51 protein-coding genes and 1 riboswitch (2 of these 52 cut by a window edge) are annotated in these 57,671 nt (G+C 37.0%); of the genes, 9 read left to right on the top strand and 42 right to left on the bottom strand.

Translation table 11 applies throughout. The annotated features are described in order from the left end of the window. Positions 1-24 carry the start of a beta-ketoacyl-ACP synthase III gene (locus tag IGI79_RS04650; protein ID WP_195273396.1) on the bottom strand. The gene continues 939 nt to the left of window position 1, outside the view, so the window shows 24 of its 963 coding nt (coding positions 1-24); the start codon lies at positions 22-24; its stop codon lies beyond the left edge, outside the window. Positions 25-33: 9 nt separating this feature from the next. Continuing rightward, positions 34-474, bottom strand: a complete 441-nt coding sequence (gene fabT, locus IGI79_RS04645) for a fatty acid biosynthesis transcriptional regulator FabT (RefSeq protein WP_010735879.1) — start codon at positions 472-474, stop codon at positions 34-36. Between the two features lie 307 nt (positions 475-781). Here fabT and IGI79_RS04640 point away from each other — a divergent pair, with 307 nt between their 5' ends. After that, positions 782-1,738, top strand: a complete 957-nt coding sequence (locus tag IGI79_RS04640; protein ID WP_195273395.1) for a GIY-YIG nuclease family protein — start codon at positions 782-784, stop codon at positions 1,736-1,738. Between the two features lie 30 nt (positions 1,739-1,768). On the opposite strand, the gene IGI79_RS04635 is transcribed toward IGI79_RS04640, so the two are convergent. The 6 genes from IGI79_RS04635 to IGI79_RS04610 form a co-directional block, all read right to left on the bottom strand. Continuing rightward, entirely contained in the window at positions 1,769-1,999 is a 231-nt protein-coding gene (locus IGI79_RS04635) for a YkuJ family protein (RefSeq protein WP_010735881.1), read from the bottom strand. A gap of 85 nt (positions 2,000-2,084) precedes the next feature. Further along, positions 2,085-2,972, bottom strand: coding sequence for an NAD(P)-dependent oxidoreductase (locus IGI79_RS04630; protein WP_010735882.1), 888 nt, complete (start codon positions 2,970-2,972; stop codon positions 2,085-2,087). An 87-nt stretch (positions 2,973-3,059) separates the two neighbouring features. Further along, positions 3,060-4,283, bottom strand: a complete 1,224-nt coding sequence (locus IGI79_RS04625; protein ID WP_195273394.1) for a glycosyltransferase family 4 protein — start codon at positions 4,281-4,283, stop codon at positions 3,060-3,062. A 23-nt stretch (positions 4,284-4,306) separates the two neighbouring features. Then, the gene (locus tag IGI79_RS04620) at positions 4,307-5,347 is read right to left on the bottom strand and encodes a glycosyltransferase family 4 protein (protein WP_065096196.1); all 1,041 of its coding nucleotides are present in this window, start codon (positions 5,345-5,347) and stop codon (positions 4,307-4,309) included. A 164-nt stretch (positions 5,348-5,511) separates the two neighbouring features. Continuing rightward, positions 5,512-7,239: a phosphoenolpyruvate--protein phosphotransferase gene (gene ptsP, locus IGI79_RS04615; protein ID WP_019723966.1), complete on the bottom strand. Its 1,728-nt coding sequence runs from the start codon at positions 7,237-7,239 to the stop codon at positions 5,512-5,514. Next, entirely contained in the window at positions 7,239-7,505 is a 267-nt protein-coding gene (locus IGI79_RS04610; protein WP_002287602.1) for a phosphocarrier protein HPr, read from the bottom strand. Before IGI79_RS04610 ends, ptsP begins: the two co-directional genes overlap by 1 nt. A gap of 543 nt (positions 7,506-8,048) precedes the next feature. Between IGI79_RS04610 and IGI79_RS04605 the strand changes: the two genes are divergently transcribed. Further along, positions 8,049-10,286: an ATP-dependent Clp protease ATP-binding subunit gene (locus tag IGI79_RS04605; RefSeq protein ID WP_065096197.1), complete on the top strand. Its 2,238-nt coding sequence runs from the start codon at positions 8,049-8,051 to the stop codon at positions 10,284-10,286. Positions 10,287-10,479: 193 nt separating this feature from the next. Next, complete coding sequence (locus IGI79_RS04600) at positions 10,480-10,800, top strand: DUF1827 family protein (RefSeq protein WP_019723965.1); 321 nt, start codon at positions 10,480-10,482, stop codon at positions 10,798-10,800. A 21-nt stretch (positions 10,801-10,821) separates the two neighbouring features. Here the strand turns inward: IGI79_RS04600 and IGI79_RS04595 are convergent, their stop codons facing one another. The 4 genes from IGI79_RS04595 to IGI79_RS04580 all read right to left on the bottom strand — a co-directional run bounded on the left by IGI79_RS04595 (position 10,822) and on the right by IGI79_RS04580 (position 15,728). Further along, the gene (locus tag IGI79_RS04595) at positions 10,822-11,043 is read right to left on the bottom strand and encodes a hypothetical protein (protein WP_019723964.1); all 222 of its coding nucleotides are present in this window, start codon (positions 11,041-11,043) and stop codon (positions 10,822-10,824) included. 231 nt (positions 11,044-11,274) lie between these two features. Next, positions 11,275-12,855: a peptide chain release factor 3 gene (locus IGI79_RS04590; protein WP_010735889.1), complete on the bottom strand. Its 1,581-nt coding sequence runs from the start codon at positions 12,853-12,855 to the stop codon at positions 11,275-11,277. A 245-nt stretch (positions 12,856-13,100) separates the two neighbouring features. Beyond that, positions 13,101-14,477: a hemolysin family protein gene (locus IGI79_RS04585; protein WP_010735890.1), complete on the bottom strand. Its 1,377-nt coding sequence runs from the start codon at positions 14,475-14,477 to the stop codon at positions 13,101-13,103. 126 nt (positions 14,478-14,603) lie between these two features. Further along, entirely contained in the window at positions 14,604-15,728 is a 1,125-nt protein-coding gene (locus tag IGI79_RS04580; RefSeq protein WP_023519400.1) for an AI-2E family transporter, read from the bottom strand. Positions 15,729-15,863: 135 nt separating this feature from the next. Here IGI79_RS04580 and IGI79_RS04575 point away from each other — a divergent pair, with 135 nt between their 5' ends. Beyond that, positions 15,864-16,298, top strand: a complete 435-nt coding sequence (locus tag IGI79_RS04575; protein WP_019722746.1) for a GNAT family N-acetyltransferase — start codon at positions 15,864-15,866, stop codon at positions 16,296-16,298. 60 nt (positions 16,299-16,358) lie between these two features. Here IGI79_RS04575 and ntdP read toward each other — a convergent pair whose 3' ends face one another. The 3 genes from ntdP to recX form a co-directional block, all read right to left on the bottom strand. Next, complete coding sequence (gene ntdP / locus IGI79_RS04570; protein WP_010735893.1) at positions 16,359-16,892, bottom strand: nucleoside tri-diphosphate phosphatase; 534 nt, start codon at positions 16,890-16,892, stop codon at positions 16,359-16,361. A 92-nt stretch (positions 16,893-16,984) separates the two neighbouring features. Further along, entirely contained in the window at positions 16,985-18,169 is a 1,185-nt protein-coding gene (gene mutY / locus IGI79_RS04565) for an A/G-specific adenine glycosylase (RefSeq protein WP_010735894.1), read from the bottom strand. After that, positions 18,162-18,962, bottom strand: a complete 801-nt coding sequence (gene recX / locus IGI79_RS04560; RefSeq protein ID WP_108145795.1) for a recombination regulator RecX — start codon at positions 18,960-18,962, stop codon at positions 18,162-18,164. The genes mutY and recX overlap by 8 nt, the downstream gene beginning before the upstream one ends. Positions 18,963-19,067: 105 nt before the next feature. Here recX and rlmD point away from each other — a divergent pair, with 105 nt between their 5' ends. Next, positions 19,068-20,444: a 23S rRNA (uracil(1939)-C(5))-methyltransferase RlmD gene (rlmD, locus tag IGI79_RS04555; RefSeq protein WP_195273392.1), complete on the top strand. Its 1,377-nt coding sequence runs from the start codon at positions 19,068-19,070 to the stop codon at positions 20,442-20,444. A gap of 114 nt (positions 20,445-20,558) precedes the next feature. Here the strand turns inward: rlmD and IGI79_RS04550 are convergent, their stop codons facing one another. The 3 genes from IGI79_RS04550 to IGI79_RS04540 all read right to left on the bottom strand — a co-directional run bounded on the left by IGI79_RS04550 (position 20,559) and on the right by IGI79_RS04540 (position 23,983). Then, entirely contained in the window at positions 20,559-21,275 is a 717-nt protein-coding gene (locus tag IGI79_RS04550; protein ID WP_019722749.1) for a YcjF family protein, read from the bottom strand. Positions 21,276-21,489: 214 nt separating this feature from the next. After that, the gene (locus tag IGI79_RS04545) at positions 21,490-22,098 is read right to left on the bottom strand and encodes a lytic polysaccharide monooxygenase (RefSeq protein WP_375148118.1); all 609 of its coding nucleotides are present in this window, start codon (positions 22,096-22,098) and stop codon (positions 21,490-21,492) included. Between the two features lie 334 nt (positions 22,099-22,432). Then, entirely contained in the window at positions 22,433-23,983 is a 1,551-nt protein-coding gene (locus tag IGI79_RS04540; protein ID WP_195273391.1) for a fibronectin type III domain-containing protein, read from the bottom strand. Positions 23,984-24,350: 367 nt separating this feature from the next. Here IGI79_RS04540 and IGI79_RS04535 point away from each other — a divergent pair, with 367 nt between their 5' ends. Then, complete coding sequence (locus tag IGI79_RS04535) at positions 24,351-24,833, top strand: TspO/MBR family protein (protein WP_019722752.1); 483 nt, start codon at positions 24,351-24,353, stop codon at positions 24,831-24,833. Positions 24,834-24,946: 113 nt separating this feature from the next. Here the strand turns inward: IGI79_RS04535 and IGI79_RS04530 are convergent, their stop codons facing one another. The 6 genes from IGI79_RS04530 to IGI79_RS04505 form a co-directional block, all read right to left on the bottom strand. Next, on the bottom strand, positions 24,947-26,710 hold the full coding sequence (locus tag IGI79_RS04530; protein ID WP_195273390.1) for a carbohydrate-binding protein: 1,764 nt from the start codon (positions 26,708-26,710) through the stop codon (positions 24,947-24,949). A gap of 399 nt (positions 26,711-27,109) precedes the next feature. After that, on the bottom strand, positions 27,110-28,324 hold the full coding sequence (locus tag IGI79_RS04525) for an LCP family glycopolymer transferase (protein ID WP_195273389.1): 1,215 nt from the start codon (positions 28,322-28,324) through the stop codon (positions 27,110-27,112). A 414-nt stretch (positions 28,325-28,738) separates the two neighbouring features. Beyond that, positions 28,739-30,211 carry a Mur ligase family protein gene (locus IGI79_RS04520; RefSeq protein WP_195273388.1) on the bottom strand — a complete coding sequence of 491 codons (1,473 nt, stop codon included), beginning with the start codon at positions 30,209-30,211 and terminating at the stop codon, positions 28,739-28,741. A gap of 17 nt (positions 30,212-30,228) precedes the next feature. Continuing rightward, complete coding sequence (locus IGI79_RS04515) at positions 30,229-30,468, bottom strand: hypothetical protein (RefSeq protein WP_010735905.1); 240 nt, start codon at positions 30,466-30,468, stop codon at positions 30,229-30,231. A gap of 5 nt (positions 30,469-30,473) precedes the next feature. Continuing rightward, positions 30,474-32,147 carry a hypothetical protein gene (locus tag IGI79_RS04510; protein ID WP_108146500.1) on the bottom strand — a complete coding sequence of 558 codons (1,674 nt, stop codon included), beginning with the start codon at positions 32,145-32,147 and terminating at the stop codon, positions 30,474-30,476. A 79-nt stretch (positions 32,148-32,226) separates the two neighbouring features. Next, complete coding sequence (locus IGI79_RS04505; RefSeq protein WP_438845726.1) at positions 32,227-34,704, bottom strand: adhesive domain-containing protein; 2,478 nt, start codon at positions 34,702-34,704, stop codon at positions 32,227-32,229. A gap of 507 nt (positions 34,705-35,211) precedes the next feature. On the opposite strand from IGI79_RS04505, the gene IGI79_RS04500 reads away from it, so the two are divergent. Further along, on the top strand, positions 35,212-36,669 hold the full coding sequence (locus IGI79_RS04500; protein ID WP_104775526.1) for a helix-turn-helix domain-containing protein: 1,458 nt from the start codon (positions 35,212-35,214) through the stop codon (positions 36,667-36,669). Positions 36,670-36,767: 98 nt separating this feature from the next. Here IGI79_RS04500 and IGI79_RS04495 read toward each other — a convergent pair whose 3' ends face one another. From IGI79_RS04495 to IGI79_RS04485, 3 genes are all read right to left on the bottom strand, one after another. After that, the gene (locus IGI79_RS04495; RefSeq protein WP_010735910.1) at positions 36,768-36,968 is read right to left on the bottom strand and encodes a cold-shock protein; all 201 of its coding nucleotides are present in this window, start codon (positions 36,966-36,968) and stop codon (positions 36,768-36,770) included. Between the two features lie 128 nt (positions 36,969-37,096). After that, positions 37,097-37,699, bottom strand: coding sequence for a superoxide dismutase (locus tag IGI79_RS04490; RefSeq protein ID WP_010735911.1), 603 nt, complete (start codon positions 37,697-37,699; stop codon positions 37,097-37,099). An 81-nt stretch (positions 37,700-37,780) separates the two neighbouring features. Further along, positions 37,781-38,254: a GtrA family protein gene (locus IGI79_RS04485; RefSeq protein WP_019723152.1), complete on the bottom strand. Its 474-nt coding sequence runs from the start codon at positions 38,252-38,254 to the stop codon at positions 37,781-37,783. 188 nt (positions 38,255-38,442) lie between these two features. Here IGI79_RS04485 and IGI79_RS04480 point away from each other — a divergent pair, with 188 nt between their 5' ends. Then, positions 38,443-39,249, top strand: a complete 807-nt coding sequence (locus IGI79_RS04480; protein WP_010735913.1) for a DUF1189 domain-containing protein — start codon at positions 38,443-38,445, stop codon at positions 39,247-39,249. A 55-nt stretch (positions 39,250-39,304) separates the two neighbouring features. Here the strand turns inward: IGI79_RS04480 and IGI79_RS04475 are convergent, their stop codons facing one another. The 10 genes from IGI79_RS04475 to mltG form a co-directional block, all read right to left on the bottom strand. Further along, positions 39,305-40,252 carry a phosphoglycerate dehydrogenase gene (locus tag IGI79_RS04475; RefSeq protein ID WP_065096276.1) on the bottom strand — a complete coding sequence of 316 codons (948 nt, stop codon included), beginning with the start codon at positions 40,250-40,252 and terminating at the stop codon, positions 39,305-39,307. 204 nt (positions 40,253-40,456) lie between these two features. Continuing rightward, positions 40,457-40,771: a HesB/YadR/YfhF family protein gene (locus IGI79_RS04470; RefSeq protein ID WP_019723155.1), complete on the bottom strand. Its 315-nt coding sequence runs from the start codon at positions 40,769-40,771 to the stop codon at positions 40,457-40,459. 15 nt (positions 40,772-40,786) lie between these two features. Next, positions 40,787-41,452, bottom strand: a complete 666-nt coding sequence (locus tag IGI79_RS04465) for a potassium channel family protein (RefSeq protein WP_010735916.1) — start codon at positions 41,450-41,452, stop codon at positions 40,787-40,789. A gap of 186 nt (positions 41,453-41,638) precedes the next feature. After that, a complete protein-coding gene (gene mgtE, locus IGI79_RS04460; RefSeq protein WP_195273385.1) occupies positions 41,639-43,030 on the bottom strand; it encodes a magnesium transporter in 1,392 nt (463 codons plus the stop codon). Positions 43,031-43,174: 144 nt separating this feature from the next. Next, a riboswitch (M-box (ykoK) riboswitch) is annotated at positions 43,175-43,350 on the bottom strand. A gap of 84 nt (positions 43,351-43,434) precedes the next feature. Further along, the gene (locus IGI79_RS04455; protein WP_195475887.1) at positions 43,435-46,506 is read right to left on the bottom strand and encodes an N-acetylmuramoyl-L-alanine amidase; all 3,072 of its coding nucleotides are present in this window, start codon (positions 46,504-46,506) and stop codon (positions 43,435-43,437) included. A 289-nt stretch (positions 46,507-46,795) separates the two neighbouring features. After that, on the bottom strand, positions 46,796-47,428 hold the full coding sequence (locus tag IGI79_RS04450; protein WP_019723157.1) for a response regulator transcription factor: 633 nt from the start codon (positions 47,426-47,428) through the stop codon (positions 46,796-46,798). After that, entirely contained in the window at positions 47,425-48,498 is a 1,074-nt protein-coding gene (gene liaS / locus IGI79_RS04445) for a two-component system sensor histidine kinase LiaS (protein ID WP_019723158.1), read from the bottom strand. The genes IGI79_RS04450 and liaS overlap by 4 nt, the downstream gene beginning before the upstream one ends. Further along, positions 48,495-49,226 (bottom strand): cell wall-active antibiotics response protein LiaF, encoded by a 732-nt coding sequence (liaF, locus tag IGI79_RS04440; protein WP_065096274.1) that lies wholly within the window; start codon positions 49,224-49,226, stop codon positions 48,495-48,497. Before liaF ends, liaS begins: the two co-directional genes overlap by 4 nt. Before the next feature lie 180 nt (positions 49,227-49,406). Then, positions 49,407-49,886, bottom strand: coding sequence for a transcription elongation factor GreA (gene greA, locus IGI79_RS04435; protein ID WP_010735922.1), 480 nt, complete (start codon positions 49,884-49,886; stop codon positions 49,407-49,409). A gap of 139 nt (positions 49,887-50,025) precedes the next feature. Next, positions 50,026-51,201 carry an endolytic transglycosylase MltG gene (gene mltG, locus IGI79_RS04430; protein ID WP_104775522.1) on the bottom strand — a complete coding sequence of 392 codons (1,176 nt, stop codon included), beginning with the start codon at positions 51,199-51,201 and terminating at the stop codon, positions 50,026-50,028. A 216-nt stretch (positions 51,202-51,417) separates the two neighbouring features. Here mltG and IGI79_RS04425 point away from each other — a divergent pair, with 216 nt between their 5' ends. Beyond that, positions 51,418-52,572, top strand: a complete 1,155-nt coding sequence (locus tag IGI79_RS04425) for a serine hydrolase domain-containing protein (protein ID WP_195273383.1) — start codon at positions 51,418-51,420, stop codon at positions 52,570-52,572. Between the two features lie 111 nt (positions 52,573-52,683). Here IGI79_RS04425 and IGI79_RS04420 read toward each other — a convergent pair whose 3' ends face one another. From IGI79_RS04420 to IGI79_RS04400, 5 genes are all read right to left on the bottom strand, one after another. Then, positions 52,684-53,643 (bottom strand): NAD-dependent epimerase/dehydratase family protein, encoded by a 960-nt coding sequence (locus IGI79_RS04420; protein WP_108146301.1) that lies wholly within the window; start codon positions 53,641-53,643, stop codon positions 52,684-52,686. 150 nt (positions 53,644-53,793) lie between these two features. Then, a complete protein-coding gene (locus IGI79_RS04415; RefSeq protein ID WP_066025922.1) occupies positions 53,794-55,218 on the bottom strand; it encodes a lipopolysaccharide biosynthesis protein in 1,425 nt (474 codons plus the stop codon). Positions 55,219-55,338: 120 nt separating this feature from the next. Continuing rightward, a complete protein-coding gene (locus IGI79_RS04410) occupies positions 55,339-56,400 on the bottom strand; it encodes an EpsG family protein (RefSeq protein WP_010735927.1) in 1,062 nt (353 codons plus the stop codon). A gap of 11 nt (positions 56,401-56,411) precedes the next feature. Continuing rightward, positions 56,412-57,362: a hypothetical protein gene (locus IGI79_RS04405; RefSeq protein ID WP_104775520.1), complete on the bottom strand. Its 951-nt coding sequence runs from the start codon at positions 57,360-57,362 to the stop codon at positions 56,412-56,414. A gap of 17 nt (positions 57,363-57,379) precedes the next feature. Further along, on the bottom strand, positions 57,380-57,671 hold the 3' portion of the coding sequence (locus tag IGI79_RS04400) for a glycosyltransferase (RefSeq protein WP_104775519.1). It continues 692 nt past the right edge of the window; only the last 292 of its 984 coding nucleotides appear in the window; its start codon lies off the right edge, out of view — the gene reads right to left on this strand; it ends in the stop codon at positions 57,380-57,382.

Below are 57,671 nucleotides of genomic sequence, written 5' to 3'. Positions count from 1 at the left end.
TGTGATCGTTCCAAATTGTTCCATTAAACTTCCTCACTTGTAATCTCGCAAGAAATCATGCAAGTTTTTCAATGCAGACAGCAAAGCTTGTTGTTCGTCGGTAGCCATACCATCCATAATGTTTTTGACCATTTCACGATGGAAATGCTGATGCACGCGGTAAAGTAACTTACCTTTTTTGGTCAACCCCAGCTTCACCACTCGTCGGTCGTCTTCACTACGGATACGCTCAACGTAGCCTTTCCTAACTAACTTGTTGATAGCAGTGGTCAAGGTCCCAACAGTAATCGACAGTTCTTTGGCTACTTCTGAAGTTGTCTTTTTCTTGTACATACCGATTGCCTCGATCGTATGCATCTCTGTAATCGACAGATCTTTGAATTGTGACTTTTTTAATTCGGATTCTTCGATCGTCAAAATATCATTGAAGACACTAACGAGATAATCATTTACTGTATTAAAATCAGGTTCCATGTTCCACCATCCACTAAAATTAGTTTGATTATCAAATCTTTTGATGTTCAAACTATATCTTAACTTTTTTCAAAATGCAACCTTTTAACTAGATTTTTTTGCATTATTAATTTTTTTTAATTTTAAATTTATGATAAAATGCTTTATTATCAACCTTTCAACCTCTAAAAATTAAAATAAAAGAAAAAAAATATTTTGATTGTCAAAGTATCTCTATAATTTATTTATAAAATATAATCCCTTTTATTGTTCATTTTTTTAAATCTGTTATAATATTTTTAGTTCAAATTCAATTAGGGGAGCGCTTATGCACTTAAAAGAGAAAGTAAAAAAACTGCCTTTATTACCTGGCGTTTACTTGATGAAAAATAGCGATGGAAAAATTATTTATGTGGGGAAAGCTAAAAATTTAAAAAATCGCGTAAGTACGTATTTTCATCAAAATAAACAACACTCGAAAAAAGTCTTGCGCTTAGTTCGTTCGATTGCAGATTTTGAGATCGTTGTCGTTGATACTGAACTAGATGCCTTATTATTAGAGTGTCAATTGATCCAACACTATCGTCCTATCTACAATCGTCGGATGAATTATTTTGACAACTATAACTATTTACATATTCAATCCGATGGTCTTTTTCTCACGAATATTCCTACCGCAAGAACTTATGGCCCTTTTCGTCTTTATAAAAAAATGCCTAGTATCCTTCGAATCATCGAAGAAAACTATCAAATGCCTTGGCTTTCTGAAATCAGTCATTTGGCGTTACAAGTTCAACTTCCTGAAATGAAGGCATTGAGCTTTGACCAAAAAAAGAAAGAGATCCAAGGTCTATTGCAAGGAAGAAACAAGAAATTGTTAGGCTATTTAAAAAAACGACAATTACATTTTATTAACCAGCTTAATTTTGAGAAGGCGGCTATTCTACAACGAGATATCGAATTGATCACGTACTTTACTGGTCGGATACAAGAACAAAAAAAATTTTTACGAACACCGAGAATCACATTGAGCATGCCGTTAGCTAGCGATGAGACCAAGATCAAGCATTTCTTGGTTTCCTACGGTCAAGTGGCTGATACAACGATCACAGAACCTGGACAAGCGCCTCATTTCTATTATGAAAAAGACAATAGGTTGTCACTCAAGCGACAACTGTCTCAAGAAGAAATCGATCCTGTTCAAATCTTGATCAGCTACCAACGTAAACTGGCAAAAGACGAACAGGAAACAAAAAAAGAGTCTGGAATCCAACGCATTGGTTGAATCCCAGGCTCTTTTAGCTAGCTCGAAATCTTATTGAATCAAATCATAGATCTCCATCGCAACGATATCGATATTGTCGAATTCGTATTGTTGATGTGTGTCTGTTTCAGTTAGTTCAAATGTTTCTGTCGCTTTATCATAAGTTACGGTGCATTTTTCTACGCCCTCTTTTTCAAAACGACGAACTTGCAGCTCATTGTCTGCTGATTCGACCATAGCCTCCAGTCGTTTAATGATTGCGACTAATTGTGAATGTGCCATCGGAGGTCCTCCTTTTCTTAGTTCTGTTATATTGTATCAAAAGCATCGTCGACTTGCATTGATTTTCTCCAAAAAAACTAGTTTTTTAGGATTTTTTTTTCGGCTGTCTGCCATCTTCCCACCAAAGCTTGATCAATGCTTGTGTTCCATCGTTCTCAAAACCCTTTTCTGCTAACTTCTCATACAGCTTTCGGGCTTCTTTGGTCGCTGGTAAATCCAACCCTACTTTTTCTGCTTCGGCTAAAGCAATCTTCAAATCTTTGATAAAATGTTTGACAAAAAATCCTGGTGTATAGTTCTCTTGTAAAATACGAGGTGCATAATTACTTAATGACCAGTTTGCCGCACTACCGCCTGAAAGCGTGGCAATCACTTTTTCTAAGTCTAAGTCAGCTTTCTGTGCATAAACAAGCATCTCTGTCATACCAGTCATTGTTCCGGCAATCATGATCTGGTTTGCCATTTTTGTATGTTGTCCTTTTCCAGCTGAACCATGTAACGTAAATGTTGTTCCAAACTCACGAAATAGTGGTAATACTTGCTCGTAGACATTCTCTTTTCCACCTACCATGATCGTTAAGGTGCCATTTTTTGCACCTAGATCGCCTCCTGAGACAGGGGCATCTAAGGCATCCGCTCCAAGCTCTTGTGCGCTTGCTGCAATTTTTTCAGCAAGTGTTGGCGTACTTGTCGTTAAATCTATGACTGTTTTTCCATTTATAGCTGCTTGGAAAATGCCTTTCTCACCATAATAGATTTCTTCCACATCTTGAGGATAGCCAACCATTGTAAAGATAACTTGGCTCATCTCAGCTACTTCTTGTGGACTATCTGCCCATACTGCCCCTTCTTCCATAAGTGGCGCAGCTTTTGCTTTCGTACGATTATAAACAGTCAGTTCGTGGCCAGCTTTTTGTAAATGACGAACAATCGCGCTTCCCATAACTCCTGTACCGATAAAACCAATTTTCATCTTTTGCCCTCCTAAACGATAAAATCCTTGTTTCTATGCTAGTATACGCTAGAAACAAGGATTTTTTTAGGATTATTCACTGTTTTTTTATCTTTTGAAAGAATTTAATTTAATTTTAATCCGTTCGATGGATGCTTCTTCTTCTTTTTTACGCATCTCTTCTTTGTAATACACAAGCATATCTTCATAAAATTCGATCATTGATTGACCAAAATGAGTAGCTGAGATCTCGTAAAGTTTCTTTTCAAACACTTCTGGATCTTTTTCAACTTTGCTTTCAATATAATCAATAAGTGCAGGTGCAAAGTCTTCATCTCGCTCAAATGTTCGGCCAAGGGAAGCATGATCAAATAAACGATTCAAATAATCATTTCCTTCAACTACACATGGTGTACCAGCCGCCATTGCTTCTGTATAGGTCAATCCTTGTGTTTCTGATGTCGAAGCACACACAAAATAATCAGCCGCACGATAATAGAACGCGACGTCATTGTTATCGACTTCCCCAGTAAATTGAACCGCATCAGCTAAATCCAGCGACGTGATCAGTTCTTCTAGTTGCTCAACATAAGGTCCGTTTCCGACTATGACTAGTCGTGCATCTGGATAGTGTTTGATGACTTCTGGAAACCCTTGGATCAACGCTTGGATATTTTTTTCGTAAGAGATTCGACTTAAAGATAAAATCATCAAGCCGTTTTCCTTGATCCCTAATGAAGTGCGTAGCTCTTTGATTTGTTCTTGTGTGATTTCTGGACGTTTGAATTTGTCTATATCGATCCCAGTCGGTATCACTCGTAATGGTGCTGTCACCCCATAACTTCGCAATGTTTCGATGACACGCTCACTCGGGCAAACCACACCTGTCGTATGGTTCACAAATAGACGAGATAAGTATTTGACATGGGATTGTCGAATCACTTTCCCTTTTGCAATATAATGCAGGTAATCTTCATACATCGTGTGATACGTATGGATCGATGGGATCTTTAATTTTTTTGCGACCATCTTGCCAAGAACACCCGCCCCAAACTCAGTGTGCGTATGGATAAGATCTAACTCTAATTCTTTTGCCACTAAATAGGCGTACCACATTCCTCGTACCACTACTCGGCGTTCTTTAAATGATACAAAAGGAACACTTGGCATACGAATTACATCTTTTTCTAACTTGTCTGCATTGGGATCTGTTGTCGTAAATATATACACGTCATGTCCCATTTTTTCGAGTTCTTCTTTTAATGTCTTGATCGATGTAGCAACACCACTTACCTGTGGAAAATAGGTATCGGTAAAAAAGCCGATTTTCATCTTTTTTCGCCTCCAAACTACCTTTATTTTGATTCTTGCATTTGTTCATCTGAAGAATCGGATGCCTTTAGCACTTGTTGATAAACGGATTGAAGTTGTTCACCAATTCTTTTGATACTTCGTTCTTCAGCCGTTTGATAGCCAGATTCAACTAAACTAGGTACTTCATGTTGAATGATTTTTTGAATGAGTTGTGAAAACTCTTCATTGTTTCGCCCCATATAACAATTTTTTTGATCTTCAAGCCAACCATCATAGACTGGAATATCACGTACTAACACATTTTGTTTACTTGCTAAAGCTTCCAGTACGACAATACCTTCCGTTTCTTCATAAGAAGGGAAAAAGAACAGATCCGCTCCTGAGTATGCTCCTTCGATGATCTCTCCTCGAATATAGCCTGGAAAAATGACATTATCGGGATGATCTTCTTTCACGATTTTTCGGATATTACTTGGGATCGAATACATCGGTACATGACCAAACCAGATGAATGTATATTCCGGTAATTGTTTGGCTATTTCAACAAAATCGATGATTCCTTTTCTTGCAAAGAACAGTCCTACACAAATAATCACTTTTTGATCAGGTGAAAGATTGAAATACTCCCTGAATTTTTGTTCTTTGACAGGGTCTGGTTGGTACTTTTCCAAATCGATCCCATTGGAAATCGATTGAATAGGTAAATCGATGCCATAACTTTGCAATAATTTTTTTGAATATGGGGTTGGTGTAATCAAGTAATCTGCCTTTTCATACAATCCGACTAAATATTTTTTTACAAATGGTGCTAATTGATTCGAACCGATAAAGGAATTACGAAAATCCTCCTCCGTTGAATGCGCATGATAAATTATTTTTTTACCATTTTTACGCGCTTTGTTGACCATGTTGTGACTATTGATACCATATGTATTGATGTGCAAAATATCATAGTCTTCCTTACTATCTAAAGTATAGGAGATCCCTACATCTTTAAGCGCACGCTTTTGATGATCAAGTGCACGACCAATGCCGGACTTAGAAAGTATCTTCTCACTTTCAAAATATAATAATACCTTCATCTACGTTCCCCCTCACTCTTATATTATAACACAGCGTGAAAGCTGTCACTCAACCTTAAGTCCGATTTTTTCCCAACAAACTTGTAAGTTGGAACGGAACTTTATTTATTATTGCAAGAAGACAAAAAAACAGGCACAGCAAAATACTGTGCCTGTTCTAAAAATCAAGCTAGATATTCATTAACAAGTTCTACGACTTCTTCCATTGTATCGCACTCATTTAGGGCACGATCCGCTAGTTCAGCCATTTTGCTTGTATCTAAACGTTTCATCAAGCTACGTGTTTTTAAGATCGATGTTGCACTCATTGAGAACTCATCTAATCCCATACCTACTAGTAAAGGAACAGCCATTTGATCGCCGGCCATTTCTCCACACATACCAGCCCATTTACCTTCAGCATGTGCTGCATCAATGACGTTTTTGATCAAACGTAGAATTGATGGGTTGTATGGTTGGTACAAGTAAGAAACACGTTCGTTCATACGGTCAGCTGCCATTGTGTATTGGATCAAGTCGTTTGTTCCTACTGAGAAGAAGTCAACTTCTTTAGCAAATTTATCCGCAATAACGGCTGCAGCTGGAATCTCGATCATGATCCCTACTTGGATCGAATCAGAGACTTCAATGCCTTCATTTACTAATTTTTGTTTTTCTTCTTCAAAGATTGCTTTTGCACCACGGAATTCTTTTAGTGTAGCAACCATTGGGAACATGATACGCAAGTTTCCATGTACAGAGGCACGTAATAACGCACGCATTTGCGTACGGAACATATCGTCACCTTGTTCTGACAAGCTAATACGTAATGCACGGTATCCTAAGAAAGGATTCATTTCATGCGGCAATTGCAAGTATGGTAATTCTTTATCTCCACCGATATCCATTGTACGAACAACGACAGGTTTTCCTTCCATTCCTTCCAATACTGCTTTGTAAGCAACGTATTGGTCTTCTTCAGTAGGAAAATCTGGTGAATCCATATAAAGGAATTCAGTACGATAAAGTCCAACTGCTTCACCACCATTGTTGTGTACACCGACTAAATCTTTAGGTGTACCAATGTTGGCTGCTAATTCAAAGTGTTTGCCATCGGCAGTCACTGTCTCAGCATGTTTCAGTTTTTCCCATTCTGCTTTTTGTGCAGCATAATCTGCGCCGATTTTTTCAAATTCGGCTTTTTGTTCTGCTGTTGGCTCAATGACTACATCGCCTTCGATCCCATTAACAGCTAACATTACGCCTTCTTTGACCTTCGCAGTGATTTCTTTTGTTCCAACGATTGCTGGAATTTCAAGAGAACGAGCCATGATTGCAGAATGCGATGTACGTCCACCGATATCTGTTACAAAAGCTTTTACGAAGTTACGATCTAATTGAGCAGTGTCACTTGGCGTCAAATCATGCGCCACGACAACCACTTCTTCATTGATCATTGAAGGGTTTGGTAAAGTCACACCTAATAGATGTGCTAAAATACGTTTTGCAACGTCACGAATATCTGCTGCACGTTCTTGCATGTAAGCATTATCTTCCATTGCTTCGAACATACCGATATACATATCCGTTACTTCTTTAAGAGCTGATTCAGCATTTACACTGTTATCTTTGATGTTTTGTTTGATTTGACCTATCATTTCAGGATCTGAAAGAACCATTAAATGTGCGTCAAATACTTGCGCTTCTGCTTCACCTAAGCTTTGCGCTGCTTTTTCACGAATTTGTTGTAATTCTTCAGTTGATTTTGCTAAAGCATCATCTAAGCGAGCTTCTTCAGCTGAAGTATCCTCAACTGTCGTCTTACTGAATGATAAATCCGGTTGAACTAGCAGGTAAGCTTTTGCAACGGCTACTCCGTCACTAGCGGCGATCCCTTTTAGCATTTCAACCATTATTCAGATAAGCCTTCTTTCTTCATTGTTTCAACGATAGCTGCCATAGCGTCAGCTTCGTCAGCACCTTCAGCAGTGATAGTAACGTCAGAACCTTGACCTACACCTAAAGACATAACGCCCATGATAGATTTTAAGTTTACTGATTTACCTTTATACTCTAAGTTTACATCAGAGTTAAATTTGCTTGCTGTTTGTACTAATAGTGTAGCTGGACGTGCGTGGATCCCAGTTTCTGCTACTACGTGAAATTCTTTCTTTTCCATATTAATCGGTCTCCTTTAAGTGAGTGTTGTTTTTATGTGAGGGTTTTCTTTTTTAGCAATCCATGATAGAACTAATCAGATGAACCCTTTCATCTGTAAAGATTACCATTTTTTTTCCTTAGATACAACAGTTTTCATTTAAATTGAGAGAAAATCCAATAAAGTATTCTTTAGAAGTGTTTCATGCATAGTGACGATTATTCCTGTTTTAATAAATTCTATGTTTTTTTATATCTCATGAATCGTTTGACCAATCATTGTTTGTCGAGTAATTGAACAATTCACGAAATTTCAGCTAGATCCCCTACAGATTCGTCGACAACTTAAGGTTCTTACCCAAATGTTTTGTCACATTGCCTGAACAAAAGAATCAATTGCTTGCGTCAATTCAAAAAATTAGTATAATAAAATTAAATGGTCAGTAATGGTCAACAAGGTATGACTTTTACCAGGTTTGTTGATCGAGTGTTATTCTTTTACCCAAAGATAGACGCGATGTAAAATAGACTTAATGACCAATGTTTGAAAGGACGTGAATGTTTTATGCTTTGTCAAAACTGTGGAAAAAATGAAGCAACGATTCACTTGTATGCGACTGTCAATGGCCAACGTACACAACTTGACTATTGTCAGAGCTGTTACCAAAAAATCAAAAATCAGCAAAATGGAGGTCTAACAAGTATGGCCCAAAATGATCCATTTGGCTTTGGGAGTCTGGACGATCTTTTTCGTTCGATGTCTCGTCAAATGCAACAACAAGGAAATTATGAACAAACACCCCCTACTCAATTTGGTGGGAACAACAACTTCAATGGTGGACAACCACCACAAGGCCCCGCTTCAGATGGTCTTTTAGGCGAATACGGTATCAATATCACAGAAGAAGCACGCCAAGGTGAAATCGATCCAGTCATCGGTCGCGATGATGAAATCAAGCGCGTGATCGAAATCTTGAATCGCCGCACAAAGAACAACCCTGTATTGATCGGAGAACCAGGTGTCGGTAAAACAGCTGTAGTTGAAGGACTCGCACAAAAAATCGTTGATGGCGATGTTCCACAAAAATTACTAGATAAAGAAGTGATTCGCTTAGATGTTGTTTCACTTGTCCAAGGCACAGGAATCAGAGGACAATTTGAAGAACGGATGCAAAAACTAATCGAAGAAATCAGACAAGCAGAAAATGTCATTTTATTTATAGATGAAGTTCATGAAATCGTTGGGGCTGGTTCAGCTGGTGATGGTAACATGGATGCCGGAAATATATTAAAACCCGCATTAGCTCGTGGCGAATTACAAATGGTTGGGGCAACGACATTGAATGAATACCGGATCATTGAAAAAGATGCTGCGTTAGAGCGCCGGATGCAACCTGTTCGTGTCGATGAACCTTCTGTAGATGAAACGATCAGTATTTTAAAAGGATTGCAAAAGCGCTATGAAGACTACCATCATGTCAAATACACAGATGCTGCGATCGAAGCTGCGGCTAGATTGTCCAATCGCTATATCCAAGATCGTTTTTTACCGGATAAAGCCATTGATTTACTGGATGAAACAGGATCTAAGAAAAACTTAACGATCCAAATCGTTGATCCAAAAATGATCGAAAAGAAATTGGAAGAAGCGGAAGAACAAAAGTTGTTGGCTTCTAAAGAAGAAGATTTCGAAAAAGCAGCTTATTATCGCGATCAAATCAATAAATTGAAAAAAATGCAAGAACGTCAACTTTCAGAAGAAGAAATCCCAGTAATCTCTGAAAAGGATATGGAAAAAATCGTTGAACAACGTACAGGCATCCCAGTTGGTGAACTGAAAGAAAAAGAACAAACTCAATTGAAAAACTTAGCGGACGACTTGAAAAAACATGTGATCGGGCAAGACGATGCGGTTGATCGGGTAGCCAAAGCCATTCGTCGTAATCGAGTTGGTTTAAGCAAGAAAAACCGTCCGATTGGTTCTTTCTTATTTGTTGGTCCTACTGGTGTTGGTAAAACAGAATTAGCGAAGCAACTAGCCTATGAATTATTTGGATCTGAAGAATCAATGATCCGTTTCGATATGTCAGAATACATGGAAAAACACAGTGTCGCAAAACTGATTGGTTCCCCTCCAGGCTATGTCGGCTATGAAGAAGCTGGTCAATTGACTGAAAAAGTACGTCGAAATCCGTATAGTTTGGTTCTGCTTGATGAAGTAGAAAAAGCACATCCAGATGTCTTACACATGTTCCTACAGATCTTAGATGATGGACGTTTAACCGATGCGCAAGGTCGTACAGTCAGCTTCAAGGATACAATCATCATTATGACAAGTAATGCAGGAACTGGAAAAGTAGAAGCCAATGTTGGCTTTGGTGCTGCTCGTGAAGGTGTGACTCGTTCTGTCTTGAATCAATTGAACAACTACTTCACACCAGAATTCTTGAATCGTTTTGATGGAATCATCGAGTTCAGTGCTTTATCAAAAGAAAACTTGATGACGATCGTGACGCTCATGCTTGATGATGTCAACCAATTATTGGCGGCTCAACAATTACATGTGGACGTTCCTACGAATGTCAAAGAAAAGCTGGTTGATCTTGGTTACGATCCAGCAATGGGTGCCCGACCATTACGTCGGACGATCCAAGAACAAATCGAAGACGGCATTGCCGAATTCTATCTTGATCATCCAACGATCTCAGATCTTAAAGCAAAATTAGATAAAGACGACAAAATCGTCATTACGTCTAAACCTGAACGTTTAGTCAAAGAAGCAAACAACGAATCGACAGAATAATTCCACGTTAGTATGGTAGTAAAAATCGAGCGGAGAGTTTGCCACTCTCCGCTTTTGTTTTTATTTTTGGAAAAAAAGTAACGATTTTTTCTCGTCCGTTCATTTTTAAGAAGACAAAATGCTGTTCATTTTACTAAAAAAAAATTATAATTAATGTAAGTTATTTCTTAAATACATAAGAGAGGTGAGCGCCATGAAACTAGTTAATGTAACAAACAGTCATTCACGATTAGTTTTAAATCAGTTGGAAAATACAGATGCACATATGGTTAAGGTGTATACCGCAGGAAATACAACCGTTATTTATACAGAAGCTCCCGAGCACAACGAAATCGTCCTGATGAATGAAAATCGTAATATCCAACCAAAGGAAATTGAAGAAATCCAACGTTACTTCTTAAAAAAAATCCATGACGCTGAGTACCATCCTGATGACATCCAAGTGATCGAGTTACCGGGCTTAGTAGAAATCTCTATTCCAAAAAGAAATTTAAATGCACCAATTGCTATGTAGGTAAAAAAAATAAATCATGAATCAAAGGGGTTTTGTCGAAGGTACTTGGCATTCCCTTTTTTTCTTTTTCCTATTTCCAACTTCCCTCCCCTTTACAGGTCGATCCGCTTGGATGATCGAGCGTATTTCTGTGACGATCCGTTCATTTTTTTCCCAATTCTCAATATCCAACATTTGACATACTCGACGCATTTTTGCTTTTTTTCTTTCAATACGCTGTTTTTTTTCGATTTCTGTTTCCATTTGACCCCTACTTTCTTTGCTTATTTTATATATATGTACGCAAAAATATTCTAATCTATTTTTTTATTTGATTTTAATTGATTTTTTCAAAATAAACAAAAAAACGTTAAAATCCAACAAAAACACACGACAATTCACTGAAAACATGAATCGTCGTGTGTTCGTTTTAATTTATATGCTAAATGAATATTTTTAAAAGGAAACAACTGTACAGGTAATGGGAAGCACTGATTACATCAAACTTTTTAATTTTACGTTTGGATATTTGTCAGCAAACCAACGCTCTGCAAACTGATTCTCAAATAAGAATAGCGGTTGATCAAAGCGATCTCTCGCTAAGATATTACGACTTGAACTCATTTTCTCATCCAGATCTTCTGGCTCGATCCAACGGGCGATCTTGTTACCCATTGGCGACATGATCACTTCTGCATTGTATTCATTCAACATCCGATATTGGAAAACTTCAAATTGTAATTGTCCAACTGCCCCGATGATGTACTCTTCGGTCACATAGGTTTTATATAATTGAATGGCACCTTCTTGTACCAATTGATTGATTCCTTTGTGGAATGATTTTTGTTTCATCACATTTTTAGCCGTTACTTTCATGAAAAGCTCAGGCGTAAATGAAGGTAATTCTTCATAAGCTACTTTTAGTTTTCCTTCATATAATGTGTCACCGATTTGATAATTTCCAGTGTCATACACACCAATGATATCTCCTGCCACAGCATTTTCAACGTTTTCTCTGGCATCTGCCATAAACTGCGTGACATTACTCAATTTCAATTTTTTGTTCGTCCGCTCTAATGAGACGTCCATTCCACGTTCAAATGTACCTGAACAGATTCGTACAAATGCAATACGATCTCGGTGAGCTGGATTCATATTGGCTTGGATCTTAAAGACAAAACCAGAAAACTCTTGTTCATACGGGCTGACTACTTGCTCTTCACGTGTTTTATGTCCATAAGGAGATGGCGCCAAATCAACAAATGTTTCTAAAAATGTCTGAACACCAAAATTAGTTAAAGCTGAACCGAAAAATACTGGCGTCTGCTCCCCACGTGCAATTTTTTCTTCATTAAAGGAATCCCCGGCTTCTTTTAACAGCTCTACTTCTTCTAATACTTGCTCGTACAATGAATTATTTCTGAGCGGATGATCCTCCGGTAAGTGACCCTCTTCATCTAATTGAGCCAAGCGTTCATCTTGATAATTCTCAGGACGATAAAATTCTACTCGGTTATGATGGATATCGTATAATCCTTCCAATCCTTTCCCCATACCGATCGGCCAATTCATTGGGCAAGATTCGATATCTAATAACTCTTCTAATTCTTCTAATAGATCAAGCGGTTCTCGACCATCTCGGTCCAACTTATTGATGAAGGTGAAAATAGGAATTCCTCTTCTTTTGACTACTTGGAAAAGTTTTTTCGTTTGCGCTTCAATCCCTTTTGCGCTATCGATGACCATGACTGCACTATCGACCGCCATCAACGTACGATACGTATCTTCTGAAAAGTCCTCATGGCCAGGAGTGTCTAGAATATTGACTCTTTTTCCGTGATAATCAAATTGCATCACTGAACTGGTAACAGAAATCCCACGTTGTTTTTCGATTTCCATCCAGTCGGATTTTGCAAAATTACCCGTTTTCTTTCCTTTGACCGTTCCTGCTTGGCGAATCGCACCACCGAATAAAAGCAGTTGTTCGGTGATCGTTGTTTTTCCCGCATCCGGATGGGAAATGATCGCAAATGTGCGTCGATTGTCCACTTGCTGTTTTAATTCTGGATTGTTCATAAATTTACTCCATTCTTCATTTGTCTATTGCTTCATAAAAGAGAACCCCTTCGACTATTCGATAGTTCCTCTATCCTTTTCTTCAACTCAAATAGTATAGCATGGATATTCAATTTGAAAAAGTAAGCGAAACAGTTTTACTTTTTCTTTTCATTTGATATCTCCAAAAAAAGAACAGATACATCACTTCAGAAAGCAAGTAATATATCCGCTCTTCGTTCCGTTAAAAGATCATCGAAGGTGCTTTATCTTCGTGGTTCGTCGTCTTCAAAATCTTTTTTGAAATAGCGACGTTCTTCTTCAGGCTCAGCTTCTATTTCTTCTGGATCATGGAAGATCACACGAATTTTGAGTACTCTAGAACCTTCCATTTCTTCAGAAATCAAGGTAATGTTTTCAACATCAAATGAAAGTTTTTCTCCTTCATCGGGAATCATGCCTAAAGCTGTGATCAAGTAGCCGGCCATCGTATCCACATCACTCATGTGGAGATTACTTTCAAACGCCTCATTGAATTCATCGATCAGCATTCGACCTTGAATGATGTATTCATAGTCACCGACTTGTTCGTAGAGATTTTCTACTTCATCTGATTCATCATCGATTTCTCCAACGATTTCTTCAAGTAGATCTTCCAATGTCACTAAACCTACGACTCCGCCATATTCATCTAATAGGATCGCCATTTGGTTTTGTGTTTTTTTCATTTCATACAATAGATCATCAATAAAAATCGTTTCTGGAACAAAAAGTGGTTCCTGCATGATTTTTTTGATTTCTAAGTTTTCGAACCCAAATTTATGGGCAGCTTTTAATAAATTTTTCGTATGAAGGATTCCGACAACTTTATCTTTGTCTTCATTATAAACAGGAATCCTTGAGTAATTCTCCGATAGTACTTCGTTGACATTTTCTTCAATGGAGTCATTAATGTCGATCATAAAAGCATCTGTTCGAGGAACCATTACTTCCCTTGCAACTTTTGTGTCTAAGGAAAAGACACCTTGAAGCATTTCCAACTCTTCGTTGTTCAATACCCCTTCGTTTTCAAGCATATACCGCATTTCGTCGCGGGTCATCTTTGAATCTTCATCGTCAAAAGTCATTGGTGTTATCCGTGCCAGTAAACTGGTAGATGCAGACAACAGCCACACGAAAGGTTTTGCTACGACACCGATCATTCGGATCATACCTGAGGTAAAATTCGCTACCTCTTCTGATTTATTCAAAGCGATCCTTTTCGGGTATAATTCTCCAAAAACAATCGAAACATAGGTCAAAATAGCCAGTACGATAATATTTGCAATACTTCTTGCTGCGGCACCGCCACCTAATAGTGGGGCTAATCTTACGGATAAAGTATTAGCTAAAGATGCACCAGATAAAATATTGACCAAAGTGATTCCTACTTGGATAGTTGATAGGAAGTTATTTGGGTTCTGCAATATTTTTAAAAGCTTTTTAGATTTAACATCTCCTTCTTCCGCTTTTTGTTCGATCCGATTTTTATTGATCGATACAACTGCAATTTCGGAAGCTGCTAAAAAAGCATTGATCAATGTCAAAATGATCAATAATAAAATTTGCGCTAACAGCGACTGACTCTCAGGGTCAGCATTCATAATCGCATTCTCTCCTTATTCATTTAAATTTTTATTTTTTTAAAGAAAAAAACGTGGCTAAAGGTAGCCACGTTAAAATGGTATCATAAAGCGATTTTCTTTGCAATAAAAATAGCCATTCGATCATTAAGATTCAAGAGTCGTCGCGATTTTTTTCTTGTTCTCGTTTTGTTTATCTTCTTTTACGATCTTGACGACATAAGAAATGATTGTTTTGCAGATCGCATAAAAAGGTACACCTAGAAAAATCCCTAGTAAACCTGCAATGTTTCCCGCAACAAGTAAAACGATAATGATCGTTAGTGGATGGATCTTCAATGATTTACCAATGACATTCGGATAAATGATATTTCCATCTAGTTGCTGAACGATCAAAACGACTACACAACATAGCAATGCTTTGAATGGATCATTGAATACTGTCACTAAAAAGGCAGGGGCTAAACCTAAATATGGGCCTAAATAAGGAATGAGGTTGGTCAATCCAGCAATTACTCCGAAAAGGAAGGCATAGTCTACGCCTAGAGCAAAGTAACCTAGAAAGGTGAATGTACCAACGAATAAGCATTCGATTGCTTGGCCACTAATATAATTAGCTAACGTTTTATTCAACTGTCCTAACAACTCAACGATTTGTTCTCTTCGTTTTTCTGGAAAGAAACGTTTGATGTTCGGCACAAGTTTTTCGCCATCTTTCAACATGTAAAACAAGATGAATGGTGCGGTAATAATAACGATGGTTGCTGAAGCAATCGTTCCAACGATCGAACCTAAGCTATTAGATAAGCCACTCAGAAATTGTTGGATGATCGTGCCATATGAAATATCCAGTTGTTCAAAATATTTATTGATATCGACATCTTTGAATACGGACCATTGTGCAACTTCTGCTAACCAAGTCTCTACTTGGCGAATAAAGTTCGGCGTGTTAGAGGCCAAGGAAGATATTTGTTGGACTAAACTTGGGATGACACTTAACAAGATCCAGACCAGAGCGGCAACTAACAATAACAGTACAATTGCTACTGCCCAGATCCGTTTCATTTTTGTTTTCATCAATAATCCAACGATTGGATTCAAAATATAATATAAAAAACCAGCAATCAAAACTGGTGCAAATAATGTGGAGAAGAATGTCCCGATTGGTTGGAAGACAAAGCTGATTTTCGAGGAGACTAAGATCAATGTTGCTAAAATCAGCAATTCAAATGACCAGAACATCAACTTTGATTGTTTTAACTTATCGAACAAATAATTCACTTCTTTCCTTTTTTATGATAGTATATAACATTCTTTTGAAAAAATCTGTTATTTTTGATTTTATTTTATGCACTTTCCATTCCGATCACTTTACAGTATACTACTGAAAAGAAAGGTGGCTGTTTGATGAAAGTAGTTCATACAAAAGATACGATGAGTCCGATCTATCTCGATGCTGTACGTATCAGAAACCAGGTCTTCGTTGTCGAGCAAGGTGTTCCCTTTGAGAGAGAAATCGATCAGGATGAGGCGCATTGTATCCATTTCGTCCTTTATACAGATGCACAGGAGGCGCAAGGTACTGTTCGTTTACTGCCACTCGAAAATGGCCAGATAAAAGTCCAACGTATGGCAATCCTTGCTGAATACCGTCAACAAGGTTTGGGGCAAGTCTTGCTAAGAGAAGCAGAGGCTTTTGCTAAAAACCAAGGCTTTGATACGATCAAATTAGGCGCTCAACTGACCGCTATTCCTTTTTATGAGAAGCTTGATTATCAAGCCTACGGTGAAGTCTTCGAAGATGCGGGCATCCAACATCTCAACATGAAAAAAAACTTGTGAAGCATCCAAGTAAAAACAGTAAGCAAGATGAAGATTCCTTCACTTACTTACTGTTTTCGTTTACTTTTGCGACAATTGCTTGTAACGGTCATACCAAATATCAATATAGCCTTCTGAGAATGGGCCATCTCCATTATTGATCCAGTCAACCAAAATCTTCACGTTTTCTTTTAAAATGAAGTCAATATCACTTGGATAATTCATCATTTGACTGTGCATTTCATATTCATCGACATCTAACAAGCGCTTCTCGCCATCAGGAAAAACCTTGATATCTAAGTCATAATCAATATATTTTAATGCTTCATCATCTAATAAAAAAGGTGAAGCCAGATTACAATAATAGGAAACCCCCTTTTCTCTGATCATTGCTATTACATTGAACCAGTATTTTTTGTGAAAGTATACAATCGCTGGTTCTCGCGTCACCCAACGTCGTCCATCAGACTCTGTTACAAGAGTATGATCATTGACACCGATCATTGAATGTTCGCTTGTTTTCAATACCATGGTATCGCGCCACGTTCGATGCAATTTGCCGTCGTGTTTATAACTTTGGATCGTTACAAACTCTCCTTCTTTTGGAACTCCCATCGCAATCCTTCCTTAGCAACATTTTGTGCTTTGTGTTGGGGTGTTCATTACACCGACATCGTAATTATTATAGCAATAAAAATCATCTTTGCCTAGAAAGGATTACTATTGTTTCGATTTTTATCCAACTGCTCGACTAGCTTCATTTGTACTTTTGGGAAAACCACTTGTTCAAATGCTTCTGGTATCAGCCACTGCGTCTGTTTGCCAGTCTCAGATAGGTCTTTTTCAGTCTTAGGCAACCGACCATAAAACAATAAAACATGCCATTTCAAATGACTGAAGATATGCGTCACTTCCCCTAGATGCCGTTTTTGCCATACGATTTTGTCCGCATGAGCAAAAGGCAATACTGAAGCACCTTCTTCAGCGACTAAAACCTCATCGAACAAACTGATTTCGTTCTTAGGTTGCCAGTCTGCTTCTAGTTTTTCGTATACCTCTTTCGTTACTTCTACCATCGGAAATGTCCACATATCAGCCAGTAATTTTTGTTGATCTCGTTGTTCAAAATAAAATGCACCTTCTGCGTTTTCAATCGCTGCACAAACATAATAAACATCTCGAGGCTTTGCTTTTTTTGTTTTGACAGGATAGGCGGTTTGAATCCCTTTTTCTTTTGCTAAACAAAATGCTTGGATTGGGCATTCCTCACATTTAGGCGAGGTCGGCGTGCAGATTGCTGAGCCAAGATCCATCAATGCTTGATTGAACTCACCCGGATGCTCTTCGTCAATGATTTTCCGCATGGCTTGATCAAACACTTTGCGACTCGATGCTTTCGCAATATCTTCTTCAATACAGAACAGCCGACTAACCACACGCATGACATTTCCATCGATCGCTGGTTCAGGTAGCCCAAAAGCAATACTTGCGATTGCCCCTGTCGTATAAGGACCGATCCCTTTTAATGTACTGATTTCTTCCGGTGTTCGTGGCATCTTTCCGTCAAAATCTTCCATGATTTGTTTTGCAGCAGCTTGAATATTTCTGGCCCGTGAGTAGTAACCTAAGCCTTCCCAAGCTTTCAACAGTTTTTCTTCGGGTGCTTGCGCCAACGCTTCGATGGTTGGAAACCACTCCATAAAGCGATAAAAATAATCAATGACTGTATCGACTCTGGTTTGTTGCAACATGATTTCTGATATCCAAATACGATAAGGGTCTTGATTGTAACGCCAAGGGAGATTTCTCTTTTCAAGCTCATACCATTCAATAAAACGTTCTTGAAATTCTTTTGTTTTTTCTAAGGACCAGTTTTCCCATTCTCTACTCACTTGCTTCTTCTTCCTTTTCTAAAATAAAGCGCTGGATCATCTCAAAATCAAAGCCTTTTTGATAGAGACTCTGCTTTACTTTCATCTTTCTCTTTTGAGGTTCAAAGCGACTATTCTTACGCCAGATCTTCTCTCCTTGTTGTACTAAAAGCTCATATTCAACTTCTGGATCAGTTTCTTGAGGTAAGGTTTGCATCGCTTCTTGGATCACATCATTGGTAAATCCTTTTGTCATCAATTTCTGTTGGATATTCCGTAATAGATCCTTTTGACTTTTGGCACGATTTTTTTCGTAAGTCTTTTCCGCTGTTTGCCGTGCATTTTCTACTTGCTCTTCAAATGGGTACTGGCTTAAAGACTGCTCGATCACTTCTGGTGAGAGCCCTTTTTGTTGCATTTGTTGTGCTAATTTTTTTGGTCCCTTGTCACTCAAACGCATATTCGTTCGCACGTAACTTTCACCAAAAGTCAAATCATTTACTAAACCTAGTTCTTTTAATTTTTCAACGATTTTATGTCGATCTTCCTGCCCGATCTCTTTATCTTTTAAATAGATCCGAATCTCTTTTTCTGTTCGGAGTTGGTAACTCAAATAATTCAATGCTTGTTGTAAACCAAAATCATACCCTGTACTTTTTTTGATTTCTGCTAATTTATCTTTTGTTAATTCTTGCCCTTTTAATAAACGATAGCGTACTAAAATATCTTCTGAGACTTGTAGTACTTCGCCATCCGATAGATCAACTTGATAAAAAGGCCCTTTGCCTTTACTGATTCTTGTGATAGAAAGCAACTTATCCCTCCTCGAACATATATTCCTATCATAACATAGAAAATCCCCAACTTTCGCTATAATATGGTAGAATATAGCCACATAATGATAAAAAGGGAGATACCTATGCCAGAAGCAATTGTTAAAAACGGCCAAACGATCACATTAAAAATCAAACGTTTAGGGATCAACGGAGAAGGAATCGGCTATTTTAAACGCATGATCGTCTTTGTTCCGTATGCCCTTCCGAAAGAAGAAGTCGTAGTAAAAATCACTAAAGCAACTCCTCGCTATGCAGAAGGACAATTGGTCAAAGTCAAAAAAACGAGTACTGACCGCGTGACTGCTCCGTGTCCAGTCTACTATGAATGTGGCGGTTGCCAATTGCAGCATTTAGCGTACCATGCACAACTCGATTTCAAAAAAGATTTGCTTTTACAGTCCTTAGAAAAATTCAAACCCGCCGGTTATCGTGAGTATCCACTTTTACCAACGATTGGAATGGAGGATCCATGGCGTTACCGGAACAAAGCGCAATTTCAATTGAGAAAAAATAAACAGACAGACAAAATCGAAGCTGGACTCTATCAAGCCAATTCTCATGACTTAGTGGCAATTACTGATTGTTTAGTGCAAGAGCCTGCGACACAAAAAGTGATGAATACAGTCGTCGATTTATTGAATAAATATGATTTACCGATTTATGATGAACGTGCGGATAGCGGAATTTTCCGCACGATCATGGTTCGAGTGGGTATACAGACAGGTGAGCTTCAAGTTGTCTTTATCACCAGGAGTCAAAAATTCCCACAAAAAAATGCCCTGATTCGTGAGATCAATCAGCAACTCCCTGAAGTCGTTTCGATCATGCAAAACGTGCAACCTTTAAAAACCTCCCTCGTGATGGGTGACGAAACAAAACACCTTTGGGGAAAAGAAGCCATTGAGGAACGGATCAATGAAGTAACTTTTGATCTTTCACCTCGTGCCTTTTTCCAGTTGAATCCTCAACAAACAGAAGTCTTATACGGTGAGGGAATCAAAGCTTTAGCCATCCAACCAGAAGAAACGATCGTAGATGCTTATTGTGGTGTTGGGACAATTGGTTTGAGTGTGGCAAACAAAGCAAAAGAAGTACGCGGAATGGATACCATCCCCCAAGCCATTTCAGATGCACAGAAAAATGCACAACGATTAGGCTATGAGAATACTCGTTATGAAGTGGGTACGGCAGAAGAGCTCTTACCAAAGTGGTTGAATGAAGGCTTTCGTCCGGATGGGATCATCGTTGATCCGCCACGTACTGGTTTGGATGAGCAGTTGATCCAAGCAATTTTAAAAAATCCACCGCAAAAATTAGTTTATATTTCTTGCAATGTTTCGACTTTAGCAAGGGACCTCGTCCAATTAGCGAAAGTATTTCACGTCGAGTATCTACAGTCTGTCGACATGTTCCCTCAGACAGCACGTTGTGAAGTCGTCGTGAAATTAACAAAAAAATAATTCAATAGCGCCAGCCAGAATCCTTATAAAAAATAAGCATTTTCCTCTACTTAATAGTCAAAACTATTTCCGAGGTCAATGCTTATTTTTTATCCGATGATTTCTGATTAAACCTTATTTCATTTGTTTTTTTCGTTTCAATAAAGTAAAAAGTGTTTGAACTTGCCCTTTGAAAGACATGACATCATCAAAAATATCTTCGCCATCATTCAACATTTTTACTGTGATCCAGCCTAATGATTCGGTGATCGTACTAGCGACTGTTGCGTTGATCGCTGCACCAGCCACTGTACCTACTGCCGGAATGATCTTAATGATATTCCCTACTGCACTTCTACCTAAACTAACAACGATCAACTCTTTTGAGACACTTTTACCTAATGATTCAGACCATGATTGTCCAAATAACTTGTGGAGACGTCCCATCATCGTTAACTGAACTGGTACAAGTAAAAAAGCATCTGAAAAAGGGATCGGTGAACAACCGATGATCGCCGCTGTCAAAGAGGCCGCATGAATCGTTGCATGGCATTTTCTACGTAAAGGTTCATCTACCCCTTTTAAGAATTCTTCAAATAAACGATCGAATTGTGTTTTGCTCTTTGCTAATGTTTGTTCCGCTTTGCTTTTTGACGAATCAAAATTTCGTAAAATAGCTGCGGATGTTTTTTGAGGGAGTCTTTTCATTGTTTCAGCGAAAAATGAAGCAAATTCTTTTTGTTCCTCAGGTGTTTGCTCCAATGTTTCTTCTACTTTTGTTTCTTCGTTTTCGATTACAGTATCTTCAATCGATTCTTTGTTTTTCTTTTTTTTCCGTAAAAATTTTTTCATTTGATTTCCTCCGTAACCCTTCCCTTTTGGTATCCTTATTTCTATCATACAATACAACCTGAAGTTCGCCAAAAAATGGGATCATCATCGAACCTCGTCCTATTGATTTTAAATGGTTCGAACATACAAATAAACACCCATGAAGTGAAAATGAGAGTCACTTCATAGGTGTTCTTTATATGATCAGTTAAAAAGGTTTCTCTTCAAGGTTTTTCTATTGAACATTGACATCAATTACTTGATAGAACGCATTTGTTGTATCTGAAATATTCCAAACAGCTAAAATCACGTTGTAGCCTTTTCTATCTTGAGGAACAGTAATTGTTTGATTTACTGTTTTTGGCGGAACTGTTGCTTTATCATCGATTTTTGTAATCAATTCAAAATCGCTGAATTTCAAAGGTTGATTTTGGTTCCAACCTGGTTTTGTAATATAGTAATCCCAAGTACTTGTACGATGTTGTGCAGTTAAGTTCCAAGTGATATTCAAAGGACCAGCATTAATTACACTTTTATGCCAACGATTTGCTGTCTGTTCATCTAATGGTTCAAACCCACTAACACCTGCACTTGCGATTTTTCCATCAATAAATGTATTTTTAGGCGCTTCAATACTTTGTGGTTCCCATTGTGCGCGCCCAACGTTTTGATTTAAATTACCTGCAGCTGCTGTACCGAAATAGGCACGACTCCCTGGAGATGTTACATAACCATGTGCATAACCAGATGTACCAAAACCAAACAAACCTAACATAACAATTCCTACGAACATCATAACACTAAACTTTTTCATAACTGAACCTCCTATATTTGATAGGTTCATTGTAAACGTTTTCTAAAATAAAAACAAACGTTATGCTTTTATAACTTTATTGCAGATAAGCTAATTTAAAACATCTAATAAAAAGATTGATTTAATAGGTTTTAACTAGCAATAAGGATAGTTAACCACCTAAATGTTTCTATTGTACACTTAATATTTTCTTAATATTTCAATATACATATTGTTTTTTCAACAAAAAGAAGAGAGCTTATTTAAGACTCTCTTCTTTTACACATCTATATAAATAATAACTTAAATATCATTTTACAATACAAGTTATTAATAATTTTTACGATTTATCATTTTATCTATGGAGTAATAAGAAATCGCCGGATTATTTAGTCACAAGTCTCCATGGACCATAAGGACCAGATTCACTCGGAATATCATTTTGTGTCCAATGTCTCGCTTCATAGATCAGCCCTTCATATGTAACACGCTCTCCACCTAAGTAAACTGTTGCAGGGTCCCAAGCGGGTAGAGTAGATTCTGATTCTTCAAGCGTAGTAAAAGTATAAGTTGCTGCATCCGAAACATTTCCAGAACGGTCTTCTGCAATCACTTCAACTGTGTAAGTCGTATTACTCTTCAAGTTTTCAAAGGTATGAGAAACAGCCATTGTTGTCGCTGATACTGTTTCGCCTGCACCAGTTAATTTAAGGTTATAACGAGCAATGCGGTCATTATCCGTTGATGCCGTCCAATTGATACGCGCACGCTGTGTCGTAATGAAATCTGAACCTACATTTGTCGGTGTTGATGGATTTTGTGTATCTTCAGGCATCTCAGAACCATCTGTAAATCTTTGACCCACAGTTAAGAATTCATATTGATTTTTCACTTGCCCTTGTCCGCCATCTACTTTGGCATCACGATTCATTGACCAGTATGAGACCATACCGATTTTGCGTTCTTTGGCATGTTGTACAACTAAGTTGAACATATCTGTTGTAAAGTAAGGATGTTGTTCATTTTCAAATCCTACAGAAGGAGTCGTACCTAATTTTGCATAAGCTTGCTCATCCGTTAATGTTTTACCAGCGTATTGTTTGTAGTGATTTTTCAATTGGACCATTGTATTGTCTACCGCATCTAACGAACCTTGTGCATAGTCTGTAACACTTGATCCATAACACATCGTCATGATATTCACGTTAGTTAAGTCAACACCCGCTTCTAAATAAGCTTGCAAGACAGATAATCCTGTTGAGATCAATCCTGTAGGCATAACTGGTAATGTCAACGTCACATCAACCCCAGTTGCATCTTGTAATCGTTTTACTGCTTTCGCATTTGCTAAATTTTCGTGGTACCCCATAGCAGCAGCTTCTACGTCAAAGTCAATACGTGTAAAACCATAACCTTGGATAACTTCCATGTAAGCATCATAAAGCATATCTTCATCTTGCGTTACTTCCCAGAAGGCACCAGAATTTAATCCGCCAAATGACACAGCTGCATCTCCGCCTACTTCTCTTAACTCACGGATCGATTGCTTGATTCCTTCATATTGCCATTGGTCACTATCACTTTCACTCAATCCATTGAAGCTTCCCCAAGCCCAATCAAGTTTCCCATTTTTGATCCCTCTAGCTTGCATAAACCCTAGATTAAAGAAACGCTGACCTGTTTCTCTAGCAATTGCTGCCATATTCAAGGCACCTTTATTTGACAGCACTTCATCTGAAGTATACGCCGTGATATCTACGAATGGCGCTACGACTTGTTCTGGCCACTCGATTCCTTGACCTACACCAAAATCAGGTGTTGCGCGAACTGTTTGCTCTGTTGCCGCTCCTTGCTCTTCATTTAAAAACAACGGTGCAACTAATAAGCTACACAAAGCTGCTCCAGCTAATAATCTTTTTATACTTTTTTTCTTCATTTTTTCAAACTCTCCCCATTCAACTAATTCATTTCCCTTGTTCGTAATCGATTACAAATTTTATAATATCAGATAACTCAAAATAATATAACAAAAACAAAAAAGAAATTAAGGTTATTTAATCGTTTTATCTCCGTTTTATAGTTAAATAAAAAAGTAAAAACAAAAATGATCGGTATTGCAACAACGTTTAAAAATCAACCTAAAAAAGCTTTTATCACCGATTTAATCACCTCGTCACTAATTTATTTCGGTCAATATGTACGCTATATTAACATTTTTTTAAATAACTCAACAAATCGCAAGTCATAAATAGGTGCTGTTATAAATAATTATGTTAAACTGTCTAAAGAAAGGAGTTTTTGTTATGGTATACACTATCAATCGATTAAAAGATTATCGTTTGTGGGTTTGCATTATCGGAATCGTTGCTTTGGGATTTTTATCTGGCATTCTTAGCGGCAATCCAGGAAAATATTATTACTCGTTACAACTCCCAGCTTTTGCACCACCTAGTTGGATTTTCGGTCCTATGTGGACGATCCTCTATATTTTAATAGGCATTTCTTTGTACTTCATTTTAAATACACAAAATCAAAAACACCGCACTAGACTATTGTGGCTCTTTACAATTCAATTCATCTTCAATCTTCTATGGTCAGCTTTATTTTTCAATGTGCAAAATACTATGATTTCTGCTATCGATATCACTTTATTAATGATTTTTCTAACAGCTTTAGTCTATCATTTATGGCTGCACAATCGCACAGCAATGTGGTTGACGATCCCTTACTATTTATGGGTATTTTTTGCATCTATCTTGAATTACGCGATTTTTATTTTGAATTAATCGATAGGTTTTAACTAATAACAACGTATTAGAATGAATCACACAACAATGATTTAAAAAAGCTACGTGATCGCTCACGTAGCTTTTTTATACGATTCTATTATTCGAATGTTTTATCCAACCTGTTTCCAAGGACCGTACAATCCAGCTTCGCTTGGCTTGTTGTTTTGTGTCCAATATTGCGCTTCATAAACGATCCCATTATACGTCACTCGATTTCCTTGTACATAAACTTTATTCGCTTCCCACGCGGCGATCTCATCGCCACCTTCTGGTGTTCCTGAAATCAATTCCCAAGGACCATATTGGCCTGACTCGCTCGGTACATTGTTTTGCGTCCAATGCTTAGCGCGGTATAAAGCACCTTTATAAGATACAACTTCTCCACCTAAATAAACCTTTGTCGCCTCCCATGCAGGTGCCTCTCCTGGTTCGCCAGGTTCTCCCGGCTCCTCTGGATCTACTACATCCGCTAAAGTTGTGAATGCAACTTTTGCCGTATCCGAAATATTTCCAGAACGATCTTCTGCATTAATTTCTACAGTATATCCTGTATCGGCTTTTAAGTTTGCAAACGCGTATGAAAGAGAAGTAGTGGTAACATTGATCGTTTGTCCATTCCCTACTAATCTCACGTTATATTTTGCCACACGGTCATTGTCAGTCGCCGCCGTCCAGTTGATATGCGCACTATTTTTTGTAATGTCCCCAACAGAAAGATTTGTCGGAACAGATGGTTTTTCTTTATCTTCCGGAGTTTCGCTTCCGCCGCCCTCATTACCTTCAGCAAATGCTTCACTCACTTTTAAGAATTCAAATTGGTTCTTTATTTGTCCTTGTCCACCATCTGTTTTTGCATCACGGTTCATCGACCAATAAGAAACCATACCAATTTTACGTTCTCTTGCATGTTCGACAACTTGATTGAACATTTCTGTCGTGAAGTACGGATGTTGTTCGTTCTCAAAACCAATCGAAGGAGTTGTACCTAATTTTGCATACGCTTCTTCATCAGTCAAAGTGATACCAGCATATTGGCGATAATGATTCTTCAATTGGACCATTGTATTGTCGACTGCATCTAATGATCCTTGTGCATAATCAATGACGCTTGGACCATAACACATCGTCATAATATTGACATTGGTCAAATCGACACCTGCTTCTAAATAAGCTTGCAATACGGATAGTCCAGTCGAAATCAAACCAGTCGGCATAACTGGTAATGTCAACGTTACTTGTACTCCTGTAGTATCTTGTAGTCGTTTGACTGCTTTCGCATTGAGTAAGTTTTCTGCATAGCCCATCGCCCCTGCTTCCACGTCAAAATCTACACGAGTAAAGCCATATCCTTGAACCACTTCCATATAAGCATCATAAAGCATATCTTCATCATGGCTGACTTCCCAGAAAGCACCTGTGTTCAGTCCACCAAATGAAACAGCAGCATCTCCACCAACCGCTCTTAATTCACGGATCGTTTTTTTGATACCTTCATATTGCCATTGATCACTGTCATTCTCACTCAATCCGGCAAATCCGCCCCATGCCCAATCGATCTTACCATCTTTGATTCCTTTCGCTTGCATGAATCCTAAATTAAAGAATTTTTGCCCAGTTTCCTTTGCAATTGCCGCTAGATTCAACGCGCCATTATTCGACAACTCTGTACCTGATGTATAAGCTGTCATATCAACAAATGGTGCAACGACTTGTTCTGGCCATTCAATACCTTGACCGACACCAAAATCAGGCGTTGTTTTGATTGTTTGTTCTGTTGCTGTACTTTGTTGTTCATTCAAAAACAAAGGTGCTACTAGCAGACTGCATAATGCAGCGCCAGCCAATAATTTCTTTAGACGAACATTTCTTTTCATTAGTATGTATATCCCCCATCAACAATTTTATCTCGTGCTATGTATTTTCCTCTTGCACAACGATATCATAACAAATAAAAATCAAAAATATAACATTTTTAAATAAGAATTAGTGTTTTTTTATTTCGAGTATAAAAATAAAAATATATAAAACTACTCGGTTTTGAATAAATCAACATAAAAAAATCTAATAAACAAACATTTTCAAGACATTTCTGTAATCAAATAAAATCTATCTATCATTTTAAATTATTTTCCGTTATAAGAAAAACACTTAAAACAAAATAAAAATAACATAACTAAAAAAACCAAAAAAAATATCGAAATTTAAGGATGTATCCTTAAATTTCGATATCTACTCGTTTTATTTATTGTTTGAATCATAAGAACAAAGCTTTGTTAATAGCCATTGCCTGTCCAAGTCTCTGTGCTTTGATCATTTTGTTGACCGCTATATGGGTCATAATATTGTTGCTGGTTATACTGATTTGGGTCGTAGTATTGAGAGGTGTCTTCTGAATAGACCGACTGCTGACCGTACCCATCGGTGCCATATTGATTGTACGTATCTTGTGAATACTCAGATGTCTCACCGGTTGTGGTATTAGCAGCGGTATCTCCTTCACCATTTTCTGAGTCATCATAAAACATCATATAGGCATTATCATTTTTTAAGTTAGGCAACGTATCACTTGGCTTGATCTCTAATTGTTTTTTCAATTGATTTTGGATCGATAATAAGTCATTTTGACCTAGTATTTGGTAGTACACATCATTGATCGTTGTGTCTTTTCCTTTTAGCTGATCTTGCTTGATTGTTTGGAAAGCGGAGGTATAATTCGTTGCGATATCTAGCATATCGTCCCAATCCAAATCAGTTGTCACATTGTTACCTGCCGCATCTAAAAGTTTTCGATAATTGCTAACGCCATCAAGACTGACTACTTTATTGACGATTTTCGTCACAACTTCTCGTTGACGTGCTTGTCGGCCGATATCACCTTCAGGATCTTCATGCCGCATTCTTGCATATGCCAACCCTGTTTCACCATCAACTGTTTGTTTTCCTTCTGGAACATGGACACCATCTAGAGTAAAGTCGATTTTATTGTCGATCTCAATCCCACCTACTGCATCGATCAAGTCCTTCATACCATCCAAATTGATTGTGACATAGTGGTCAATAGGGATATCAAGTAATTGTTCGATCGAATCCATTGCCATCTCTACGCCACCAAATGCATAGGCATGGTTCAACTTATCGACCGTCCCATAACCGACGATATTCGTATAGATATCTCGATCCAAGCTAATGATCGTTGATTTCTTCTGTTGTGGATTGACGGTCACGACCATCATCGTATCGGATCTCCCTTGTTCTGTTCGCCCAAGGCCTCCTGTATCTAATCCTAATAATAATACTGAAAAGGGTTCTTGATCATCAATACTTACTCGATCGTCACGTTTTGCTGATACACGATCAGATTGTTTTGAAATCCGATTGACTGTTTGGCTCGCCTCTCCCATAAACTTGATTCCATAAGCTGAAACTCCGCCGATGAGAAGTACGATTATTCCCAACAAAGTCAATATCACTTTTTGCCACCGCTTCATACTACACCTCTATCATACATATTCTTGATTATTCTCTCATACACCCAATCATTCAGCAATCCAACTACTTAATCCTAATAAAACTTTAAAAAATAGTGTTTTTCTTCGTGATTCATATGTATTTTTTGTAAAATTCTTAATTATCATACCATAGGGCGCATAAACAGAAAAGAAAGAAAGCGATTCTTTTTATACGTTTTATTGGATTTTTATGATTTTTTGTTCAATAAATCAAAAAAACTAGTTTTTTTAACTTTGTTTATGCCTTCCTATTAAGCATTTCCAGCAAAAAAAAGCGGAGAAATCAGGAAATGAAACAACTTCTCCGTTCTCTCCGTCTTTTTTTATTTGTTATAAGTGATTGTTCAAGTAAATGTTGTTAAAACGTTCTAGCAGCTCCCCTTATGCGAGAGCTCACACCATTTCTTTCAAAGAAAACTGACGAATATATCTATCGATCTCATGGAAATCGCTACCTGTGACTGACCCCTTTGCCAAAATGATACTATCATTCGTCAAATGCTGTTCGATATTTTGTGTTAATTCGGGTAACGTTTCAAACCATTCGTATTTCTGGTCATTTTTACTTTGTTCATTGAATAATTCTCTGAAATGTCCCCCATAGCCATAAATATGATCTGCTGGTACGTCTGTTAATGCCTCCATCACCTGCTGATGGACATTTGCAGAAGCATTTCCTAAATCCGCGATTTGACCTAGAACCAATATCGATTTTCCATTATAAAATGGGCGTACTGCTTTAAAGTAGTCGATTGCATTTTTCATAGAGGGTAATGACGCATTGTGTGTATCATCAATAAAAGTGAAAGAAGGTTCATTTGGATAAACATGTTTTTCTAAAATTTTAGGTAATGGCTTGAATGTCTCGAAGGTGGTAAGATAAGCTGAAACATCTCCTTTGATTTTCCAAATGGCTATCAGCGTTGCCAAAGCATTGGAAATCATCCCAGAAGATGGAACACTGAGACGGATCTTGAACTCTTGTTCAAAAAAATGGATACCTACTTCACAAAACTCTTTTTTCTGTTCAATGGACAAGACATAGACATCTCTACTTGTATCATATAGCGAATAAGTAAAAATTTCAGTTGTTTTCTTTTCGGCTGCTTGAATAAGTATAGCTAACTCTTCAGCACCCATGTCGGTGTTGATGATTGCTGTACCATTCTGTTTTAAACCGTCAAAGATTTTTGATTTGTAGTAAGCGACATTCTTAGTTGTTTTTAAGGAACTAAGATGTGCTTCACCTATCGAAGTCACGATGGCTATATCGGGTTGTATTAGACTAGACATTGAACCCGTATCATACGTATTCAACGCATTGAGAGATACTTCAAGGTTCAATAAGTCAAAATCCCCTACTAACTGACTTAAATAAAGAGGAATCGCAAATCTCACATTATGATTTCCACGATTTTCTAGAACTTTTTCTTCTTTGAATGCATGGGTGATCATCATACGTGTAGATGTTTTTCCAGCAGAACCAGTAATCGCAATCACCGGTTTTTTGAACGATTGCCGCATTTGATTGGCAAATTCCAATAAGAAACGCCAGCTATCTTGGACAATGAATTGCGGTGTCGTCACACGCGGGTCTTCGATTGGATGTTCTGTGACAATCAAAGCAAATTGATTTTCCTTGCCTTTGATTTGTTCATTTCCATCCGCCCATTTGACTGGACGCATTTGATTGATATATTGACGCCGTTCATTTGTTATACAGACAAATAATGTTTTAGAATAATCTTTCGTACGTTTAAGATGTCCAGAAAAGTACTCAAGTTGATTGATCTCCTGATCCAAACTAGCATACTTTTTAAAATATGAACCTTCGATATCACTAAGTAATTGCTTGATCGTATTCATCTTTCCACCTACTTTATTTACCATTTTCCACGCTTAGGTCTTGCTTGATTGACATATCTTCTTGCTTTTTGATCAATTCGCTTAGGCGAGTCATCGGCATCAACTTCCCAAGGGTAAAGTCCTTCTTCATTTTTCTCGTATTGGCTCAGATCCGTCTCTAGCGATTCTGTTTGGTGATGTTTTTTCTTTTTTATACGATAACCTAAATAGGAAATCCCGATCAATGCCAATGCTGCAAAACGAATAAATGCAACCATCTTATTCACTCCTTTTTATAGTGGCTTTGATAATTGATCAATCCTGACAAAAAATGTTCTGCATCATCGATCCGCATACGAAAACGATCATGCCTTGCAAAAAAACCATAGCTGATACGAACTGGTTTTTTAAAGAAAAGCGCATATTCTGGAAACATGACTCCTGTTTTGATTTCATGAGAAACACGCTTCTTCATCACTGTATCGATTCTTTCCTTTACTTCAATGAAATCATTTTGCGTATTGAAAAGTTCATTTTTTAGTTCACTATGTTCCAGTTTCCTCATCATTTTGGACGCTGCCACAAGTAATTCAAGCATTGTCGGATAGGCAGTGTCTCTCTGCTCAATAAAGTTGATATTTTCAAGAGCATTTTTGATTCCAAAACGATAATAGTCAATTTTTTGTTTATATTTTAGCATCTCGTTTGTCGCATAACTCAACCAATGATCGTGATATTTTTGATAATCTTCCGTGACAAAATGTTCCATCAAGATTTCACACGTACTAAAAATCTTAGGATCATTAAGAATCTCATACGCTCTTAACAAAGAAAACAAGGCTTCCCCATCATAATAAATGATTCGAAAATGCTCTTTGACCGTCAATTGTTTATCCAGGACATGGATTGTTTGGTTGTCTATTGAGAGAAATTTCCTAGAAATCGTATCAACAAGTTGTTTCAAGTATTTTTTATAAAAAACGTCCTCGGATACTTGGACATATTTTGCGATTGCTAAAATTGCAGTTGCTTGGGCACCTAATTTGTATTCAATCTCTTTATTGAAAAAGTCTTTGACCAAAAAGTATCCCTGTTCATTCGTTGTTAAGTTTTCGATACCCCAAGCAAGACCTTTTTCTGCCTGTAGCAACAGTTCATGGTCTGAGAAATACTCAGCAGCTTCAATTAACGCATATAATGAAGAGAAATGTCTGACTGAATTATAGCCCTTGATTAATTGATCATAACAAGGATAATAACCGTAGATAAACTGTCCAGTGTCAGTTAGCTGTCCTTTTAGATACTTACTTCCTTCTCTTATGACGGAATCAGTCACTTCATTTAAAGACTCTTCAGTGATCCTTCTCACCTGATTTCCATTTCCGTAATCTTCAAGCTTGATTACTTGATTGTTTTCAATATAATAAGCTGTTGTCTTAAAAAGATAAACGTTTGAGCGCGCTAAGTAACTTAAACCCGCCTCTTCTCGATTATATTTACGTTTCACATATCCTCGAAAATTCTGTGGGTCAATTTGTAGATTCGGATGATTTTTGCCAACAATATGTGTTTTAGCCGGTTTGATAATGGCATTTCCTACTAATTCTTCTTTTAAAAAAGATCGTTTCCTTATTCCATCAAATCGTACATTAAAATCTATATAATTATTGCGCTTGATTTTTTTTAATTTTTGGTTCAACAAGTCGAAGTCTATTTTTTCTTCTTCGGTTACAAGATCCACTCTTAAATAAGAGTTTTTGTCCCATTGATTCGTTTGATAAGCAGTTACGATATTATTCCAAAGTTGAGAGATGTTTTTCCCATAAAACTCCATCGTTTTTCCACGTTCTTTGTTTTCACCAGTAGTAATGATAGCTGTTTTTCTCTCTGTTTCCATTCCTGTAGTATCCAAGATATCTTTAAGTATCGAGAGTTTATTACGCGTCTGCACTAGCATCATATCACCTCTATCAGAAATAGCTATGACAAGCAGACAATTTTCCGATTGTCATAGCTAATTTTCTAATTCCTGTTCATTAATCTTCTTTATTTTTTTTAGATTTCCAGATACCAATTCCCGAAAGTAGTGCTGTGATCGCACCTAACCAAGAAGTGGCAACAGATGAATGCTCAGCTGTTTTAGGATACATTTTCGGTGTCGCTGAGTGGTGACCACTAGGATTCACTCCGTTTCTAGCAGAAGTCCAACCAGATTGGTTGCTTGTTCCACGAGTACTTAGAAACAAGCCAACTGGATCTCCATCTGGATTATTTCCTGCTCCACCCCCGTTGCTTCCAATCCCACCTAGACGACCATCAGCATCAGCGTCGGCATCAGCGTCGGCATCAGCGTCAGCGTCGGCATCAGCATCGGCGTCGGCATCAGCATCCGCATCCGCGTCAGCATCAGCATCCGCATCTGCGTCGGCATCAGCGTCAGCATCGGCGTCGGCGTCGGCATCAGCGTCGGCATCAGCGTCCGCGTCGGCATCAGCGTCAGCATCCGCATCCGCATCTGCATCTGCATCTGCATCTGCATCGGCATCGGCATCGGCATCAGCATCAGCGTCGGCATCAGCGTCAGCATCTGCATCGGCGTCAGCATCCGCATCAGCGTCAGCATCGGCGTCGGCATCAGCATCCGCGTCAGCATCGGCATCAGCGTCGGCATCAGCATCGGCATCAGCATCTGCGTCGGCGTCCGCGTCAGCATCGGCGTCGGCATCAGCATCCGCGTCGGCGTCAGCATCCGCGTCAGCATCAGCATCCGCGTCAGCGTCGGCATCGGCATCGGCATCGGCGTCAGCGTCGGCATCCGCATCCGCATCGGCATCCGCATCGGCGTCAGCGTCAGCATCGGCGTCGGCATCGGCATCAGCGTCAGCATCCGCGTCGGCATCAGCATCCGCGTCGGCATCGGCGTCAGCATCTGCATCTGCATCTGCATCAGCATCCGCATCAGCATCGGCGTCGGCGTCAGCATCCGCGTCGGCGTCGGCATCTGCATCCGCGTCGGCATCGGCATCCGCGTCAGCGTCAGCGTCGGCATCTGCATCTGCATCAGCATCCGCGTCGGCATCAGCATCAGCGTCAGCATCAGCATCGGCATCCGCGTCAGCATCGGCATCCGCGTCGGCATCGGCATCCGCGTCGGCGTCAGCATCCGCGTCGGCATCAGCCTCTTCATCATCCGGAATAATTGCCGCTGTTGGTAAACTTGGATTGTCGTTTTGATCGTAGGCAATTAATTGGATATCATCAAGTGGCGCAACATCATCTTGAGAAATCGGTATCGTAAATGCTCCTGTCCCATCGGCTTGACCTTCCGCGATCAAATTGTTGGCATCGTCATAGATCCGCACTGTAGCATTTGGATCGGCCAACCCAGTGACTTCATATCCTTCTGTTGAATTTCCTGTAACTTCAACATTATAAGGCGCAGTTACTTCGGCTGCTTGATAAAAAATCGGTGAATAGCCGTCAGTAGTGGAACCCACATTAAGGTTCAACACATCTGCTTTCACAACAGTTCCTACAAAGCCTGCTTCATAAGGAGTTGATAAATCGATCCCTGCATTTGCTAAATCAGCATAATTAGGATCTTGGATCGTTGTCGGGATTGTGATTTCTGTTCCTCCTAGCACACTCGCATCTGCTACAACACCAACCAAAGAAGAAGTTGGACCTAATAGTCCTGTTGCAGTAGCAAATGCTAAGTTAAATGCTGGTTTTACAGTCGCAGCTAATGCAGTATTAACAATCCCAGCTGCCGCATTTCCTAAAACCCCATTTCCAGTTGCTTGTAACGCCTGAACGGCATTGTTCAAATCAGTTAATATTTCTGTTAAACCCTCTCTGACAACTGTTTCAAGGGCCCCATCCAGTTCACCATAGATATATTCGTCCCCTTGTACTTGCAGTGGAATTTGCACTTCAGCAGAAGTCAACGTACTTAGATTTTGTAATAAGTTCAACTGCTCGTAAACTTCAGCAAGATTCACACTTGCTAATGGATTTGCCCCCAACAAGGTATCAATCGCTGTGACTAAAGGAGTGACCGCACTATTTACTGCATTCAGCAGTGGAGCTAATTCATCTTGTGGAAGTAATATATCTGTTTGAAAAGTCCCAGGGCCTGCTGGGGAAACAAGTCCCTGCATTTCTTCTGGGATCACTAAGACTGCTCGTCTCGTACCATTCAATAAATTAACATTGATTCCATTTTCTCCTGAAATCGTAAAGTCGACATTTCTAGTCGCCCCACTAAGTTGATAAGGAGCTGAAGCTGTTGTGCCACTTGTATTAGCTGTAGTCAAAGTATTGAATATTTGTCCACTGACCACATCCGCATATGCTTGATGTGTGCCAAGGGTAAATAAAGGTGTCGCAATTGAAATCGGAGTAACCCCTAACATCACCCCTGCTGCTATCGACGTACCTATCAATATTGTTTTTTTTGATCGCCGTTTGGCACGTGCCTTTTGATCCATACTTTTTTTGTAATCCTTTTTCATTCCCTTTCCCCCTAAAGCAGATTCATGTATTTTTGTTCTCCCCCACAGATTGAATCAACACGAATAAATATGCTTTGCCCTGAATGACACTCCTTTACCAAAAATTTAAAAAGATATCTTTTTAATTTTTCTCATTACAACTTAAGTTATCTTGAATAGTAGCAACGTCGAAATAAGAAATCTATCATTAAGTTCTGATATATTTTGAAATAACTATCTGAAAGCAGATGATAATACCTAAAAATGAATATGTAATCGTTATTTTATGCAAAAAAATTTATTTAAAATGCCAAATAACATATAATATTAATCAAGTATTATTATTATTTATTTACAAAAAGCTTGTACTATCACCCTAATAAAATAACTAAAAAAATTATTATGTAACCCTTTTTTTTTACTAAATATACTATTTAACAAAATGAAAATTATTATATCCTGAATAAAAATATAACATTTTATAATAATTCAACTATTTATCTATCTGCTTATGAAGGAGGTTTCTCATTGAATATCTATACTATATTAGAGAAAAACATACACGTACAACTGACTATTTTAAAAAGTTGTTACGAGTCACATCAACCTTTGACAATGGACGAACTTTCAAGTCTACTCCACATAGATAGACGTTCCTTATTCAATCATTGCGAACGGCTATGTTCTCTATCCCAAAATAATCTGTTCAAAAAAGATGGATCTAGTTACCATTTTCTTGGTGACAACTATGACTTTCATCAACTGAAACTAGCAATACTTGAAAATTCGTTGAATTTCCAAATACTTAAAGCTGTCTGTCTACATTCAAATCTCACGCTTTACGAATTCGCCGCTCATCATGGAATCAGCGAATCCTTTCTCAGAAGGCAGTTGGCTCAAGTAAATCATTTCTTCAGTTACTATGATTTAAAAATAAAAACACGAGAAGGTACTATTTTTTTCAGTGGAAAAGAAACCCAAATTCGCTACACGATTTATTTGTTCTTATGGGAGGTATATGAAGGAATCGAATGGCCCTTTCTAACGCTTGATTTCCAGAAGATCTTAACGACAGTAAAACAAGTTTTTACCAATATTGCACTAAAAAGGAACAAAATTAAAACGATGGAATGGTGCTTCATATTAGCTGTTAATATCAATCGATTCAAACAAGGATATCCTGTCCCTGAACCTGAACTTCCTCACTTTTTAGATCCTATGCTAGAAGGTCTTTCTGAGGTGACCACTGACCTGAAATCGATTATTTCTGCTTATGGCTTACCTTCTTCTGAGTTAAACTTTATTTTATTGTGGATACAAACACGCCCTCACATTTACGTCAATAAAAATATTATGGTTCATGCATCAAAGGTTCATAAAAAAAATGCGACACCGATTAATGAATTTCGCGATCAGTTTTATCGTTGTATGAAATCTGTTGGGATAAAAACCAATGAAATTACTTCAAAGAAAAAGTTATTAGATGCAACATTATATGCGAACGCTATCCATGATTACCTTTTTAGTCCTTTTTCTGGCAAAAAAAGAGAAGTTACTGATTTTATCGAAAAAAATTATCCCTATTTCTATCAAAATATGGTCGATTGGACTCAACAAATGCAAAAAACACATTTTCCATGGATTCAATTAAGTACGTTGATCGAAGCATTTTTAGTCATTGCCCCACCCACATTTTTTGATAAAGAGATCAAAGTGAAATTAGAAAGTGATTATCCTTTAAGTATCGAATTATTATATGTAAAAGTTTTACAAAACCATTTAGGTTTGTATTTGAATGTCCTTTTCACAAATGAATTATTGCTGAATCCTGACTTGATTATTCGTACAACTGAGGCCCCCACCAAAATAATCAGCTATGAAAATGAAATTCCTTATATTACTATCCGCAATGATTTTTCTACTTCAGATAATAAGCACTTAGTCCAAAAAATCAAAGAAATTATGTTTGGCAATAACCAAAATTAACTAATTTTTCTTGTAAAACCATTTTTTCCAGAAAGAGAAAATAAAGAAACAAAAAGAAGATACGGCAAGCCGTATCTTCTTTTTTCGTCAACATGATCTTATAATTTAGATACTTCAGCAGCTTGAGGGCCACGCGCACCTTCAACGATAGAGAATTCTACTTCTTGGCCTTCTTCTAAGCTTTTGAAGCCATCGCCTTGGATTGCTGAGAAATGTACGAATACATCGTCTCCACCGTCTACTGTAATAAACCCAAATCCTTTTTCATTGTTGAACCATTTTACTGTTCCGTGTTCCATAAATATATAGCCTCCAAAAAAGTTCTTGCAAGTAACCCTTGCAAAAACATTATACCGAATTTAGAAAACGCTCGCAAGCATTGCCCCGTTAATTTTCTAAATTCCATGGCAAATGGAAGAACGCTATTTTAGCCTGCGAAATGCTTGTTCACTTCATCCCAATTCACAACATTCCAGAAAGCTTCAATGTAGTCAGGACGTACATTTTTGTATTTCAAGTAGTAAGCATGTTCCCAAACATCTAAACCTAGAACAGGTTTCTTGCCTTCCATCAATGGTGAGTCTTGGTTGGCTGTAGAAGTGATTGCAAGTTTACCATCTTCAAGTACTAACCAAGCCCAGCCGGAACCGAAACGTCCTGCCGCTGCTTTTTTGAATTCTTCTTTGAATGTTGCAAAATCGCCGAATGTTTCGTTAATTGCGTCTTTGATTGCTCCTGTTGGCTCGCCACCAGCATTTGGTGCCATGATTTTCCAGAAGAATGAATGGTTCGCATGTCCACCACCATTATTACGTACAGCAGTTTGAATGTCAGATGGAATAGCATCCATGTCTGAAAGCAATTCTTCTATTGTTTTTTCGCCTAGTTCAGGATATTTTTCGATTGCTGCATTTAAGTTTGTCACATAAGTATTGTGATGTTTGTCATGATGCAAATGCATCGTTTCTTCGTCGATATATGGTTCTAATGCATCAAATGCATAAGGTAGATCTGGTAATGTGTAAGTCATAAAAAAATTCCTCCTCAAATTTTTTGGGTCTCTTTACACTAAAAGAGTAACAAAGTGAGGGGAATTCTTCAATTGTTATGCCTAGTCTTCCAATTTTTTACTGGTTTCTACTGGTTCTTCGATAATTTCTGTCTTGTTGAAAATAAATAATTTGCTAAAGACATAATTTGCCAATACGACTAAGATCTGTGTAATGATTTTAGCGACATAATCATTCATTTCCAATCCTTTGATCATCAAGAACATAGCGCCCATGTCTAGTCCATAAGAAACGATTCGGTAAAAAACAAATTTCCCAAATTCGATAAATAAATGCGTATAACTAGGAGATTTGGATCGAAACACCCATACCTTATTGGTGACAAATGCAAATAAAACAGAACAAATCCAAGAAATCGTATTCGATACTGGCATCGATAACTGGAAGATTTGTTGCGCGATTGCATAACTGACGAAGTTGACAACTGTTGCTAATCCACCAAAAAATAGATAGATGAAAACTTCCCAATATCCTTTACTTTCTAAATAGCTTTTAAATTGAACATAAATCTTCATTTTTCTACCTACCTTATTTATCATTCTTTCCTATCATACTCTATCTGCTAATAATTTTCATCTCTAGAAAACAATGATCGATAAGAATATAACCTTATCTATCGTGAGAGAATGTTTTAGAACTCTTGTAATTCATAGCATACTCCGCTAGAATTGCTAGTGATGACAATTCTACAGAAGGAGTAATTATGACAACAAAACAACTAATCATTAGCTCATTTGCTCGATTCACCGAGCTTAAAAATGCTAAAAACGTATCATTTGGAAAATCATTAGTCTATCTTTTATGTTTGAGTGTACTAATGGCATTACCTATTTCTTACCAAATTTTTCAAGTGCTGGACACTATCAAGTCCGATGGTCAAAAAATTGCAGCTGAAATTCCAGATTTTAAGATTCGTGATGGACAAATCGATTCGCCAACAAATGAAGGTTTTATTTATCAAACGGATTCGATCATCTTTACCTTTGACCCCGAAGGAAAACGTACCCCTGAAGATATCTCTTCAGATTTGATAGGGAATTTCCTAAGTGTCGGTCTGCTAAAGGATAAATTGGTTCTAGCTTTACCGAATACCGGCACGACTTCGGCATTGCTGAACAATAATCAGTTTGAATTTGAGTATACGAATAATGCTTTAAAAAATCTAACTGGCGAAAGCTTACGTAGTACATTAAGTGAAGCAACGATCCCTTTTTGGATCAAAGCATTAGTATTTTTGATTTCCATTTATCCTAGCTTTTTAAATCTGATCATCACTTTACTTATGGCAAATTTTGCGGCTTATGTATATGCAAGATTACGTTTAGCTAAAGTAACTTTTCTCGATTGTCTAAAAACAATGATCTATGCGATATCATTACCCACTGTTATTGCAACGATCCTGATGATTTTTGCACCAACTTTTGATACAACAGCGTTTATTGCATTTGCGGGCATATTCATTTTTGCTCAAGCAGTCAAAGGCTGGCCAAAAATCCAATTACCAAAATAAAAGAATCTCTGGGAGAGGTAGTCATTACACACCTCTTCTAGAGATTCTTCTTCATTTAATAGCCTTCATTCAAATCGATTTCATTTACTTCTAATTCTGTTTTGTCTACGTAGGATTTTAAGTTTGTTAGAAAAATATCCATAAACTTCGTTTGAAAATGTGGTGTCTGACCTGCAATATGAGAGGTGATCAACACATCTTCTCTTTCCCATAATGGACTATCTTTTGCTAATGGTTCTTCTTCAAACACATCTAAAGCCGCAAAAGCTAGTTGACCATCGTCTAACGCAGCTATTAAATCAGATGTTTTTACAGAAGGCCCACGTCCTACATTGATGAATAGCGCTTCTTTATCAAAAGCTTCAAATACTTTTGCGTCAAACAACCCTTTTGTCTGATCTGTCAAAGGTAAGATATTCACCACAATCGTTGCTTTCGGTAAGATTTCTTTTAATTTCTCTAATGGATAAGTCTCTTTGAATCCTTCCACTGGATGTCCAGATGTATTGATGCCGATACATTCTAAACCAAATACAGCTGCATGTTGTGCCAATTTTTTTCCAATATGACCAGTTCCAATAATTAGTAATTTTTGATCTGCCAATGCTTGATAATGGATATCTGATCCTAGCCACTCTTTATGGAACTGCGCTCGTTGGGCTTGGAACAATCCACGAGAATAGCCTAAAATAATGCCCATGGTATGCTCGCTGATCGATTCTACATGGATACCACTCGCATTCGAAAGTAAAATATCTTTGTCAGCGAATTCGTTTAATGGAAGATTATCTACTCCAGCAGAAATCGATTGGACCCATTTTAAGCTGTCAGAAGCGAATATATCTTCTTGATAATCTCCATTCCAACCGATACTGATCACTATTTCAGAAAGTTCGTCGGATGCTACTTCCGTTTGAAATGAATATTCTGGTGCTATTTCTTTGATCTTTTCGATAAATTCTTCACGAAATGAACGTACTGAATAAATTATTTTTTTTGTCATCACACCCACCCTCTCTACTTATCAGTCTAGCTTAATCCCTCAAAAGAATGAAGTATGTTGCACTTCATTCCTTGAATGACTTTTTCCTATAATGAACACAGTAAAAGTGGATCAGCGTTTGACTGTCTAAAAAAAAGCCTAACAATCCGAAAGTAAGTAAAAATTACTTTTCGTTCGTCAGGCTTTTTTCCTAAAGATAAAAGACTATCTCTCACCTTGTACATCTGCTGTTTCTTGGAAATGATACGTTGGTTCCTCTAATTGTGGATCATAATCAACAACCAGATCATATCCTTTGAAGAACCAATCATCGGCTTCATCAATAAAGAATAATAGACCATCGATCGTTTCTTGTTTCATCGGACGTTCCGGTAACTCCACAGACATACCGATTGAAAATCCCTCATGTACTTCTGTTTTGCCATATACTTTCCCAAAAAAACGGATACCATAATTTTCAGGTAAATCTACCTCTGCTTGAAACCATTCTTTTGCTTTGTCCGTTATTGTTAATTGCATGTGATGAGCCCCTTTTTATTGATTCATTTTATCATCAAGTATATCTACATCTTCTGTTTCTCCGATAACAAGTAAATTATCATTTTCACGTACATATTCGTCTGCGGCTGGTGACACTACGACAGAACGATCGAAGCGTCGGATGGCTACCACAGTCAAATCAAATCGCTGTCTGAAATTTAGTTCTGCTAATGTTTTATTAAAGAACTTGGGATTAGATACCCGAATCTCAGCGAGCGAGAATTTGTCTGACAGCTCTAAATAATCCAAAATATTTTTAGAAACAAGATTATGTGCGATCCGTATCCCCATATCTCTCTCAGGATGAACAACGCGATCTGCACCGATCTTTTCAAGAACACGAGCATGATACTCATTTTGTGCTTTGGCTAAGATATTCGGTACGCCCATTTCTTTGACCATCAGTGTCACTAAAATACTTGCTTGGATATCTTCTCCAATTGCTACGATCACATGATCAAAATTTCTGATTCCTAAAGATCGTAAAGTCATTTCATCTTGTGCATTCGCAACCACTGCATGTGTTGCGATATTCATATATTCATTCACTCGGTCTTCACTGCTATCAATAGCTAAAACTTCTTGACCAGCTTCGACTAACGTACGACAGATACTGCCACCAAAACGTCCAAGTCCTACGATTGCAAAATTCTGTTTCACTTTTCTCCTCCTTTTTCCATTCCATTTCAAGTATAGCAAAGCCACTGTAAAAACAAAAGCAACCCTGCTTTTCTTTACGGAAAAGACTCATTTTAATGAAGGATCAAGAGAAGGCCTACTATGGTAGATCATAGAATATTTCTTGATGTTTCTACTAAAAAGGTATGGCTATATTACTAATTATTCCTACAATAGGTAGCCTAAGAATACGTTAACTGAAATAAAGTAAATAAACAACCCAGCAATGTCTTTGATCGATGTAATGATCGGTGCAGATCCAGCAGCTTGATCAATATTCAATTTCAATAAGATAAAAGGAATCAAAAAACCAAGGGCGGCAGCTAAGGTCATTGCAAAGACCAGAGAGATCCCCACAGCTACACCTAACAATGGTATCCCTTGCCACACAGAAGCGACTATTCCAGATACGATCCCTACAACAATCCCTAAACTTAGACCAATCCCTGTTTCCTTCAAAAAATGCTTGAAAAATGTGTTGAGATCAATGTGTCCTAAAGATAATCCGCGAACAAAAACAGTCGATGATTGCGTCCCTACATTTCCACCCATATCCATGATCAAAGGAATAAAAATAGCAACAGCAGCCACAGATTCTAACGTTTGTTCAAACTCATCGATTACTAGACCAGCTAACATCCCTGCAACCAATGTGATGGCTAAGAAAGGCAACCGGACTTTCCATATTTGCCAAAGATTCCCGTTAATCAGTACTGTACTACGATCAGCTTCTACAGAGGCGACGTCTGCTAAACCAGCAGCGTTGAACATATCCTCGGTCGTTTCTTGCTCTAAGACATCGATGGCGTCATCCACTGTCACAATACCGACTAGTCGTGTTTCTTTATCTACGACGGGAATAGCGATAAAATCTAACTCTTGTAACAATCGTGCAGTTTCTTCCTGGTCTGTATCTGTGGTTACATAAGCGACGTGCTTGATCATGATTTCTTCAATCCGTTGATCACTTTCTGCAATGACTAGATCCTTTAAGGATAGTACTCCTTCAATTTTTTTCGCCATATCTGTCACATACAAAATATAGATTGTTTCCATTTCTTTCGCTAATCTTCTGATTTTATGCAGTGCTTCTTCAACAGTCATTTCTTTTTTAATTGAAATAAATTCAGTCGTCATGATCCGTCCAGCTGTCTCATGTTCATAGCCCATCAATCGATTCGTTGTTGCTCGCTCTTCTTCAGAAAGCTCTGCCAATAGTTTTTTAGTCACACTTGCTGGTAGTTCGTAAAACAACCTTACCCGATCATCTGGAGCCATCTCATTCACAAATTCAATCACTCCATCATCCGTAAACGAACGAAGCAAATCTTGTTGGACAGACGGTTCAAATGTTTCAAAGATTTCGAGGGCTTTGTCTTTTGATAATAATCGAAAGACCAGTACTTGCTTATCTAAAGGTAACGTAACAAATAGTTGGATCAATTCCACTTTCTCGATCGTCGCTAAATAGTTCTTCAATTCTTCAAGCTTTTTTTGCTCAAGATAATTAAGAATCTTCAATTGTGTTTCTAGGTTATTTGTATCATTTAATGTTCTCATCTCGTATTCTCCTTTGTTACATCGTTTTTTCGATATAAACTTGTTGGATGGATTCGTTTAGAAAAACAGAAAGTACATAAAAAAGACGGCCTCTAAAAGAAGCCGTCTCATAAGATCCCATCAAAATGGTACCAGTGTTTACCTGAACGAACTTCTCGTCTGAGCTTTAGCACTAAAAGACGTAATTCTGGAAATATAATCCAGATAGCTACGTTAAGCACGCCTTAAGCCGACGTTGCCTGTTATACCCTGTGGCGTCTCTCGACGTTTGAGGGCAGTAGCCTGTGTTCTTTTAGGAGCCTCACCTAACAAGTTTTTATAATTAAACCCTACAGGTAAAATTGGTTTTTGTCAATAAGAGGATTAATATTTGATAAAAAATTGATAAAACAGAAATGATTACTTTACAATCTTTCTCCTGTCACTCCTTCTACAATCCCTTTAGCAATTTGATCCATGTTTCTACGAATATTTTCTACATCACGAGTATTGGTGATAAATCCTAGTTCCGCTAGTCGATAAGGGATACCACGAGAATGTAGTACATTCAAATTCAATAAATCACTTCTCAAGTTGATACCACCGGTATTTTGAACAGAGCCCCATAGACCTACATGTGTGCGGATCACATTAGCAATGGCATAATTTTGTGTCGTATATGAGTTGCCGTTACGATGCGCAATCACATGCCCACCAGTACTAATACCAATCGCTCCTGCATCTAAATGAAATTCTGTTACAGAAGAAAAACTACTACTAATCGTATACGCACCCTGCATTCTACGAGTGTCTTGGAACATATCCGCATTTGTATCATAAAAGGTTATTCGATTTGTTTTTAAGCGCCCTGCCCATTTTTGTAAATATGGCATAAGTTCATTTCTTGTAAAGTCTCGCTCGTTGATACCGTTATATGAAGCCCCTGGATCTCCTGCACCATGTCCCATTACAAATAGATGATTGATTGAGGTTTGGTACGGATTTGACGTAGGTCCTGGCGCTGGTGCTCCTTTTTTCACTAGTACAACTTGGATAGCTTCCATTTGTAATGCTACATTGGACGTCCCAGCATTTTGACCGTTTCTGGCCCAATCTAACCATCCAAGTTGCGCAGAGTGAACTCTATAATAGACATCATAATGTTGACTTAACTGACCAGTTAATCTCACCCTTATCGCTTCAGCTCGTAATTTTCTACCCTCTGTTCCCGAAAGAGCATTATTATTCACATAGTTTTGCCAGCCAATCGATTGAACGTGTGTACTATATTCTATTGTTCCTGGAATAGGTGTACTAGAGATATTCATTCGTAATGCTTCTAATCTAAAGCCACGTCCCACTGTTCCCGCAGTTGCACCATTCATTTGATAACCTTGCCAACCAATCGATTGACTATGCGTTTGGTAATTAACATTAGGATTTTTTATTGTATCCTTATCATAAAAGGCAGTACTAGCTGCTGGTCCAGATTGCCCTTTGGCTACCAGCCTTACTTCCATCGCTTCCATCTGATAACCAAATCCTGCACTTCCTGCATTGCCATTATTTTTTGTCCAACCTAGCCAACCAAAATAAGCTGAGTGCACGCGATAATAAACATCATAGTGTTCTGCTAACTGACCAGTTAAACGTATTCGAATTGCTTCTGTTCGAAGTTTACGATCAGTTGTTCCGGAAATCGCATCATCTCGCACATAATTTTGCCAACCAATAGAACGCACATGACTAGAATATTCAATGGAGCCAGGGATCGGTGTATCCGAAACATTTATTTTTACAGCCTCTAATCTTAATCCACGATTCATCGTTCCAGCAGTTGAACCATTTGACTGATAGGGTTGCCACCCGACTGACTGACTGTGCGTCTGGTAATTGACATTAGGATTAGGGAGTTTATCTTTGTCATAGAAAGCTGTGCTCTGAGTTGGGGCAACTTCTCCTTTTTTGACTAGTTGGATCTGGATAGCTTCCATTTGGTACCCAAATCCTGAACTACCTGCATCTTCGCCATCTTTTGCCCAATCTAACCAACCAAAATAAGCTGAGTGCACACGATAATAGACGCTATATTGTTCACTTATCTCTCCAGTCAAGCGAATCCTAATTGCTTCTGTTCGTAAAGAAAGATCTGTCGTTCCTGATGTAGCACCATTTTTCACATAATTTTGCCAGCCAATCGTTCGTACATGACTACTATATTCAATATCACCATTTAATGAATTATTTGGTAATTGGATTTTAATGGCTTCAATTCTTTTACCTTGACCAATCGTACCTGCAGTAGCACCATCAGCTACGGTACTTTGCCAACCGTAAGTTTGCACGTGTGTTTGATAACTGACGGATGGTTTAGAAACTTCTGCACGATTGCTCACCGTTTGTTCTGGGCGATTCGCTTGGGTTATTGAATCATTGTTATTTTTTTCTACTTGTATGTTGAACTTTCCTAATGTTCTCTCGCCATCTTTTAATAATACTTCTGTTTCACCGATTGCTTTTGCTGTCACCAGACCCTTTTCATCCACTTCAACAATATTATTGTCTACTGATACCCAATTTGGAGTAATAATCTCAGCATTTTCTGGAACAAGCGAATACTCGAGTTGTTTAGTTTCGCCTTGGACCATTTCTATTTTTTCTTCTTTTGGAATAATTGATTCAACGCTATTTTGTTCTAAAAATTTCACGTCTACAGTGATATCTAGTGAGCGATTAGATGTTTCTTCTAAAATTGCTTTTTGTGAAAACTCTACTTGGTAACTATAATTTAATGCTGAAGGTTCAACAGTAGTAAAAACGGATCCATTGTATTCCCAATTAGTTGAGTTAATATCGATCTTATTTAATTCCGGTTTTAGATTATCTTGATTGATCACCCATTCACGATCATCTTTTGATGCTTCTGCATTAATCAATTGTTCTTTCCCGTTAAAATAAGTCAAATGATCATTCATCGACAAATCAATTGTTGACAGTTTATTTTTAGAAACATCAAGGTAAGTTAACTCTGAAAGAGCCGAGACATCTACTTGTTCTAACTCATTATTTTGAACTTCCAGTTTTTTTAACTGTTTAAAATATTCGATACCATCCAATGATTTGATATTTCTACCACTAAGATCCAACTCAGTTGTAGCCAATAATTCATCGGATAATACGTTACTATGATTCTTCTCCATCATTTCAATCAATACTTGACGGAAATTTTGATCTGGGAAATGAACTTCATCAACAGAAATATCTTTAGATGAATTTTCTGCAGAGTTTTCTGTTGTTCCTGTGGTTTCCTCTGTGGTGGGATTAGTACTTTCTATCAAAGGGGCATTAGATGATGTTGCTGTAGTTTCGTTTGTTTGCGAAGTACTTCCTTGTGACGTATTTGTTCTATCGTTTATCGATACTGCGTAGACACTTGGCGTGATCGAGCCTGACAGTAATAAGAAACTTAATAACATGCCTATCCATTTTTTTCTCATGACATTCTCCTTTATTTTTTAAATCGAACTTATATTGCCCTATAATATATTAAACTATAAAAAGACCCAAATGAAAAGAACATGATAACAAAGAATTCAAAATAGCAAACAATGTAATTTGTAATTAGCAAACACAAATAAATCCAAAACAAAAGTAATAACATTTTGCTTTGGATCAGGGTACTGTTTTCCCTTATCAATGTGAAAACAGGGATACTTCATAATTTATGTTCCAATTTATACTTAGTAAAAATGTGCTTACTGTTTAGATGATAAGTCATAAGTCTACTTACTTCACTAATCCATGCTTAAATGCGTATATGGCAGCTTGCGTACGATCTTCCACTTCTAATTTTGCTAAAATATTAGAAACATGTGTTTTGACTGTTTTCAAAGTAATAAACAATTCGTCTGCGATTTCTTGATTGCTCTTTCCTTCAGAGATCAACATAAGAATCTCATTTTCACGATTCGTTAAATCATCGTGCAAGATTGGCTCATTACGCCGACTCATCTTTTCCATCATTTTCGTGGTTACTTCAGGTTCAAGCACACGTTCACCTCTTTGAGTCGCGCGGATCGCATCGGCGATTTCATGGGCTGTCGATGTTTTAAGTAAGTAGCCTGTTGCGCCAGCTTCAATAGCCGGATATACTTTCTCATCATCAATAAAACTCGTGACAATAATGATTTTTGCTTCTGGCCAATCTTTGAGGATTGCTTTTGTAGATTCGATCCCGTCCATTTCTTCCATGACTAAATCCATGAGAATCACGTCCGGACGAAGTTCCATGGCTTTTTCGTAGCCTTTTCGTCCATCTTCTGCTTCTCCGATTACTTCGATATCTTCTTGGATAGACAAATAGGAAGAAACCCCTAAACGTACCATTTCATGATCATCGACTAGTAATACTTTTATCATTTTTCCGCCTCCTTTATTAAAGGAACTTTAATTTCTACACTTGTCCCTTGTCCTTTGAAACTAATGATTTTTACTGTCCCACCAATACCTGCTACACGTTCTCTAATATTGTTTAGTCCATAGCTACCGGTTTTTGTTTCATTCATATTGAAGCCAGTACCGTCATCGATCACTCGTAATAAAAGATTATTATCGATTTTATGCAGATACACTTCTAATTCATTTGCTTTTGCATGGCGCAACGTATTTGAAAGTAGTTCTTGAACGATCCGAAAGAGATGATCTTCAATCGAATCAGACAACGTGATATCTTCAATATCCCATTTCAATGCAATTTGTATCTTGTTTTTTAATTCTTTTAATAATTGCTCAATCCCTTGTTTCAAACTTTTTTCTTCAAGATTGACTGGTCGCAAATGTAGTAGCAACGCACGCATTTCAGATTGTGAAGCATTGATGATATCTGCTACCATCCTTAGTTGTTTACGAAACATTTCGGGCGTATCACTTTTTTCTGCTTGTTCCGTCAGAGCAGACATCATCATCATCGCTGCAAATAATTGCTGGGAAACTGAATCATGTAGTTCACGCGCTAAACGATGTCTTTCTAATTCTAAGATTTCTTCTTTTGTTTGTCCATCGACATATTGAGGTCGACTCGTCAATATTTGAAGTTCACTTGACACTTCGATCATTTTTTCTTTGATTTTAGTGATTTCTTTTTCAATTTCTTTCACATATATATCGTCAGATGCACTTGGTAAGGAATCATTTAAAACTTTTGCTTCATAGTTACCGGAAGAAATTGCCCGTAACTGTTCTTCGATTTTCCCATAACGTGCTTTTTGTAAAAGAGAGACAATCAAAAAAACAATTAAACCGACACCTGACGAAATTGCTAGTAAGTGAAAGATCAATGGCACGTATAAAATTCTGGCACTTAATAAAGTACGCCAAAAATGAGTTTGATTACTTGCGTAAAAATAAGTAAAAAAAGAAAATAAAATGACGATAAATGAGGCGATCGAAGCATAAATAGCTAGCATCGGTCGAGAAAGTTTCTCTATCATGCTCGAATCACCTCAATATCCCCAAGTAATGTGTTCGTAATGATTTTTAAACGACGTGGATTTTCATCGTAATCGTTACTATAGATTTTAATCGACTCGTTCTTCAATGCAAATTGTTCTTCTTCAAATTGTACATTTCCCACTAACGTTGCATGTTCGAGACTGATTGCAATCCCTAAAGGAACTAAGATGCGTGTCCGACCGATTCCTTTTCTGACGATAACGATATTATCGTCTTTAGGTAACAAGGTGTTCCCTAAATCGATGATCGTGTCTCCTGAAAGTAGAGAGATATTGATATCATCCCATTCATACACATCATTACCAATTCGCTGGTTACCGAATAATTGTTGTTTTTTTCGTTCATTATTGTGGGACTTCACTTGCTCTGTTTGAACCATAATGATTTGTTTTTTTCGCCAAAAAGCATTTTTGGTTAGATCGATCCCAGAAATCTCTACACCTTTAAGACCAATGAACAAGACAGCAAAGACTGCCATTACCCAAAGCGCAGGACTATTGATCAAACTGAAAAAAATAACTAATCCACCTAGTACAAATTGAAAATTCTGAAATCCCGATCTCGGTGATTTTCGCAAAGCAAGATAGATATTAAAAATACCAAATAAAACTAATAGTAATAATTCAACATTATTTACGATTTGCCAAACTGCAAAGATCAATAATAAGGCTTCTACTACTATAAAAAAGCGCCAAGAGCTATTCATCGCTATTCTCCTTTCCTTTTCATTCTCTTTTTTATCATACCTATTTTTGTTTCGAGATGCTATAGGACTTTAGATGTAACTATCGCTTTCTACAGCAAAAGGCCTGGGACTTTGTGTCATGGTCCCAGACCTTTTTGTATAGACAAACCAATAATTGATTATCTGTGTCTAAATTTCAACTTATGCTTGCGCGACCTTGACGATTTTTACTTGCATATCGCCACCAGGTGTTGAAATCGTTACTTCATCATTTTTATATTTGCCGATCAAAGCTTGTGCAATCGGTGAATCATTTGAGATTTTTCCTGAGAAAGGATCTGCCTCAGCACTTCCCACGATCGTATACTCTTCTTCTTCACCATCTGGTAACTCAATGAACGTCACTGTTTTACCAATAGATACTTCATCCGAATCAACGCCATCATTGTCAATGATCTGTGCAAAACGAATCATATTCTCGATTGTCGTGATACGTCCTTCTACGAAAGCTTGTTCATCTTTAGCTGCTTCATATTCTGAGTTCTCAGATAAATCACCAAAGCCACGGGCGATTTTGATTCGTTCAATGATTTCTCCCCGTTTAACTGTTTTTAATTCTTCTAATTCTTGCTCTAATTTCGCTTTTCCTTCAAGCGTCATAGGATATACTTTTTCTACCATGTATAACTCTTCTCCTTTTTCTATGGAATACCGCAAAAGGTAATCTTTTACGGACTACAGTCCAAAAAAGATTACCATGCTTTTTCTAAAATGTAAATGTTTTTCTAAAAATAAATAAAGTTACAGCCAGCGCTCAATTTTAATTATTTACGTATTTTTGTACTAATTCCATATGCTCTTCATATGTTTTTGCAAAATAAACCTCACCTGTAGAGATATCTGCGACAAAATAATAATAATCATTCTCTGCTGGTTCAACAACAGCTTGGATAGCTGCTTCACTCGGGCTATTGAACGGTCCTGGACCATATCCCTTATTTGTATAAAGATTATATGGTGAATCGACTGCCGTATCTTCATAAGAGACAAATTCCTTGTGTTCACCTAACGCATATAAAATAGAAATATCTGATTGTAATGGCATCCCTATGTCAATCCGATTATAGAAAACTCTGGCAATATTTTTACGATCTGATTCAGATACCCCTTCTTTTTCGATCAATGAAGCAAGTGTCATGATTTCTTGAACCGTATGATTTTGCTGCTTGATCGTTGAGAAGTATGGTTGTAACACGGTATTCGTTTTATCGACCATCTGAATGATCAGATCTTTGAGTGACATATCTTTATAGTAATCATAAGTCGCTGGGAATAAGTAACCTTCTAAGCGATACTTGGTGTTTTCTGCCTTAGCTGCACTTTCTAATAAATCAGGATATTTTTGGGTCAATTCCGTGAAAAAGGCTTCGTTTTTTAGTAGATCTAAAAATTCCTGCTTATCTTTCCCAGTGATTTTTGCTACTCGTTCTGCAATCTGCTCTGCATCAAATCCCTCTGGTATCGTGATCTTCCCATCTGCCACTTCTGTAGGTTCTGAGGTTCCACCTTCTTGGAGCTCTTTACCGATTTCATCTAACGTCATGTTAGGGGCTAATTGGTAGAAGCCTGCCTGAAAGCCAGTCATATTTTTAAATTTTGTATAATAATTAAATACGATACCGCTCTTGATGATATGGTCTTGTTCTAAAATCTCTCCGATTTGCTTATTTGAAGAGCCACTAGGGATTTCGATCGAAACCAATTGTTCATTCTCTGAGTCTAAAGGTTTTAAACCACTATCAATATAGCGATAGACCGTAAAACCAAATACACATCCAATAATTAGCAACGTAAGCGCAATCACTAAAATAATTTTTCCTACGATTTTATCTTCTTTTTTACGTAGGTCTTTTCGCTTACTGACTACATCTGTCGAATCAGTTGCATTCTTTTGTCGTCGTCTCTTCTCATCTGGATGTTGTTTGTTTTCTGACAAAACAACTCCTCCTTACTATCAACTTCATAACTTTATTCATTATACATGAAATTCAGGCGGAGGTGAATTATTTTTAACAATTCTTATGTCAAAATTGTAAGTAGTAAATCGATTATCTTCGGCTTAAAATAGAAAATAAAATGATTCTTATTTACTAAATAACAATAATCTGCTTATTTAAATCACTAAGCTCTTTGACAGGAAGGATTGATGTACATGAACACAAGGAAACATTTAAGAAGAAAACAAGCTTCCCATTTTTCTTTTTCTCAAAAAATCTGCTTATTCATTTTAGTCGTCACTATTGGGATTATCACTTGGGCTACCTATGAAATGGCGCAGTCAAGAGTATCCGCCTCGATTCAAGTGGCAAACGATTCCCTAGATTTGACCAAAGATGAACAGGTCCTTGCCGATCAAATCGACCAATTGTTACAAAAAAATGATTATGTCGGATCTGTCTATATTCGTAAAAACAATCGAGTGATCCTTGAAAAGGGCTACGGATACGCTAACGAAGAAGCACAGCAACCAAATACTCCATCTTTGTATTATCAAATTGGCTCGATCCAAAAAGCAATGACTGCACTACTGATTCTAAAACAAGTTGATATAGGGAAACTTTCTCTAGATACAAAACTGGATAAATTTTATCCCCAAATCAACGGTAGCAATAAAATCACGATCAAAGATTTATTATATATGCGATCAGGATTGAAAAAAACAGCTTCTCCGACCGTACCGATGAATGATCAAGAGGTGATCCAGTTTGCCCTAGACCATCTCGAATATACCAATGATCAAAGTTACAAATATGAACCATTGAATTTCACATTACTAACAGGTATTTTAATGAAATTGACTCATCAGCCATACGAAAAGTTGGTGTATGACCAAATCATCACTCCCTTACAATTAAAACAGACGACCTTCTATGACCAAGTCAAAAACACTTCAGAACACGCAGTCTCTTATCAAATGAGTCCAGACGATGATTATCATCAAGCTTTGACTGAATCTGAAACAGATATACGTAATGAATTAGGAACTGGAAATATCAGTATGTCCGTCTATGACTTGAATGAATTTTTTACAAAAGTATTAAAAGGGCAATTGATTCCAAAAGATTTACTTTTTTCTCTTTGGGGAAAGAATTTGAGTGGACGTCCATATAATGGTGGGGTCTACAGTGGAAGAGATACCATATTTGCTCAAGGAAACATCAATCGTTTCCATGCGGTATTAGCAATGAAAAAAGATACCTCTGATGCAGTTGTACTAGAAAGTAATATCCAAGCCGATAAAAAATATAAAACAACTGCCACCGATCTTAGAGATCAGATTTATAAATTGCTGGGAAATGATGAATAAGGAATGTGTTGACCTGTCATCTGAGATAATTGAATAATAATGGAGAAAACCTTGTATAAGCAATTTGGCTTGATACAAGGTTTTCTCAGTTGTTACTTGGATATAGAAACTTTATGATTTTGTCGTATTTATTTCTGTTGCTAAATATTTTCTCATGCCATCAAGTATGCTGTGTTTAGGTTGATAACCTAGTGCTGAAAGCTTAGTTATATCAGCTAGAGAGTCGTGGATATCTCCTGCTCTTTCCTCTTGGTAATCTAACAGTAATTCAACTTCAAGAATCTGATTGATCGTCTGGATCAATTCAAGTAAAGTTGTACTATTTCCCGTTCCAACATTGAATTGTTGTCCTAATGCTTTTTCTTCTTTCGAAACAAGCAATAAAGCTTGTACGACATCTTCGACATAGACAAAATCTCTTGATTGACTGCCATCGCCGAATAAAGTAAATGACGCTTTTTCACCAGCAAGTTGCTTTTTATAGCGATCCACTAAAATCGAGATCACCCCACTATATGGCGAATTTGGATTTTGATTTGGACCGTATACGTTGAAGAAACGTACCGCAGTTCCGGGCACATCATACAAATGGCAATAATCAAGTACATATTGTTCAGCGGCAAATTTATCAATAGCATAAGGCGTCAACGGTCGAATAACTGACTCTTCTTTTTTAGGTAGTGTTGGTTCATCTCCATAAACAGCTGCAGAAGAGCTAAATACGATACGCTTTAAATTTGGCTGATACTTACGAATCAACTCAAGTAACATCAAGACACTATCAAAATTCACTCGATGAGTTTCCAACGGCCGTTCAACGGAATCAGCAACACTAGCTATAGCAGCTAAATGAAAGATATAGTCAAACTGGTGAGATTGCAAAATCTTTTCCATTTTTTGCTTATCACTGACATCACCTTCAATAAAAGTGATTTTTTTTGTTTGATCTAAATTCTCTCTATTCCCCATTGATAAATCATCAATAACTACAATATCGTTATGATCTCCTAGATGATTTGCCAATGTTGAACCGATAAACCCAGCTCCACCAGTAATTAATATTTTATCCACTTTATTCACTCCAATTATTTATTAAAAAATATAAACCTATTTTACCATGATAAGATATTGAACACTATGCAGTGTAATCGAAAACGTCTCGTAGAAAATAAAATATTTTTTACGAGACGTTTTATGAATGATTTTATACAGAAATTTAGATTAACGTTCTTTTAGTAAAATACGAAAATCTTTATAGCTAGCAATAATTGATCGATGTATAAAAGCAAGATATACAATATAAATAACAACGTATACAACCATGCTTGCGAAAGATGCATTGAATAGTACGTTACTTAAAATAAATAGCACAGTTAATAATGTTTCAATAACATGCTTCCAACCTATTGTTAATCGCAAATCTTTGTATAAGAAAAATTCAGCCAGATTACAACGTAGGGCCAAACTAATTAAAATGAGTAAAACAGTCAAATCTAAATTTCCAACAATGAAAATCACAAATAAAGACGCAAGTAATGTTACTCCTAACGTAATGATATTTACAAATAAAATCGTTTTTTCTTTTCTCAAAGTTTTTAGATACGTATTGATCAGTAATGACATTCTTCCTTCATAAATGACTATTGGGAATAAAATCCCCATAAACCTAAGACTTTCTGCATATTCCGGTAACCATAAACTTAAAATGATTTTTGCAGGAATATAAAATATTAGTAATCCGTACGTTAATGGGACAAATAATCCTCTAAGAATTCGAAACAATTCAGGCAATCTCTCTTTATTCGTCCTTCTTAATAAAGGAAACATAACAATGCCAATGGCATTGATGAACGTCAAAAACATATTTGAAAGGCTTAGTGTGAATGATAACTTACCAAACGTTTCGATTGTCCATTTTTGTTGCACAAAAAAACGGATTGTTCCAATAATCAGCATACTCGCAATATTACTAATCATTAATTTACTACCAATATTGATATTATCTAATATTTCTGGGAATAAAACTCGTAAATTGATTAATTTGACATTTAACATATCTTTAATCAAAGACATTCCCCATAATGTTACCAACAATTTAGAAAGGATATCTAATAAAATCAACCAGAAGAAATTTCTACCACCTAAAGAAAAGTAAATAGCAATAAATAAAACATATAGATATCGATCATTTCTTGATAGTTGTGCATACTCTTTGATTCGATTCGTCGATTGGAAAATATATAAAACAAATGTTTTTATAATCGTCACGACTGACACTATTGCTGTTAAGATAAGTATGACTGATTGCTCAGAATGAGGAAGAAACAACCAGGCCCATATAGCTACAAAGAAAGATAAGAATAGTTCAAAGATCATTAGATACCAAAACTGTGTACCCAAATCTCGTTTATTCAACTGATCATATTCTTCTCCGCCAATTTTTAAGTAGATGCCATCAATCCAACCAAAATGTAGAAAACCTACATAAGACGAATAAAAAACATAAAGTTGCCAATAGCTATATTCAGTAACACCTAAAAGTTTTGGCACAAATAGATTTAATAGCACTGATATTCCTAAAGTAGCAAAATTTGCAGCTACAGTATAGTATAAGTTTTTCATTACGTTTCTTGCTTTATCATTCATTATTAATACCTACTTTGTCATACTATTTAATAAAACCAACTTATATATAGTGCTTGTACCTCTATATTTCTTACAAATTAACCTTAGTAGTATTTAAGCTAATCTATTGAATACTATTAATTATTTAAAGAATATCGTATTGTATGGAACATATGAATTATATGCGCCAGAAACAATAAAAATCAAAATAAATATACAGAAGCTGAACAAAATAAAAGTTATTAAGAATAGAAATTTATTTTTAAAAAGTTTCTCCAATACAATGGGTACGATAAAAATTTCTACTGTTGAAAATATTGTACTGATTCTTCCACCAATTGTTGCTAAAGGTCCGAAACACACTAACAGAATCGTCGATAAGCAATATAAAGACAATATTATATTAAAGTTTTCTGTAAAAACTGTATTGTTGTTTTTTACGAAAATAGTTGCGCCAATCAGTATGACTAATTGCATTATGAATACCGGATTAAAAATCCAACTACCTTGTGCATAGTACCCAGATAAGTAACCATAGTAACGATCTGGAATCATAAACCTAAATAAATTTGGGAAAAAGAAAATGATTCCTACAAATGCGCTAGATGAAATCAGAAATATTTCTTTAGGGACGTTGATCTCTTTAACAATCTGTACGAAAAGATACGCAGGAATAATAAAAATAGAAACAATATGAAATAATGAACCTACTAACGAAAGTAGAATAATATTTCTTAAATTTCTTTTTTTGAACGCTGGTAAAGCCAATAAGAATATGATAGCCACAATAGAAGATCTTATTTGCCCCATATCACGTACTAGAAAAAATCTAGAGTAGTAATAGAGTAGTGCAATTGATGGAACCGGAAAATAATTATTAAGTGCATAAGCGAGCAATAACATGCTTATTATAGAAAATAATAAGATAAAAGTTGAAAAATTCATTCCTAGCTCACGTACGATATAATTTAATAAAAGATATCCAGGTTCTGCATCAATACTACCATCGAATATTTTATCCCAATTAATTAACCTATCAAAAAAATTGTTATAGGAAGAAAAATCATATCCCGTAGAAAATCTAAAACCTGCTAAACACGTTAAAAATACGATACCAGCATAAAAAAATATTTTTTTTCTAGTAAAATATTCCAAAACTGACAATACCGCTAGCAGTGCGAATGTTCCTACATAAATGTACAATGCTGTTCTCCTTATATATAGATTATTTTAATGATATTAGTTAAAGCTTTTGCAATCTCTAATTGTTCTCTATACCATTTTTTTGTCGTATTTTTCTTAAAACAAACAATTAAAATTTCATCTGGTTTAAACGACACAGGCTCAATAATATGATTCAAATTTGAATAAATATTTGTATCATCATGCTTGGAAATTTTATTTTTATCAATGGTATTATTTTCTTCTAAAACCAAAAATTTATTTTCAGATGTGCCATTCAATAGTGAATTGATAATATTTAGTTTTTCTTCTACTGTTGATAAGTCTAAGGAATTGATATCAATCGCTTGAACATCATTTCCCAGTGTGAATTTTTGCGTGATAACTTTGGTTCTGTACTCTTTCCAACTTACTAAAAGAGTTCCTAGACCCAATGTAATAACTATCATTACTAATACTAATAAAATGATTTTTTTTGTACTAATTCCTTCACTCACTTGTGCTGGCAATGTTTTATTAAATTGGATATCTTTGTTGATATAATAGAACGTTTTATTATCAAAAAATGGTAACTCGTTATTAGTCATTTCCTTTTGCAATAATTCAGATATTTGTTTTTGTTCTTGCTCTGGGACATCATCTGTAAACTGAACATCAATCGTATTTTGGATATCATTGTATCCTACACTTAATTTTTCAAGTGTCTCATCTGAAAATTGATTTTTTTCCTGTAAACTAGTTAAAAATACTTGTTTTACAGCCCCTGAAGCAGTCATGATGTTACCTTGGCTATTTTCTAAAATAAATGAGAATAATGGACGATTTATTTGATTATTATTTTCAATCTTACTTTGAGAATAATTTGAATAGAAGAATAACCCACCTACAAGAAGTAAACTTACTATAAATGAAACAACATATACTTTTAAATGATCTCTAAAAAAAGAATATATATCTTTAGGCGACAGACTATTATTGGACATGTATTTTCCTCCATTTATTACCGGTATTTTTTATTCACTCTGCTTTTTGTAAAGTATAAGATATCAGCTAGAAAAGAATGCAAAACTGTATAAGAGTTCCAAGATGTCAACACAGCCATTGGTTTATCTTCTTCGATAATCTTTAATCTTGTTTCTAATTCCTTTAATAAAGCTTTCAATGTTTTTATTTTATACTCTTTATTTGGCACATCAACTCGTTGAACAAAATTCAAATTTGATTCTGTTAGAATTTTTAATAACTCCAGTTTTCCTAAACGTATATTTTTCTTAGTTTCTGCAGTTTTTTCT

The organism is Enterococcus sp. AZ084 (assembly GCF_051714905.1).
Classification (GTDB): domain Bacteria; phylum Bacillota; class Bacilli; order Lactobacillales; family Enterococcaceae; genus Enterococcus_B; species Enterococcus_B pernyi.
The sequence above is the reverse complement of the archived record's forward strand: the minus strand, read 5'-3'. Positions and strand labels throughout refer to the sequence as shown.

Bases quoted from the DNA above. Each gene is read 5' to 3' on its own strand.
- IGI79_RS04515 (WP_010735905.1), bottom strand. From the start codon at position 30,468: ATGGTTGCATTTATTCGTTTTGCAGCATTGGCATTGATCGGGATTTCC.
- liaS (WP_019723158.1), bottom strand. From the start codon at position 48,498: ATGATAGAGAAACTTTCTCGACCGATGCTAGCTATTTATGCTTCGATC.
- IGI79_RS04450 (WP_019723157.1), bottom strand. From the start codon at position 47,428: ATGATAAAAGTATTACTAGTCGATGATCATGAAATGGTACGTTTAGGG.
- IGI79_RS04545 (WP_375148118.1), bottom strand. From the start codon at position 22,098: ATGAACCTATCAAATATAGGAGGTTCAGTTATGAAAAAGTTTAGTGTT.
- IGI79_RS04595 (WP_019723964.1), bottom strand. From the start codon at position 11,043: ATGGAAACAGAAATCGAAAAAAAACAGCGTATTGAAAGAAAAAAAGCA.
- IGI79_RS04575 (WP_019722746.1), top strand. From the start codon at position 15,864: ATGAAAGTAGTTCATACAAAAGATACGATGAGTCCGATCTATCTCGAT.
- IGI79_RS04505 (WP_438845726.1), bottom strand. From the start codon at position 34,704: ATGAAAAAGGATTACAAAAAAAGTATGGATCAAAAGGCACGTGCCAAA.
- IGI79_RS04550 (WP_019722749.1), bottom strand. From the start codon at position 21,275: ATGAAAAAATTTTTACGGAAAAAAAAGAAAAACAAAGAATCGATTGAA.
- IGI79_RS04455 (WP_195475887.1), bottom strand. From the start codon at position 46,506: ATGAGAAAAAAATGGATAGGCATGTTATTAAGTTTCTTATTACTGTCA.
- rlmD (WP_195273392.1), top strand. From the start codon at position 19,068: ATGCCAGAAGCAATTGTTAAAAACGGCCAAACGATCACATTAAAAATC.
- IGI79_RS04520 (WP_195273388.1), bottom strand. From the start codon at position 30,211: ATGAATACGATCAAGCAATTACTTAGTGATATCGAAGGTTCATATTTT.
- IGI79_RS04425 (WP_195273383.1), top strand. From the start codon at position 51,418: ATGAACACAAGGAAACATTTAAGAAGAAAACAAGCTTCCCATTTTTCT.
- IGI79_RS04510 (WP_108146500.1), bottom strand. From the start codon at position 32,147: ATGCTAGTGCAGACGCGTAATAAACTCTCGATACTTAAAGATATCTTG.
- ntdP (WP_010735893.1), bottom strand. From the start codon at position 16,892: ATGGGAGTTCCAAAAGAAGGAGAGTTTGTAACGATCCAAAGTTATAAA.
- IGI79_RS04475 (WP_065096276.1), bottom strand. From the start codon at position 40,252: ATGACAAAAAAAATAATTTATTCAGTACGTTCATTTCGTGAAGAATTT.
- IGI79_RS04540 (WP_195273391.1), bottom strand. From the start codon at position 23,983: ATGAAGAAAAAAAGTATAAAAAGATTATTAGCTGGAGCAGCTTTGTGT.
- IGI79_RS04535 (WP_019722752.1), top strand. From the start codon at position 24,351: ATGGTATACACTATCAATCGATTAAAAGATTATCGTTTGTGGGTTTGC.
- ptsP (WP_019723966.1), bottom strand. From the start codon at position 7,239: ATGGTTGAAATGCTAAAAGGGATCGCCGCTAGTGACGGAGTAGCCGTT.
- IGI79_RS04480 (WP_010735913.1), top strand. From the start codon at position 38,443: ATGACAACAAAACAACTAATCATTAGCTCATTTGCTCGATTCACCGAG.
- liaF (WP_065096274.1), bottom strand. From the start codon at position 49,226: ATGAATAGCTCTTGGCGCTTTTTTATAGTAGTAGAAGCCTTATTATTG.
- IGI79_RS04530 (WP_195273390.1), bottom strand. From the start codon at position 26,710: ATGAAAAGAAATGTTCGTCTAAAGAAATTATTGGCTGGCGCTGCATTA.
- IGI79_RS04610 (WP_002287602.1), bottom strand. From the start codon at position 7,505: ATGGAAAAGAAAGAATTTCACGTAGTAGCAGAAACTGGGATCCACGCA.
- IGI79_RS04585 (WP_010735890.1), bottom strand. From the start codon at position 14,477: ATGAATGCTGACCCTGAGAGTCAGTCGCTGTTAGCGCAAATTTTATTA.
- IGI79_RS04630 (WP_010735882.1), bottom strand. From the start codon at position 2,972: ATGAAAATTGGTTTTATCGGTACAGGAGTTATGGGAAGCGCGATTGTT.
- IGI79_RS04485 (WP_019723152.1), bottom strand. From the start codon at position 38,254: ATGAAGATTTATGTTCAATTTAAAAGCTATTTAGAAAGTAAAGGATAT.
- IGI79_RS04620 (WP_065096196.1), bottom strand. From the start codon at position 5,347: ATGAAGGTATTATTATATTTTGAAAGTGAGAAGATACTTTCTAAGTCC.
- IGI79_RS04590 (WP_010735889.1), bottom strand. From the start codon at position 12,855: ATGAACAATCCAGAATTAAAACAGCAAGTGGACAATCGACGCACATTT.
- IGI79_RS04405 (WP_104775520.1), bottom strand. From the start codon at position 57,362: ATGTCCAATAATAGTCTGTCGCCTAAAGATATATATTCTTTTTTTAGA.
- fabT (WP_010735879.1), bottom strand. From the start codon at position 474: ATGGAACCTGATTTTAATACAGTAAATGATTATCTCGTTAGTGTCTTC.
- IGI79_RS04525 (WP_195273389.1), bottom strand. From the start codon at position 28,324: ATGAAGCGGTGGCAAAAAGTGATATTGACTTTGTTGGGAATAATCGTA.
- IGI79_RS04640 (WP_195273395.1), top strand. From the start codon at position 782: ATGCACTTAAAAGAGAAAGTAAAAAAACTGCCTTTATTACCTGGCGTT.
- IGI79_RS04600 (WP_019723965.1), top strand. From the start codon at position 10,480: ATGAAACTAGTTAATGTAACAAACAGTCATTCACGATTAGTTTTAAAT.
- mgtE (WP_195273385.1), bottom strand. From the start codon at position 43,030: ATGAGAACATTAAATGATACAAATAACCTAGAAACACAATTGAAGATT.
- IGI79_RS04415 (WP_066025922.1), bottom strand. From the start codon at position 55,218: ATGAATGATAAAGCAAGAAACGTAATGAAAAACTTATACTATACTGTA.
- IGI79_RS04635 (WP_010735881.1), bottom strand. From the start codon at position 1,999: ATGGCACATTCACAATTAGTCGCAATCATTAAACGACTGGAGGCTATG.
- IGI79_RS04625 (WP_195273394.1), bottom strand. From the start codon at position 4,283: ATGAAAATCGGCTTTTTTACCGATACCTATTTTCCACAGGTAAGTGGT.
- IGI79_RS04490 (WP_010735911.1), bottom strand. From the start codon at position 37,699: ATGACTTACACATTACCAGATCTACCTTATGCATTTGATGCATTAGAA.
- IGI79_RS04470 (WP_019723155.1), bottom strand. From the start codon at position 40,771: ATGCAATTAACAATAACGGACAAAGCAAAAGAATGGTTTCAAGCAGAG.
- IGI79_RS04495 (WP_010735910.1), bottom strand. From the start codon at position 36,968: ATGGAACACGGAACAGTAAAATGGTTCAACAATGAAAAAGGATTTGGG.
- greA (WP_010735922.1), bottom strand. From the start codon at position 49,886: ATGGTAGAAAAAGTATATCCTATGACGCTTGAAGGAAAAGCGAAATTA.
- IGI79_RS04605 (WP_065096197.1), top strand. From the start codon at position 8,049: ATGCTTTGTCAAAACTGTGGAAAAAATGAAGCAACGATTCACTTGTAT.